At 68.8% G+C, this 56404-nt stretch carries 52 protein-coding genes and 2 pseudogenes; 24 read left to right on the top strand and 30 right to left on the bottom strand.

Features of this window, described 5'->3' with window-relative positions; all coding sequences use genetic code 11:
* Positions 1 to 13 precede the first annotated feature (13 nt).
* From VJT49_RS20815 to VJT49_RS20795, 5 genes are read right to left on the bottom strand one after another with little or no spacing between them, the layout of a single operon-like run.
* On the bottom strand, positions 14 to 1525 hold the full coding sequence (locus VJT49_RS20815) for a class I adenylate-forming enzyme family protein (RefSeq protein WP_324166538.1): 1512 nt from the start codon (positions 1523 to 1525) through the stop codon (positions 14 to 16).
* A 19-nt stretch (positions 1526 to 1544) separates the two neighbouring features.
* A complete protein-coding gene (locus VJT49_RS20810; protein ID WP_324166537.1) occupies positions 1545 to 3005 on the bottom strand; it encodes an aldehyde dehydrogenase family protein in 1461 nt (486 codons plus the stop codon).
* Positions 3006 to 3014: 9 nt separating this feature from the next.
* Positions 3015 to 3869: a p-hydroxycinnamoyl CoA hydratase/lyase gene (locus VJT49_RS20805; RefSeq protein ID WP_324166536.1), complete on the bottom strand. Its 855-nt coding sequence runs from the start codon at positions 3867 to 3869 to the stop codon at positions 3015 to 3017.
* A 26-nt stretch (positions 3870 to 3895) separates the two neighbouring features.
* Positions 3896 to 4522, bottom strand: a complete 627-nt coding sequence (locus VJT49_RS20800; RefSeq protein ID WP_324166535.1) for an isochorismatase family cysteine hydrolase — start codon at positions 4520 to 4522, stop codon at positions 3896 to 3898.
* A 52-nt stretch (positions 4523 to 4574) separates the two neighbouring features.
* Positions 4575 to 6410, bottom strand: coding sequence for an acyl-CoA dehydrogenase (locus VJT49_RS20795; protein WP_324166534.1), 1836 nt, complete (start codon positions 6408 to 6410; stop codon positions 4575 to 4577).
* A gap of 72 nt (positions 6411 to 6482) precedes the next feature.
* Between VJT49_RS20795 and VJT49_RS20790 the strand changes: the two genes are divergently transcribed.
* On the top strand, positions 6483 to 6977 hold the full coding sequence (locus tag VJT49_RS20790; RefSeq protein WP_324166533.1) for a MarR family transcriptional regulator: 495 nt from the start codon (positions 6483 to 6485) through the stop codon (positions 6975 to 6977).
* Positions 6978 to 7010: 33 nt separating this feature from the next.
* Here VJT49_RS20790 and VJT49_RS20785 read toward each other — a convergent pair whose 3' ends face one another.
* Positions 7011 to 8126 carry an alcohol dehydrogenase catalytic domain-containing protein gene (locus VJT49_RS20785; protein ID WP_324166532.1) on the bottom strand — a complete coding sequence of 372 codons (1116 nt, stop codon included), beginning with the start codon at positions 8124 to 8126 and terminating at the stop codon, positions 7011 to 7013.
* Between the two features lie 217 nt (positions 8127 to 8343).
* Here VJT49_RS20785 and VJT49_RS20780 point away from each other — a divergent pair, with 217 nt between their 5' ends.
* Complete coding sequence (locus VJT49_RS20780; protein WP_324166531.1) at positions 8344 to 9144, top strand: IclR family transcriptional regulator; 801 nt, start codon at positions 8344 to 8346, stop codon at positions 9142 to 9144.
* 31 nt (positions 9145 to 9175) lie between these two features.
* Here VJT49_RS20780 and VJT49_RS20775 read toward each other — a convergent pair whose 3' ends face one another.
* Entirely contained in the window at positions 9176 to 9796 is a 621-nt protein-coding gene (locus VJT49_RS20775) for a nuclear transport factor 2 family protein (RefSeq protein ID WP_324166530.1), read from the bottom strand.
* Between the two features lie 202 nt (positions 9797 to 9998).
* Between VJT49_RS20775 and VJT49_RS20770 the strand changes: the two are divergent.
* Together VJT49_RS20770 and VJT49_RS20765 are read left to right on the top strand one after the other, a co-directional pair.
* Positions 9999 to 10334: pseudogene (locus tag VJT49_RS20770) on the top strand (FAD-dependent monooxygenase); the annotation flags it as partial.
* A 70-nt stretch (positions 10335 to 10404) separates the two neighbouring features.
* Positions 10405 to 10578 carry a hypothetical protein gene (locus tag VJT49_RS20765; protein WP_324166578.1) on the top strand — a complete coding sequence of 58 codons (174 nt, stop codon included), beginning with the start codon at positions 10405 to 10407 and terminating at the stop codon, positions 10576 to 10578.
* 335 nt (positions 10579 to 10913) lie between these two features.
* Here VJT49_RS20765 and VJT49_RS20760 read toward each other — a convergent pair whose 3' ends face one another.
* Complete coding sequence (locus VJT49_RS20760; RefSeq protein WP_324166529.1) at positions 10914 to 12284, bottom strand: MFS transporter; 1371 nt, start codon at positions 12282 to 12284, stop codon at positions 10914 to 10916.
* A gap of 234 nt (positions 12285 to 12518) precedes the next feature.
* Positions 12519 to 13274: an IclR family transcriptional regulator gene (locus VJT49_RS20755; protein WP_324166528.1), complete on the bottom strand. Its 756-nt coding sequence runs from the start codon at positions 13272 to 13274 to the stop codon at positions 12519 to 12521.
* 337 nt (positions 13275 to 13611) lie between these two features.
* On the opposite strand from VJT49_RS20755, the gene VJT49_RS20750 reads away from it, so the two are divergent.
* The 4 genes from VJT49_RS20750 to VJT49_RS20735 all read left to right on the top strand — a co-directional run bounded on the left by VJT49_RS20750 (position 13612) and on the right by VJT49_RS20735 (position 17929).
* A complete protein-coding gene (locus tag VJT49_RS20750; RefSeq protein WP_324166527.1) occupies positions 13612 to 14571 on the top strand; it encodes an intradiol ring-cleavage dioxygenase in 960 nt (319 codons plus the stop codon).
* A complete protein-coding gene (locus VJT49_RS20745) occupies positions 14571 to 15635 on the top strand; it encodes a maleylacetate reductase (RefSeq protein ID WP_414636044.1) in 1065 nt (354 codons plus the stop codon). The genes VJT49_RS20750 and VJT49_RS20745 overlap by 1 nt, the downstream gene beginning before the upstream one ends.
* Positions 15636 to 15664: 29 nt before the next feature.
* Positions 15665 to 16864: an FAD-dependent monooxygenase gene (locus VJT49_RS20740; protein ID WP_324166525.1), complete on the top strand. Its 1200-nt coding sequence runs from the start codon at positions 15665 to 15667 to the stop codon at positions 16862 to 16864.
* A gap of 690 nt (positions 16865 to 17554) precedes the next feature.
* A complete protein-coding gene (locus VJT49_RS20735) occupies positions 17555 to 17929 on the top strand; it encodes an LLM class flavin-dependent oxidoreductase (protein WP_324166523.1) in 375 nt (124 codons plus the stop codon).
* 210 nt (positions 17930 to 18139) lie between these two features.
* On the opposite strand, the gene VJT49_RS20730 is transcribed toward VJT49_RS20735, so the two are convergent.
* The 3 genes and pseudogenes from VJT49_RS20730 to mftG all read right to left on the bottom strand — a co-directional run bounded on the left by VJT49_RS20730 (position 18140) and on the right by mftG (position 20745).
* Complete coding sequence (locus VJT49_RS20730) at positions 18140 to 18595, bottom strand: SDR family NAD(P)-dependent oxidoreductase (RefSeq protein WP_324166522.1); 456 nt, start codon at positions 18593 to 18595, stop codon at positions 18140 to 18142.
* Between the two features lie 16 nt (positions 18596 to 18611).
* Positions 18612 to 18941 (bottom strand): annotated as a pseudogene (locus tag VJT49_RS35350) (SDR family NAD(P)-dependent oxidoreductase); the annotation flags it as partial.
* Between the two features lie 196 nt (positions 18942 to 19137).
* Entirely contained in the window at positions 19138 to 20745 is a 1608-nt protein-coding gene (mftG, locus tag VJT49_RS20725; RefSeq protein WP_324166521.1) for a mycofactocin system GMC family oxidoreductase MftG, read from the bottom strand.
* Positions 20746 to 21160: 415 nt separating this feature from the next.
* Between mftG and VJT49_RS20720 the strand changes: the two genes are divergently transcribed.
* Together VJT49_RS20720 and VJT49_RS20715 are read left to right on the top strand one after the other, a co-directional pair.
* A complete protein-coding gene (locus tag VJT49_RS20720) occupies positions 21161 to 22963 on the top strand; it encodes a thiamine pyrophosphate-binding protein (protein WP_324166520.1) in 1803 nt (600 codons plus the stop codon).
* 15 nt (positions 22964 to 22978) lie between these two features.
* The gene (locus VJT49_RS20715; protein WP_324166519.1) at positions 22979 to 23923 is read left to right on the top strand and encodes an SDR family NAD(P)-dependent oxidoreductase; all 945 of its coding nucleotides are present in this window, start codon (positions 22979 to 22981) and stop codon (positions 23921 to 23923) included.
* 546 nt (positions 23924 to 24469) lie between these two features.
* On the opposite strand, the gene VJT49_RS20710 is transcribed toward VJT49_RS20715, so the two are convergent.
* From VJT49_RS20710 to VJT49_RS20700, 3 genes are all read right to left on the bottom strand, one after another.
* A complete protein-coding gene (locus VJT49_RS20710; protein WP_324166518.1) occupies positions 24470 to 25276 on the bottom strand; it encodes a TetR/AcrR family transcriptional regulator in 807 nt (268 codons plus the stop codon).
* A 201-nt stretch (positions 25277 to 25477) separates the two neighbouring features.
* Complete coding sequence (locus VJT49_RS20705; protein ID WP_324166517.1) at positions 25478 to 26566, bottom strand: amidohydrolase family protein; 1089 nt, start codon at positions 26564 to 26566, stop codon at positions 25478 to 25480.
* Between the two features lie 200 nt (positions 26567 to 26766).
* On the bottom strand, positions 26767 to 27207 hold the full coding sequence (locus VJT49_RS20700; protein WP_324166516.1) for a VOC family protein: 441 nt from the start codon (positions 27205 to 27207) through the stop codon (positions 26767 to 26769).
* Between the two features lie 130 nt (positions 27208 to 27337).
* Between VJT49_RS20700 and VJT49_RS20695 the strand changes: the two genes are divergently transcribed.
* Positions 27338 to 28042 carry a hypothetical protein gene (locus VJT49_RS20695; protein ID WP_324166515.1) on the top strand — a complete coding sequence of 235 codons (705 nt, stop codon included), beginning with the start codon at positions 27338 to 27340 and terminating at the stop codon, positions 28040 to 28042.
* Positions 28043 to 28151: 109 nt separating this feature from the next.
* On the opposite strand, the gene VJT49_RS20690 is transcribed toward VJT49_RS20695, so the two are convergent.
* The 9 genes from VJT49_RS20690 to VJT49_RS20650 all read right to left on the bottom strand — a co-directional run bounded on the left by VJT49_RS20690 (position 28152) and on the right by VJT49_RS20650 (position 36380).
* Positions 28152 to 28913 carry an SDR family oxidoreductase gene (locus tag VJT49_RS20690; RefSeq protein WP_324166514.1) on the bottom strand — a complete coding sequence of 254 codons (762 nt, stop codon included), beginning with the start codon at positions 28911 to 28913 and terminating at the stop codon, positions 28152 to 28154.
* Positions 28914 to 29064: 151 nt separating this feature from the next.
* Positions 29065 to 30012: a fumarylacetoacetate hydrolase family protein gene (locus VJT49_RS20685; protein WP_324166513.1), complete on the bottom strand. Its 948-nt coding sequence runs from the start codon at positions 30010 to 30012 to the stop codon at positions 29065 to 29067.
* A gap of 19 nt (positions 30013 to 30031) precedes the next feature.
* Positions 30032 to 30928, bottom strand: a complete 897-nt coding sequence (locus VJT49_RS20680) for an MBL fold metallo-hydrolase (RefSeq protein ID WP_324166512.1) — start codon at positions 30926 to 30928, stop codon at positions 30032 to 30034.
* An 11-nt stretch (positions 30929 to 30939) separates the two neighbouring features.
* A complete protein-coding gene (locus VJT49_RS20675) occupies positions 30940 to 31767 on the bottom strand; it encodes a FadR/GntR family transcriptional regulator (RefSeq protein WP_324166511.1) in 828 nt (275 codons plus the stop codon).
* 63 nt (positions 31768 to 31830) lie between these two features.
* Positions 31831 to 33036, bottom strand: coding sequence for an ABC transporter substrate-binding protein (locus tag VJT49_RS20670; protein ID WP_324166510.1), 1206 nt, complete (start codon positions 33034 to 33036; stop codon positions 31831 to 31833).
* Positions 33033 to 34043 carry a branched-chain amino acid ABC transporter permease gene (locus VJT49_RS20665; protein WP_324166509.1) on the bottom strand — a complete coding sequence of 337 codons (1011 nt, stop codon included), beginning with the start codon at positions 34041 to 34043 and terminating at the stop codon, positions 33033 to 33035. Before VJT49_RS20665 ends, VJT49_RS20670 begins: the two co-directional genes overlap by 4 nt.
* Entirely contained in the window at positions 34040 to 34921 is an 882-nt protein-coding gene (locus tag VJT49_RS20660) for a branched-chain amino acid ABC transporter permease (RefSeq protein ID WP_324166508.1), read from the bottom strand. The genes VJT49_RS20665 and VJT49_RS20660 overlap by 4 nt, the downstream gene beginning before the upstream one ends.
* Positions 34918 to 35649, bottom strand: a complete 732-nt coding sequence (locus VJT49_RS20655) for an ABC transporter ATP-binding protein (RefSeq protein ID WP_324166506.1) — start codon at positions 35647 to 35649, stop codon at positions 34918 to 34920. Before VJT49_RS20655 ends, VJT49_RS20660 begins: the two co-directional genes overlap by 4 nt.
* Positions 35646 to 36380, bottom strand: a complete 735-nt coding sequence (locus VJT49_RS20650) for an ABC transporter ATP-binding protein (RefSeq protein ID WP_324166505.1) — start codon at positions 36378 to 36380, stop codon at positions 35646 to 35648. The genes VJT49_RS20655 and VJT49_RS20650 overlap by 4 nt, the downstream gene beginning before the upstream one ends.
* A 455-nt stretch (positions 36381 to 36835) precedes the next feature.
* On the opposite strand from VJT49_RS20650, the gene VJT49_RS20645 reads away from it, so the two are divergent.
* Positions 36836 to 38845, top strand: a complete 2010-nt coding sequence (locus VJT49_RS20645) for an acyl-CoA synthetase (RefSeq protein WP_324166504.1) — start codon at positions 36836 to 36838, stop codon at positions 38843 to 38845.
* 165 nt (positions 38846 to 39010) lie between these two features.
* Here VJT49_RS20645 and VJT49_RS20640 read toward each other — a convergent pair whose 3' ends face one another.
* The 3 genes from VJT49_RS20640 to VJT49_RS20630 all read right to left on the bottom strand — a co-directional run bounded on the left by VJT49_RS20640 (position 39011) and on the right by VJT49_RS20630 (position 42305).
* Positions 39011 to 40759 (bottom strand): CocE/NonD family hydrolase, encoded by a 1749-nt coding sequence (locus VJT49_RS20640; protein WP_324166503.1) that lies wholly within the window; start codon positions 40757 to 40759, stop codon positions 39011 to 39013.
* Positions 40747 to 41097 (bottom strand): hypothetical protein, encoded by a 351-nt coding sequence (locus tag VJT49_RS20635; protein WP_324166502.1) that lies wholly within the window; start codon positions 41095 to 41097, stop codon positions 40747 to 40749. Before VJT49_RS20635 ends, VJT49_RS20640 begins: the two co-directional genes overlap by 13 nt.
* A 383-nt stretch (positions 41098 to 41480) precedes the next feature.
* The gene (locus VJT49_RS20630; RefSeq protein WP_324166501.1) at positions 41481 to 42305 is read right to left on the bottom strand and encodes an SDR family oxidoreductase; all 825 of its coding nucleotides are present in this window, start codon (positions 42303 to 42305) and stop codon (positions 41481 to 41483) included.
* A 166-nt stretch (positions 42306 to 42471) separates the two neighbouring features.
* On the opposite strand from VJT49_RS20630, the gene VJT49_RS20625 reads away from it, so the two are divergent.
* The 3 genes from VJT49_RS20625 to VJT49_RS20615 all read left to right on the top strand — a co-directional run bounded on the left by VJT49_RS20625 (position 42472) and on the right by VJT49_RS20615 (position 45038).
* Entirely contained in the window at positions 42472 to 43020 is a 549-nt protein-coding gene (locus VJT49_RS20625) for a TetR family transcriptional regulator (RefSeq protein ID WP_324166500.1), read from the top strand.
* Positions 43021 to 43114: 94 nt separating this feature from the next.
* Positions 43115 to 43702 carry a TetR/AcrR family transcriptional regulator gene (locus VJT49_RS20620; protein WP_324166499.1) on the top strand — a complete coding sequence of 196 codons (588 nt, stop codon included), beginning with the start codon at positions 43115 to 43117 and terminating at the stop codon, positions 43700 to 43702.
* 655 nt (positions 43703 to 44357) lie between these two features.
* Positions 44358 to 45038 (top strand): alpha/beta hydrolase, encoded by a 681-nt coding sequence (locus VJT49_RS20615; protein WP_324166498.1) that lies wholly within the window; start codon positions 44358 to 44360, stop codon positions 45036 to 45038.
* A 283-nt stretch (positions 45039 to 45321) separates the two neighbouring features.
* Here VJT49_RS20615 and paaK read toward each other — a convergent pair whose 3' ends face one another.
* A complete protein-coding gene (paaK, locus tag VJT49_RS20610) occupies positions 45322 to 46665 on the bottom strand; it encodes a phenylacetate--CoA ligase PaaK (RefSeq protein WP_324166497.1) in 1344 nt (447 codons plus the stop codon).
* 112 nt (positions 46666 to 46777) lie between these two features.
* Between paaK and VJT49_RS20605 the strand changes: the two genes are divergently transcribed.
* Genes VJT49_RS20605 through VJT49_RS20595 form a run of 3 tightly spaced genes read left to right on the top strand, consistent with a single transcriptional unit; the run spans position 46778 to position 49592 of the window.
* Positions 46778 to 47998, top strand: a complete 1221-nt coding sequence (locus VJT49_RS20605) for a thiolase family protein (RefSeq protein WP_324166496.1) — start codon at positions 46778 to 46780, stop codon at positions 47996 to 47998.
* Between the two features lie 2 nt (positions 47999 to 48000).
* Positions 48001 to 48735 carry an enoyl-CoA hydratase/isomerase family protein gene (locus VJT49_RS20600; protein WP_324166576.1) on the top strand — a complete coding sequence of 245 codons (735 nt, stop codon included), beginning with the start codon at positions 48001 to 48003 and terminating at the stop codon, positions 48733 to 48735.
* Positions 48732 to 49592: a 3-hydroxyacyl-CoA dehydrogenase family protein gene (locus VJT49_RS20595; protein ID WP_324166495.1), complete on the top strand. Its 861-nt coding sequence runs from the start codon at positions 48732 to 48734 to the stop codon at positions 49590 to 49592. The genes VJT49_RS20600 and VJT49_RS20595 overlap by 4 nt, the downstream gene beginning before the upstream one ends.
* Positions 49593 to 49627: 35 nt before the next feature.
* Here the strand turns inward: VJT49_RS20595 and VJT49_RS20590 are convergent, their stop codons facing one another.
* Complete coding sequence (locus VJT49_RS20590; protein WP_324166494.1) at positions 49628 to 50413, bottom strand: enoyl-CoA hydratase/isomerase family protein; 786 nt, start codon at positions 50411 to 50413, stop codon at positions 49628 to 49630.
* Positions 50414 to 50468: 55 nt separating this feature from the next.
* Here VJT49_RS20590 and paaZ point away from each other — a divergent pair, with 55 nt between their 5' ends.
* The 6 genes from paaZ to paaE are packed head-to-tail and all read left to right on the top strand — an operon-like array spanning position 50469 to position 56187.
* Positions 50469 to 52526 carry a phenylacetic acid degradation bifunctional protein PaaZ gene (paaZ, locus tag VJT49_RS20585; protein ID WP_324166493.1) on the top strand — a complete coding sequence of 686 codons (2058 nt, stop codon included), beginning with the start codon at positions 50469 to 50471 and terminating at the stop codon, positions 52524 to 52526.
* The gene (gene paaA / locus VJT49_RS20580; RefSeq protein ID WP_324166492.1) at positions 52523 to 53464 is read left to right on the top strand and encodes a 1,2-phenylacetyl-CoA epoxidase subunit PaaA; all 942 of its coding nucleotides are present in this window, start codon (positions 52523 to 52525) and stop codon (positions 53462 to 53464) included. The genes paaZ and paaA overlap by 4 nt, the downstream gene beginning before the upstream one ends.
* Positions 53461 to 53742, top strand: coding sequence for a 1,2-phenylacetyl-CoA epoxidase subunit PaaB (paaB, locus tag VJT49_RS20575; RefSeq protein ID WP_324166491.1), 282 nt, complete (start codon positions 53461 to 53463; stop codon positions 53740 to 53742). The genes paaA and paaB overlap by 4 nt, the downstream gene beginning before the upstream one ends.
* Positions 53743 to 53749: 7 nt before the next feature.
* A complete protein-coding gene (gene paaC / locus VJT49_RS20570) occupies positions 53750 to 54619 on the top strand; it encodes a 1,2-phenylacetyl-CoA epoxidase subunit PaaC (RefSeq protein WP_324166490.1) in 870 nt (289 codons plus the stop codon).
* Positions 54613 to 55110 (top strand): 1,2-phenylacetyl-CoA epoxidase subunit PaaD, encoded by a 498-nt coding sequence (paaD, locus tag VJT49_RS20565; protein ID WP_324166489.1) that lies wholly within the window; start codon positions 54613 to 54615, stop codon positions 55108 to 55110. Before paaC ends, paaD begins: the two co-directional genes overlap by 7 nt.
* Positions 55111 to 55128: 18 nt before the next feature.
* On the top strand, positions 55129 to 56187 hold the full coding sequence (gene paaE / locus VJT49_RS20560) for a 1,2-phenylacetyl-CoA epoxidase subunit PaaE (protein ID WP_324166575.1): 1059 nt from the start codon (positions 55129 to 55131) through the stop codon (positions 56185 to 56187).
* Between the two features lie 80 nt (positions 56188 to 56267).
* Here the strand turns inward: paaE and VJT49_RS20555 are convergent.
* Positions 56268 to 56404 (bottom strand): VOC family protein (locus VJT49_RS20555; protein WP_324166574.1); only part of this gene is annotated, 137 nt, incomplete at its 5' end.

Raw genomic sequence — 56404 nt, 5'->3', positions numbered from 1 at the left:
AGGGTCCAAGCGGTCAGGAAGTCGGGTTCCGTTCGGAGCGCAGTGTGGTCTGGATGTCGTTTCGGCGGATCTTGCCGACCGGGTTCCTGGGGAGGCTTTCCCATACCGCGATTCGCCGGGGGAGCTTGTATTTCGCTATGTGCTCGGCCAGGTAGGACCGCGCTTCCTCCAGCTGAAGGGACTCGCCGGGCACCGGGACGACGACGAGGGTGACGAGTTCGCCCCATACCGGGTCGGGTATGCCGACGACGACCGCTTCGGCGACGGCCGGGTGCCGCAGGATGGCCAGTTCGACCTCGACCGGATCGACGTTCTCGCCGCCGGTGATGATCGTGTCCTTGCTGCGGCCGACGATCACGAGGTCTCCGTCCGGGTCGAAGTACCCGCGGTCGCCGGTGCGCAGACCCTCGGGGCGGAAGGTGTCGCGGGTGGCGTCCGGACGGTTCCAGTACCCGGCGGCGACGTGCGGGCCCGTCACGAAGATTTCCCCGGTCTCGCCGTCCGGGACCGGCCGGCCGGACTCGTCCACCACGCGGACATCGGTCAGTGGTGCCGGCGGGCCGGACGAGACCGCCTTGCGGGCGACCTCGTCGCGCCGCCGGAAGGTGACCGACGGGCCTGCCTCGCTGAGCCCGAAGCTGGCGATCACCGGGACGCCCATCGCCGACCACCGGGTGGCGACGTCGGGCGGCAGGGGAGCGCCACCGCTGAGGATCCAGCGCAGCGTGGCGATCCTGGCCTTGTCGAACTCGGGCGAGCGTTCGAGGAGCGTCAGCATGGTGGGCACCGCGAACGTGATGGTCACGCCTTCGTTCTCGATGGCGGACAGGCATGCCCGCGGGTCGAACTTCCGTTGCACGACAAGGGTGGCGCCCTTGTAGAGGGTGTTCGCCGCGAGCATGTTCAGGGTGCCGGTGTGGAACAGCGGCGCGTTGACCAGCGCGACATCGTCGGTGGCGATGTCCAGGCCGAGCAGGGTGTTGATGCTGTTCCAGTGGAGCGAGGAGTGGGTGAGCGCCACTCCCTTGGGCTTGCCCGTCGTCCCCGACGTGTAGCAGATGACCGCGACGTCGTCGGGGCCCACCTCCGCCAGCGGCTGGAGGTGGGCGTCCGCGGGCTCGCGCAGCCATTCGTCGAACTCGACCACCGGCGGCAGGTCCGGCAGCGAACCCGACCGGACGGTGTCCGCGTCGGTGCCGGCGCAGACCACCGACGGCGCCGCATCGGCCAGAAAGAAACGCAGCTCGTCGAGTGTCGAGGCGACGTTCACGGGCACGAAGGCGGCGCCGACCCGCGAGCAGGCGTAAGCCGCGACGAGCATCTCGGGCCGGTTCTCGCTGACACAGAGAACCCGGTCCCCGCGGCCGACGCCCCGTGCGCCCAGCAACGCGGCGAAACGCCGGATGCGTTCGGCCAGGTCCGCGTAGGTGAGCGTGGCGCCCTCGAAGACGATCGCGGGCAGGTGAGGCTGGCGCTCGGCTCGCCGCTCGACGAGCTCGCCGTACCTGAGTCCCCACGTTTCCATGCTGGTCGTACTCTCCCGGTCAGATGGGGTAATGGCGGCTGCCGGCTTGCAGGGTGATCCACCGCAGTTCGGTGAACTCCTCGAGCGCGGCACGGGAGCCGAACCGGCCGAAACCGCTGTCGCCCACACCGCCGAACGGCATCTGCGGCTCGTCGTGCACGGTTGCCCCGTTGATGTGGCAGATCCCGGACCTGATCCGCTTGGCCAGCTCGAGGGCATGCGCGACGTCGGAGCTGAAGATCGCACTCGACAGCCCGTAGGGAGTGTCGTTGGCGATGTCGACCGCGCTGTCTTCGGAGTCCGCTTCGATGATCGAGGCGACGGGACCGAACGACTCCTCGTGGTAGATCCGCATTTTGGACGTGACGCCGCGCAGCACGGTGGGCTGGACGAAGAGCCCGTCGCGCTTCCCGCCGGTGAGGATCTCGGCCCCGAGGCCGACCGCGTCCTCGATCAGTGCCTCCACGTGATCGGCGGCTTGCGCGTGGACCATCGGCCCGATCTGGGTGCCGGGGTCCGCCGGGTCGCCGACCGTGAGCGAGGCGGCGTGGTCGGCGAGCTTCCGGGAGAACTCGTCGAGAATCTCGGTGGCGGCGACGATTCGCTCGGTGGACATGCAGATCTGGCCCTGGTTCATGAACGCGCCGAAGGCGGCCGCGGCCACGGCGTCGTCGAGAGGCGCGTCGCGGAGAACCAGCAGCGGTGCCTTTCCGCCGAGTTCGAGCACCACGCGCTTGAGGTGTTTGCCGGCCAGCTCACCGATGATGCGGCCGACGCGGGTCGATCCGGTGAAGTTGACGCGCCGCACGTCCGGGTGGGCCACGAGGCGCTCGACGATCCGGGGCGCGTCGTCGGGGGCGTTGGTGATGAGGCCGATGACGCCGGCCGGGACGCCCGCGTCGTGCAGGGCACGCGCGATTTCGGCCTGCGTGCCGGGTGTTTGTTCGGAGGCCTTGAGGATGACCGGGTTCCCGTAGGCGAGCGGCATCGCCACGGCACGGACCCCGAGGATCAGCGGTGCGTTCCACGGCGCGATGCCGACGGTCACGCCTGCCGGCTGCCGGACACCGAGCGCGGTCAGGCCGGGCACGTCGGACGGGATGACCTCGCCGACCATGGAGTACGTCTGGGCCGCCGCCTCCTTGAACATGCCGACCGCGACGTGCACGTTGAAGTGGCACCATCCCGCCGCGGCGCCCATCTCGCGCGACATGAGCTCGGCGATGCCGGCGCTGCGCTCGGACAGCACGGTCGCCGCCCGCTCCAGAACCTCCCGGCGCCGGGCCGGGCTGGCAGAACCCCACTCGCCGGCGGCCTCGGCGGCGGCCGCGACGGCCCGATCGACGTCGTCGATCCCGGCGGCGGCCACGCGCGCGACCGGCTGACCGGCGGCACTGGTGGTCGTCATGGTGTTCCCGGTGCTCGCCGGACCCCACTGACCGTTGATGAGCAGCTCGACGCTGCGGACGTTTCCGTTCACGGTGTTCTCCTAGCCTTCGTGGGTCCCGAGGCCCGGGCGGTAGGTCTTGTCGTCGAGGAAGCCCTGCATGCCCTTGGCACGAGCCTGTTCGTCGAACAGGATCGCCTGGTCGTGCTTGGCGTAGAGGAAGTCCTCGGCGGCCTCCCAGGACATGAGGCGGGAGTGCCGGAAGCCCATCTTCGTTCCGTGCACCACCCATTGGCTGAGGCTGCTGAGCTCGCCGGCGATCTCGATGGTGCGCTCGCGCAACTGCTCCGCCGGTACGGCTTCGTTGACCAGGCGCATCTGCTCGGCCTTGCGGCCGTCGAAGGGCTTGCCGGTCATGATGTGGTACATCGCGTCGCGGGTGGGTATCACCTCGGCGAGGGCGCGGGTGACGAGGTTGCCGGGGGTCACGCCCCAGTTGACCTCGGACAGGCCGAACTGGGCGTCGACGGAGGCGATCGCCAGGTCGCAGGCGACCAGGGGAATGAACGCGCCGCCGAAGCACCATCCGTTGACCATGGCGATCGTGGGCTTCGGGTAGTTCAGAAGCTTCCGGTGCTGCCAGTTCGTGCCCTGGCCGCGCACCCGGTGCTGTACCCAGCGCGGCTTGCCGTCGGTCTCCCGGAAGTACTCCTTGAGATCCATCCCGGCCGACCATGCGGCGCCGGTGCCGGTCAGCACGACGACCTTGACCCGGTCCTCGCCCTCGAGTGCGTCGAGAACCTCGAACATCTCGAAGTTGAGCTTGGGGTTCATGGCGTTGCGCTTTTCGGGGCGGTTGAAGTACACCCAGCCGATCCCGTGGTCGTCGTCGATCTCGACGCGGACGGTGTCGCCGCCGGGCAGATGGTGCGGCGTGGTCGTCGTTTCTGTGGTCATGGGAAGCGTTCTCCTCGTTGGTTCGGTCAATCGCGCTTGAAGGCGGGCGCGAGTTCGTCCGAGTCCGCGGTGGACCCGAGTAGCTGGAACGTGGCCAGCGTCGCTTCGTGAGCGGCATGGTCGGCGGCGGAGCAGGCGTCGGCCACCAGGATGGTCCGGTAACCCAGTCCGACCGCGTCGCGGGCGGTGCCCTCGACCGTCACGTTGGTGGCGACGCCGGTGACGAGGACGTGGGTGATGCCCCTGGCGCGGAGCATGAGGTCGAGTTCGGTGCCCTGGAAGGCCGAAATACGCCCGTGCGTCACGACGGGCTCGTCGGCCCGTGCTGTCAGCTCGGGGATGATCTCGGCGCCCGGAGTGCCCTCCTGCAGGCACTGGCTGGCGGCGACTTGTTCGTACAGCGCGCAGTTGCGGATCAGCTCCGGGTAGCCGGGACGGAAGGCGGCCCGGGCGTGGACCACCATCGCGCCGTGGTCGCGTGCCACGGCGAGGACCTGCGCGGCGTGCTTGACCACGTTCCGGGTTTCGACCTCGTTCGCGAAGAAGGGGCCGAACGCTCCGTCACGGGTGACGATGTCGCGTTGCCAGTGGACGTTGACGAGGGCCGTCGTCTCGGGATCGAGGCTGAGCCGCGGGCTCGACCTACCGGTCATGGGACGCTCCATTGCGTTGGGGGAGTACGTTGGGGGAGGTTGGAGGAAACGATCAGAGAGCGGACACGGGCAGTTCGACGAAGCGTGTGGTGCTGTTGCGGGCGCTCGTCAGGACCGCGGTGATGTTCGGCAGGACGTTGCGGAGGAACCACCGTCCACTCGCGATCTTGCCCAGGTAGAAGGCGCGTTCGCGGTCGGTGACGGTGTCGAGTTTGGCTCGCGCCGCGACACAGCCGAGCAGCGCGAGCCAGCCGATCACGAGTTCGCCCAGGCACAGCAGCAGGCGCGTACAGTCCTGCGCGGCCACCGCACGCTCGTCCGGCGAGGTCCAGCGGCCGACCACGAGGGTGGCCAGTTCGTCGAAGTCCGCGAGCGCGGTGCGCAGCAGGTCGCGCTCGACCGCGAGGTCCTCGGTCGTCACGGCGTCGACGGTCCCCGCGATCTCGGCAAGCAGGCCGTCGAGAGCGGCCCGTTCGTCGCGCACGATCTTCCGGCCGACCAGATCCAGGCCCTGGATGCCGGTGGTCCCTTCGTACAGGGTGTCGACCTTCGTGTCGCGCACGTACTGCTCCAGCGGGTAGTCCTTGAGGTATCCGGACCCGCCGAAGATCTGCAGGGACTCACTACCGAGCAACCGCCATGCGACCTCGGAGCAGTAACCCTTGATGACCGGCAGCAGCAGCTGGTGCCGGGCGTCGGCCACCATGTCGATCGTGCCGGTGTGCTGCGATTCCTGTACCCGGTCCTGCTGGGTGGCGGCGTACAGGATCAGGGCCCGCATGCCCTCGGCGTGCGCCTTCTGGCTCAGCAGCGACCGGCGGACGTCCGGGTGCTCGACGATCGCGACGGGTGCCGGCGGCCGGCCGGGAGCCGGGGCGACCGGGACACCCTGCACGCGCGATTTCGCGTAGTCGAGGGCGTTGAGGTACCCGGTGGACAGGGTGGCCATCGCCTTGACTCCGACCAGCATCCGGATCTGCTTGATGATTTCGAACATTTGCGCGATCCCGGCGTGGCGGTCACCCAGGAGCCAGCCGACGGCGGGGGAGCCGTCGCCGAAGGTCAGTTCGCAGGTGGGGTTGGCGGTGAGGCCGAGCTTGTGCTCGAGGCCGGTGACGTACACGCCGTTGCGGCCAAGGGACTCACCCGTGTCCAGGTCGACATGGAACTTCGGGACCACGAACAGGGAGAGGCCTCGGGTCCCGGGTCCGCCGGCACCCTCGACTCCCACCGGCCTGGCGAGCACCATGTGGACGATGTTCTCGGCGAGGTCGTTGTCGCCGTAGGTGATGAAGCGCTTGACTCCCTCGAGATGCCAGGAACCGTCGGGCTGTGGGTAAGCCCGGGCTCTGGCCGCTCCGACGTCCGATCCGGCGTCGGGCTCGGTGAGCACCATCGTAGCCATCCAGTGCTTGTCCCGGATGAGCCGCGCCAGGCGCTTCTGTTCGTCGGTTCCCTCGGTTTCGAGCAGGCGCACCACCTGCGGCACGACGTTGACCCCCATCGGGATCGGCGGGTTGGCCCCGAGCATCAGCTCGGTCACGCACCACCGGAGCGAATGCGGGACCGCCGCTTCGTCCGGGCTCTGCGGGGGGAACTCCAGGTCGAGCCACCCGGACTCCATGTAGTCGGCGGCGGCCTCGCGGAACGCCTTCGGCAGGCGGACCGAGTGTGTCTCCGGATCGAAGGACAGCGGCTCGCGATCCACGTCGCTGAAGGACGGTGCCAGCTTGGCCGTCGCGTAGCGCTCCGCCTCGGCGAGAACACTGCGAGCGGCGTCGTCGTCCAGTTCCCCGAACGGGGGCCGGCCGTAGCGCTCGGCCGCGTCCAGCAGTTCGAACAGGACGAACTCCATGTCCCGGACGTTGCTGCGGTAGTGACTGCTCATGCTCCTCGTGCTCCCTGGATCAGGAACCCTGACACTGAGACTTGTATCAAGGTTCTTGATACTCTGTCAACCATGGCTACCTCCGCTGCCGCGGCGCCCCCGGGCGCGCGTCCCCGCGTCACCTACCTCGTCAAGCGCCTGGAGCAGGCCGTGCGCTCCTACCTCGACGAGGCGACGATGGAGATCGGTCTCACCACGCCGCAGTACGCCGCGCTCAGCTCGCTGGACCTCAAACCGGGTCTGTCGTCCGCCGAGCTCGCCCGGCTGTCGTTCATTTCCGCCCAGGCGATGAACCAGATGGTGAGCGCCATGGAACGCAAAAACCTGATCCGGCGGGAAGCCGCCCCGCACCACCGCAGGCAACTGCGGATCTTCCTGACCGAGCACGGGCGTGAATGCCTGCGTCAGTGCGAGGAACGTGCCGACGAGCTCGAGCGAAAGATGTTCGCGGGCCTGTCCCCGGCCGAGCGGAAGGCGGTGGCTCGCCTGCTCCGCAAGTGCTCGGACTCGCTCACCCAGGACCGGGCTGCCGCGGGCCCCCGGCGGCCCGCGGAAGCCCGGTCCTGATCGGTGACACCACCCCGGATCGGGTCGCGCCGGTCAGCCGGCCCGCGGGCTGACCACGAAGTTGCTGAACCCGCCATTGCGGTTCTCCAGGCCGGAGATCGCGTCGTTGACCTTCTCCAGCGGAAAGACGATGTTCTCGAACACCGACAGGTCGAGCTGTCCCCGGTCGGCGAGCCGGGCCATCTGCTGGCCCTCGCCGGCGGTGAACCACACCGAGCCCTGGAAGGTCAGCTGCTGGTCCATCATGTGGTGCACATCGAAGGGCACCATCCCGGCGGTCGCGCCGATATCGACGGCCCGGCCCCCGCGGCGCAGCGAAGCCATGCCCTGCATCATGGCCTCGTGGGGGGCTCCGGGGCCCAGCGCGTCGATGTAGGTGTCCACGCCCCGCCCCGCGGTCGACCTGACCCAGGCGTCGATGGGCCCGTCCAGCGTCGAGTGCGTCTCGATCCGTCCCGGACCCAGCGCTTCGACCCGTGCCAGCAATTCCCGGTTGCGGCCGGTACCGAGGATCCTGGGTGCGCCCAGCGCCAGTGCGAAGAGGGCGACGCCGAGCCCGAGGGTGCCGGAGATGCCGTTGATGAGCACGGTCGTGTCCGACCCGACCCGTGCTTTGCGTAGCGCGGCGTACCCGGTGCCGAGGTAACCGAAGCGGGCACCGTGCTCGAAGCTGATCGACTCCGGTAGCCTGACCAGGCTGTATTCCGGAGCCAGCAGGTACTCGGCGAGGCCGCCGTAGGGATAGCGGTCGAGCAGCCGCGTGGCTGTGGCGGTGAAGCCGAAGTAACCGGCGAACGCGTAGCTCTCGCAGTCGATGTGCTCCCCGCGGCGGCAGGCGGGGCATCCGCCGCAGTGCCGGCCAGGGTTGACGTACACCCGGTCACCGGGGGCGAACGTGTGCACATCCGGGCCGACCTGCTCGACCACGCCGGTCGGGTCGAGGCCGAAGATCGCCGGCAGGGCCGGCAGCGGGTTCTGGGGGAACCAGGTGGTCCAGTTGGCCAGGATGTTGGCCAGGTTCGGCACGATGTTGCACGCCTCGACACGCACGACGACGTCGGATCCGCTCGCGACCGGCCTGGGCACGTCCTCCAGCACCATGGGCTCGCCGATGTGGTGCATGCGAGCCGCTCTCATCGTTGTGGTCACCAGTCAACCTCGCTGTTCTCACTGGCCGGGGCTCCTCGTCGGGCCCCCATCGAGCAATCGCCGTCACCATGCGCTCGTGGTTGTGCGCACCGACACCAGCGTCCCGTCCAGTGGGAAGGTTCCTGCTTCTCAAGTGTCAAGCGACCTGATACAAACGGAGGTGCGTTGGAGGTGGCACGGTGATGTGGAGGTGGCAGAGTGATTTGGAGGTGGCACGGTGTCAGGAAACAATGAAGTTCCCGGCCGGACCGTCGTCACGAAGGCGTCGATGATCCTCGACGCCTTCGCGGGCAACAGGGTCAGCCTGTCGTTGTCCGATCTCGCGCGAGCCACCGGCTTGCCGTCGAGTACGGTGCACCGGATCGCCCGCGAGCTCGTGACGTGGGGCGGGCTCGAGCGCACTCCCGAGGGCAACTACGCCGTGGGCATCCGGCTCTGGGAGATCGCCGCCCGGTCACGACGCAACTACGGCCTGCGCGAAACGGCCATGCCCTTCCTGCATGGCCTGTTCGACCTGACCCGCCAGCACGTCCAGCTCGCGGTCATGGACGGTGCCGACGCCCTCCTCATCGAGAAGATCTCCGCGGCCCACGCGGTGGGCACGATCGGCCGGGTCGGCGGGAGGCTGCCGCTGTACGCGAGCGCGGTGGGGAAGGCGCTGCTGGCTTCCTCCCCGGCCGAAACGCAGGAGCGCATTCTGGCTCGCCGGTTGCCGGCCTACACCCCGTCGACCCTGACATCGGCGCGGGCGCTCCGCCGCGAGCTCGCCGAAACACGCCGTCGCGGGTTCGCCCTGGCGAACGAGGAGATGAGCGTCGGCGCGGTGTCGTGCGCCGCCGCGATCCCCGGTCCTGGGCGGGAGGCCGTCGCGGCGATCTCGGTGGTCATGCCCGCCGGCGAGGTGCCGCCGCGCACGTGGAGCCCGGCGGTGCGCGCCGCCGCCTTCGGCATCGCCCGGGCGCTGTGCCAGCAGCGGCCGCAACCGGTCATCAGCGCCCAGCTCACCGGTGTTCAGTAAGTGGTCCGGTGAATGCCGAGCCGCGCCGGAATCAGCGGGGGTTCCCGGGGCTGGGGGAGCCGGCAAGCCATTTCGCACCCTCGTCGTAGAGGTGCTCCACCGCTTCGCCGGTCAGGCCGGGCAGCCCCGGCTTGACCGTGAACCCGGCCTTCGTCTGCAGGTAGCCCAGGTGGCGGTAGCCGGCCGGGAAGCGTGCGAGCAGCTCCGGATCGAGGGAGACGGTCGTGGCCGGATCCACGACGTCGAGCCGGTCCTTCTCGTAGATCGGCTGGCGGCGGACGATCTTCCACGCACCCTCGTGCCGAGCGCAGAAGTCGAAGAACCGGCCGGTACACACGACGTCGACCGTGACGCCGTCGAGGTCGGCTCGCTGGTTGATCGTCATCTTGGTCTGGGCGATCGCGCGGTCGCCGACGACGTCGGAGGTGTGGCCGCCCAGGAAATGCAGGATGTTCACCCCACGGTCGAAAGCCTCGCGGCTGACCGCGATGAAGTCCGACGCCGCTCCTTGGAACCAGGTCGCCGTCATCCATCCGTCGGTCGGATGCCATACCGTGGCGAACCGTTCCCAGTCGCCGGCGTCACGCCACAGAGCCCAGTTCTCCACCAACATCCGGATAGCGGACTTGTCGTCCTCGATGGGCGGCAACATCGTCCCTCCGTTCCATTCAGTCAGCGCGCCACCGAAGCCGCTGACACCGGACCCGCATTCGATTGTCAGTCAACGTCGTACGACCGCCGTGCGCATCCGCCTCGTCGCCAGGTTCTCGTGAGCGGAATCCGCGCTCGGAAAGTGCCGGATCTTACCGGCGCCGGTGTACTAGTTGAGTCGCGACGACGATGAGAACACGACGATGACGGACCGCGAGGCACGGATGCCGGCCGTGGCGTGCCGAACCGGGCAGGTACGAGAAGATGAACCGGATCGACCAGAGTCCATTGTGGACGAAGCGCGGCGCGGTGGCGTTTCCGGTTCGGCGAAAGCCGGTGTAGGAGGCGCTGGGCCTCATATCGCGCGTGGTCTTCGACAACTGACGTCGTTCCACCGAACGCGGGCACCGTCGGACGCGGCCCGCCCCGACCAGCGAGGTTTCCGAATGCGAGTAATCATTGTCGGCGCGGGAATCGCGGGTCTCACACTGGGACTCGAGTTGCACGCCGCCGGCATCGACTGTGCGATCTACGAGGCGGCGCCACGGATCCGCCCGCTCGGCGTGGGGATCAACCTGCTGCCGCCCGGCGACGGCCGCGGTGGTACGGATGAACCGGGTGGCCCCGCCCGACGCCATCCTGCGGGAGGTGTGGGAGCGCACCGGCGACCGTCCATTCGAGCGAATCGACGACGTGATCACGCTCGCCGAGCTGCAGGACATCTCGGAGCGCTACAAGCAGGTCGCCGGGTTCTCGCGAGGGCGGCTCGCGGACCCCGTGTGACGCCTGGCCGACCCGGACCGCCGGTTCGCCCGCGGGCCCGGTCGCGGTGGCCATCGAGAACACCTCGGTGCACACCGCGACGGGCCCTGCGGGCCTGACGGGCCGGCACACCCTGGACGCCACGGTGCCGGGAGTGCGGACCGGATGACCCCGGCCAGGTACCGCCGTTTGACCGGCAGGACCTGGCCGTTGATCCATTCCGCGTGCGGAACGGAGGAAAGCGCGAACCGCCGGATGCCTTCCGGCGGTTCACCATCAGGCCCGATATCCCGGATTTTCAAAAGGGCCGTGGGACACGCAGGGCGGGGCGCCGTCGAGCACCAGCCCCGGACGTCTCACCGGACCGCCTCGGCGGCTGGTTCGTGTGCCTCATGCAGGCTGCTGCCCACCGACTCGCGCCCGCTCCGAACGGCCGCCAGCGCGATCAGCGACACCACCAGGACCAACAGCGCCACCCAGCCGATATGGTGGCCGCCGCCGGCGAGCGCCAGCAGAGCCCCGGCGACGAGTGGCGTGAACCCCGCGAGGATCGTCGCGAGCTGGTAGGCCGCGGAGATCCCGGTGTAGCGGACGGCGGTGGGGAACATCTCGGCCAGCATCGCGCCCAATGCCGCCGACATGGCCACCGAGACAAAAGTGAACGCCGTGAAGAAGGCGAGGAAAACCAGTACGGTCGAGCCGGATCCGATTGCCCAGAACAAGGGATAGGCCAGCACCGCGAACGCGATCGCACCCCCGGCGTAGACCGGCCGCCTGCCGAACCGGTCCGACAGCAGCCCGTAGACCGGCGTCATCACGATCGCGCCGACCCAGGCCACGGACAGGGCGTTGAGGACCGTCGAGCGGGGGACGCCGAGACTCACGGCGTAGGACACCGCGAAGCTCCCGATGAGCGTCGAGCACACCACCGGCGGCGTCGTCACCGCGATCCCGCGCAGCAGCGGTCCTGGCCGGCGCAGCACTGTCATCAGCGGGGTCTCCTTGCGCCGCAACGCCGCGTCGAGCTCGTCGAACAGCGGGCTCTCCGCGATCCGCACTCGGAGGTAGAGGCCGACGGCGAGCAGCACGAAGCTGAACAGGAACGGGATCCGCCAGCCCCACGACAGCATCTGGTCGCCTGGCAGCAGCGATATCCCGGCCAGTGCGACGGTGGACAGCAGGCCGCCGGACGGGAGCCCGGCCTGGCCGATCGCCGTGATGAACCCGCGCCGGCCCGGTGGCGCGTGTTCGGCGGCGAGGAGCACGGCCCCGCCCCATTCGCCACCGACCGCGAATCCCTGCAGCAGCCGCAACATGACGAGCAGCAGCGGCGCGGCGACGCCGATCTGGTGATAGGTGGGCAGCAGCCCGATCAGCCCGCTCGCCAGACCCATGATCACCATCGTGAGCAGCAGAACCTGTTTACGGCCCCACCGGTCGCCGAGGTGCCCGAGGACCAGGCCGCCGAGCGGCCGCACCACGTAGCCGGTGGCCAGGGTCGCGAACGACGCGATCGTGCCGAGCGCCGGGCTGAGGTTGCTGAAGAACAGTGGACCGAACACGATGGCTGCCGCGGATCCGTAGAGGATGAAGTCGTAGAACTCGATCGTGTTGCCGAGGTAGCCGGATATCGCCACCCGGCGTACTTCGGCCGGCGCGGACCCGGTAGCCGCGGCGGTCAGCGGTGGTGAGGTGGGAAAGGGCGCGTCCTTGGGGTCGGCGGTCATCGTCGTCTCGCCTTCTCGTCTTTGAGGGTTGGAGATCCTTACGCGGCAAAGCTGTGCTCGAGCGATACAGCCGAACGTACGGATTCGCGGCGGCCCTGCCTTCCCGGCCGCAGAGGATTCCGGCTGAAGGAACGAGCGTCCGCGGACGGCCAGGTCGAGCCCTTGCCAGTGCCGGTTGTGGGTGTGCCGGGCCAGGTGCTCGAGGGTGCCCCCGCACACCTTCCGGGTTCGAGCTCAGTCGAAGAGGCTGGGCACGCGCTCGGCGATGTCGAGCAGCGTGCGGGCGTACTCGGTGACCTTGGCGCGTGGTGACCGGATGCTCGGCGAAACGATGGCCAGCGCCGCGAACGCGCGGCCGGTGCGGTCGCGCAGCGGCACACCGATCGCGGTGATGCCTTGCTCGCTCTCGTCGAAATTGGTGGCGTACCCCCGCCGGCGTACCCCGGTGAGTTCGCGCCGCAGGGCGGCGCGCGACTCGCGGGCGCTGCCCGGTACCCCGGGAACGCCACGCGAGTACAGCGCGGCGAACGCCGGCGGTGGCAGTTCCGCCAGGAGCGCGCGCCCGGCCGAGTTGTTGTGCGCGGGCAGGAGCATGCCGACCTTGGACCCCACTCGCAGCGGCCGCATGCTCTCGGCACAGTCGAGGAACCGGACGCCGTAGCCCTCCAGCACCGCGAGATGGCAGGTCTCACTGGTCCGGGCGCGCGCTTCTTCCAGCAGGGGGTGGACCGTCGTGACCAGCTCGGTGGTACGGGTGGGACTCAGGCCGAGCTTCGTGAAGACGGGGCCCGCGTGGTAGACGTGCTGGGCGTCCTGAATCACGAAGTTGCGGCCGCGCAGGGAAGTCAGCAGCCGGTGGGCTGTCGAGCGGGCCACCCCCAGCTCTTCGGCGACATCGACGACCCTGAGCTTGCCGCGCTCGCTCAGCAGCACGAGGACCCGTAGCACGTTGTCCGCTCTGGACCCCGCCGTCCGCTGGTCGTTGGACATGGGACGACAGGATACCGACGAAACGCGGGCAGAGGCAGTCCGCGACACGCAACGGAGTCCACGGCCGATGAGATTTTCCGCGTAATTGTTGGTGAAACAGGTGATCACCACCTCGGCGGCAGGCCACTGTGGACTCCGCCCGCCCGGCCAGGGTGAGAACATCACCCACCGCGCCGCGTTCCCGAGTTGCCCCCGTCACGACAACCGGATTCCGGAACAGGCATCGTCGGCATGCACCGGGACGTCCCACTGGCCGGAACGGCGGTGGTGCAGCCCGATGCGGCGCGAGCACCATACTCCTTGCCTGAGTACTCACCCGGCAAGCCAAGGAGAAGACATGGACGCCATTACCGGACGGCATGCGGCGAACGGTTCGCCGATGGCGTCCCGGACGACGACGAACGCTCGTCAGCTGTTCACTGAAGAGATGTCCGCTGACGTCGTGACGTCCAGCCTCGGCCCCGACACCGATCCCAGGGTGCGGCGCGTCCTCACCTCGCTCGTGCGGCACCTGCACGCCTTCGTCAAGGAAGTCCAGCTCACCGACCGCGAGTGGGAGGCGGGCATCGAGTTCCTGACCGCGACCGGGCAGAAATGCGATGACCTGCGCCAGGAGTTCATTCTGCTGTCCGATGTGCTCGGTGTTTCGATGCTGGTCGAGACCATCAACCACCGGGCGGTCCGGGAGGCCACCGAGCAGACCGTCCTCGGTCCCTTCCATCTGGTCTCCTCACCCGACCGGCCGCTCGGTGCGGACATCAATCTCACCGGCACGGGAAAGCCCTGTCTGGTCACCGGTTCGGTCCGGGACATCGACGGCCGCCCGGTCCCCGGCGCCACCGTGGACGTGTGGCAGGCCGACGCCGACGGCTTCTACGACGTCCAGAAACCGGAAGAGATCCCGGAACGCAACCTGCGCGGTCTCTTCCGGACCGACGCGGCCGGTGATTTCTGGTTCCGCACCATCGTTCCGCGGTACTACCCGATCCCGGTCGACGGGCCGGTCGGCGACCTGCTCAGGGCGACCGGACGGCACCCGTACCGTCCCGCGCACATCCACTTCATCGTCGAGGCCCCCGGTTTCGAGACGGTGACCACCCACATCTTCCACGCCGAGGACCCCTACCTCGACTCCGACGCTGTGTTCGGCGTCAAGGAGTCCCTGATCCGGACCTTCGCCGAGGTGGACGACGAGGACCGTGCCGCGGCCTTCGCGATGCCCAACCCGTTCCACGAGGTCCGCTTCGACTGCGTGCTCAGGCCCTCGGGGGCGACGTCCCGGACGGCCCGCGCATGATCGGCTTCGTCTACCAGGCGCTGCCGATGCGCGTGCGGTTCGCGCAAGGCGCCCTGGCCGAAATCCCGGCGGAAATGAACCACCTCGGCCTGAAACGGGTGCTGGTTCTCGCGACTCCCGAACAGCGGGACCTCGCCGAGCGGGTCGCCGCCGGCCTGGGCGACCTGGCGGCCGGGGTCTTCGCGGAGGCGCGTATGCACGTCCCCGCCGAGGTCGCCCGGCGTGCCGGGGACGTGGCCGGCCGGCTTGGCGCGGACGGGTGCGTCGCCATCGGGGGTGGCTCGACCATCGGGCTGGGCAAGGCGATAGCCCTGCGGCTCGGGCTGCCGATCATCGCCGTGCCGACCACCTACGCCGGTTCGGAGATGACTCCGATCTGGGGCCTGACCGAGGGTGGCGAGAAGCGTACCGGGCGCGATCCGAAGGTGCTGCCGGCGTCGGTCGTCTACGATCCCGACCTGACCACCACGTTGCCCGCCGGGCTCTCGGTGACCAGCGCGGCGAACGCGATGGCGCACGCCGTGGAAGCCTTGTACGCGCCGGATTCCTCGCCGATCATCTCGCTCATGGCGGAGGAAGGCGTCCGGGCGCTGACCGAGGCCATCCCCGGGGTGCTGGCGGACGGCGGCGCCGGTGAGCCTCGTTCGGTCGCGCTGTACGGGGCCTGGCTCTGCGGCGCGTGTCTCGGCGCGACCACGATGTCCCTGCACCACAAGATCTGTCACGGTCTGGGCGGAACACTCGATCTGCCGCACGCGCCCACCCACACCGTCGTGCTTCCCCATGTGCTGGCCTACAACCAGGACCACGCGCCCGCCGCACGCGCCGCGATGTCCCGCGCACTGGGCACCAGCGGCGACCCGGCGATCCGGCTGTGGGACCTGCTTCACGACTGGGGTGCGCCGACCTCGTTGCGAGAACTGGGAATGCGGCGCGAGGACATCGCCACGATCGTTTGCAGAACCCTGGCCAATCCGTACGCGAATCCCCGGCCGGTCACCGCTGAGGACCTGACCGGGCTGCTGACCCGCGCCTGGTCCGGTGACCGCCCGGCCACAGGCTGAGGATGCCCACGACAGACAGAGGGAAGAGAATGGACGCAATCATCGTCGGTGGCGGCATCGGCGGCTTGGCGACCGCCGCGTTCTTGCAGCAACAGGGCGTGCGGGCCCGGGTGTTCGAGCAGGCACCGGAGCTTCGGCCGGTCGGGGCCGGGATCGTCCTGGCACCCAACGCCGTTCGGCTGCTGCGCCGGCTCGGCGTGATGGAGGCGCTGGAGCGGCAGGCGCTGAAGGTGCGCACCGGATGGCAGTTCCGGCGCTGGCAGGACGGACGGATCCTGCTCGAGCAGGACATGGCGACCTGCGAGAGCCTGTACGGGGAAGCGGCGTGGCTGGTCCACCGGGCCGACCTGCTCGGCGCGCTCCTGCCTGCCGTGGACCCGGACACGGTCCACCTCGATCACCAGTGCGCGGACATCGACCAGTCGCCATCGGGTGTGACGGTGACCTTCGCCAACGGCGCGTCGGCCGGGGGAGAGGTCCTCGTGGCGGCCGACGGCATCCACTCGACGATTCGGCAGCAGCTGATCGGCCAGCTTCCGGCCCGCGACTCGGGACTGTGCGCGTGGCGCGCCATGATTCCCGCCGATCGCCTCCCGGAACGCTTCGTCGCGCCTACCCAGACACTGTGGCTCGGGCCGGGCCGGCATCTGGTGCACTATCCGGTCTCGGCGGGACGGACGATCAACGTCGTGGCGTTCACGCCGGCCGAACCGGGCGAAACGGTCGAGTCATGGTCGGCGGAGGGCAAGCCCGGGGACTTCCGGGCGGAGTTCGCCGGGTGGGACGGCATGGTCAATGAGCTCCTCGACGCGGTCACCCAGGTGGGACGTTGGTCGGTCCTCGACCGCACGCCGATCGAGCGATACGTGCACGACCGGGTCGTGCTGCTGGGAGACGCGGCACACCCGATGTTGCCGTTCTTCGCCCAGGGGGCCGGCCAGGCGATCGAGGACGCCGCGACACTGGCGGCGTGCCTCGAGCAGGCGGGCGACATTTCCACCGCATTGGGGGCGTACGACCAGGTGCGGGTCCCGCGTACCGCGCAGGTGCAGGAGGCCAGCCACGACCGGGCACAGGTCAACCACCTTCCCGATGGGCCGGAACAGCAAGCACGGGATCGGGCTTTCGCCGGCGAGGACCCGCTGCGGCACAGCGACTGGCTCTACAGCTACGACGCCCAGCGCGAGGCAAGGCAGGCGGTGCGCGCCGAACTCCTGCGGGCGCCTTGACCTTCGCGCGAGCATACGGCGCTTTGAGACGAACTGAGCCGGACAGGCGGCGAAGGACGCGGACCTCAAGGAGGTCGCACCATTATGCGACCGTACGATCAGCCCCCCGCGAGTGCACCGGCCCCGCAGGCCCTGGCCCGCCACCCCGTAGTGTCCACTACGGACACTTCCGCACTGGACCTCCTGCTGTACGGCGCTTCACCCATGGTGCCCAGTCGCCTCGCCGAGGGGACCGACCGCTCGGGCAACGTGTTCTCGCAACCTGAGTTGATTCGTTCGTCGGCTGCGACGGCGATGCGCGAGCCGATCACTGCGGCTGCGATGGTTCGGAGGTAACGATGCTTTGCGGTGTGCTACTGGCCGGACTCGCCGGCGGGAGATACGTCGCTCAGGGTGCGGTGGAGGTCGAGGTGGTCGCCGACAGCGCCGGACGGGGTCAGCGTGACGGTCGACCTCGGCGGTCGGCGCCCGGTAGCTCTCCGGCCGGTCCAGCCACAGATTGACTGCCAGTCAATTTCCGTTTTGGGGTACGTGGTCCCAGCACAGAGTGACAATGAGGTCGAGGTGTCGCGGATGAGTACGGTTTGGCGGAGCCACATCAGTTGCCGCTCCGGTTCCCTCCTTGATTCGGGTTCACCTGTCAAGCAACCAGAAATGCTGACGAACTTCAGCTGAAGACAGGAGTGACCCGTGGAACTCAACTGCTCGTTCGCTCCGACCATCGCGACTCCCGATCACATCGTGCTGGCGGAAAAGCTGGGATACTCGAGGGCTTTCGTGTTCGACAGTCCGGCGCTGTATGCGGACCCGATCGTGACCGTCGCGCTCGCTGCTGCGCGAACGACCCGGATCAAGCTGGGCATCGCGGTGGTCACGGCACATGCTCGCCACCTCGTCAGCAACGCGAGCATGATCGCCCACCTGGCGACACTGGCGCCGGGGCGAATCGAGATCGGCGTAGGAACGGGATTCACCAGCGCGGTGCTCCTCGGTCGCCGACCTTCTCGATGGGGCGGAAGTCGAGCGATTTGTCGCTGCGCTGCGGGAGTTGCTCGCCGGTCGTGAGGTCGAATGGGACGGGCAGGTGGTGTGTCTGCTGCAGGGCGAGGCGTGCGGCGTGCGCCTTCCCGTCGAAGTTCCGTCGCGGTCGCCCTGGCGGAGCGCCGCCTGCTCAGGCACTGGCCCCAAAGGTCGTAACCGGAACAGGAGGCGAGTCTGGCTCTCCCGCGGGGAGGACTCCGCAAGGTTGTCGTCCCCGCGCCGGCTGTTCCAGCCCTAATCCCTGTTCCACGGCAATGACGGAAGTTGCAGTATGCGACTGAGACCGCCGTCGACGGGCAGCGTCTGGCCGGTCACGTGGGAGGCCAGATCGGAAATCAGGAACAGGACCGCTCCCGCGATTTCGCGCGGATACGCGGGCCTGCCCAACGGGATGAGCGAGGCGACTTCATCCCATTCCTGCTCCGAGAGAACTCTGGAGAGGGCAGGATTTCTGATGAACGACGGCGCCACCGCGTTGACCCGGATTCCGTGCGGACCGAGTTCGGGCCCCAGGCAGGCGACCAGGTGGTGAAGGGCCGCCTTGGCCGAGCCGTAGGCGGCCTGGCCTTTGATCGCGCCGAGGCCGGAGTTCGAGCCGATGAACACCATGGAGCCGCCGGCACCGGAACGGCGAATGGCCTCGGCTCCCAGTGTGAGCGCGAGGAACGCGTGCCCGACGACGCCCGACATGGTGTGCTGCCCAGTCGTCCGTGGTCAGCGTCGCCAACCGGCCCATCTTGGAGAACGCGACGACGTCCACGATGCCGCGCACCGGGCCGCGTTCTCGCTCCGCCTCCTCAAGCATCGCGCGAAAGGCCGACGCGTCAGTGATGTCGCAAACCACGGGGTGGCCGCCCACCGCATCGGCACACGAGCGGGCCGCGTCGGCATCCTGGTCGACGCACACGAGCGAGGCACCAACCTGCGTCAAGGCATCGGAGACGGCCGAGCCGAGTCCTTGTCCTGCCCCGAGTACGACTACACAACGATCGTCGAGGCGTAGCGCGTTCTGGTAGTCGAAGTCCGCGTGTTCCACGATCACCTTTTCCTTTCGGAGCGGTTCGCCGCCCGATGGTGCGACCGGCAGGGTGATCGCCTGACATGTGATGGCCGTGGTAATGCGTTGCTCCTTTGTCAAGGGCGATCTTTTGGGGGATGACGGCTGGTAATCGGTTTCAGCGCGAAGAGGGCGCCGGAACCGGGAGAGACTCGCAGGAGTCGTTGCCTGCGAATCAGTTCGGTTGCCCGTTCATCATCTGGGCCAGGTGCTCGCCCATCATGATGGCGGTGGCGTTGGGACCCCTGGTCGGAATGCTCGGGAAAGCGGACGTGTCGGCGACCCGCAGGCCGTCCATGCCGTGCACGCGGAGGTGCTGGTCGACGACCGCGGTCGGATCACTGGCCGGACCCATGCGGCACGTGCAGGAAGGATGACCCGCGCTGATCCGTTCGGCCGCCCAACGGTCGAGCGCCTTGTCGTTGGTGACAACCTTCGCGTCCAGGCCCTGGATCGATGCGCCGATCTGACGCAGCTCCGGACTCCGGAAGACCTCGTACGCCATTCGGACGGCGGCTCGGAACCGGATGCGGTCGGTCTCGCTACTGAGCAGGTTCCACTCGAGGACGGGCAAATCGCTCGGGTTGCCGGAGGCGAGTGACACCTGCCCGCGGCTGTCCTCCTCGAGGACGATGATCCCGAGCATCGCGTGTTTCAGCGAACGTGCTTGCCGGGTCACGGCCTTGATTGAAGTGCCCTTCATGGCGGTCAGGGCTTGAACCGGTCGTTCCAAGACGTTGGCCGCGGACAGCATGTCACCGTTCTTCGTCACGAACGGCAGGATCTCGAGTTCGGACCCTTCGTCGACCCAGTGCAACACGGAGGTGAGAACCCCCCGATCCGAGAACTTGGTGAACGGGACGTCCAAGTCCCAGCCGGCGCTGACCATGGGATGGTCGGTGAGGTTCCTGCCCACACCGGGCAGATCCTGGACGACGTCGATGCCGTGCTTCCGGAGTTCGGCGGCCGGGCCGATTCCGGAGACCATGAGGAGGTGCGGGGTGCGCAGTGCGCCGGCGCTGATGATCACCTCGTCGGCATAGAACGTCCGCGCTGTCTTGTCCACCTCCGCGACCACGCCGACCGCGCGCCGGCCCTTGGTCACGATCTGACGCACGGGGGCGTTCCCCAGGACTGTCAGGTTCGCTCGTCCCAGGGCAGGCAGCAGATACGCCAGCGCGGTTCCCACGCGCCGGCCGCCGGCGACGTTGAGGGGCACCGGACCGACGCCGCCTCGCGCATGCGGGTCGTTCTTGTCCGGTTCCTCGGCGAAACCAAGTGCCTGGCACGCGGAGTGGAAGGCCGTGGTGAACTCCGGCGCGCGGTCTCGAGGTTCACGCCTCACGGCGATGGGCCCGTTGTGCCCGTGGGCGTCGGACTCGAAGTCCACATCGGTCTCGATGCGCTTGAACGACGGAAGCACCCGGTCGAAGGCCCAAGCGTCGTTGCCGTCCTTCGCCCAGGAGTCGAAGTTGGCCTGGGTGCCCCGGATGAAGTAGCAGCCATTGATGGAACTGGATCCGCCCAGCCCCTTGCCGCGTGGGTAGGGCAGCCGCATACCGGGCCGCAACTCGGCGGGGTACGCCCAGTTGTTCGGGTGGCCTGGAGCCGCGGCGGCGATGCTCGACGGTGACAGAAGTTCGGGGGGCATCTCCTCCGCCGAGGCGTAGGTGGGCCCGCCTTCGAGCAAGAGCACGGACCGCGACGGATCCTCGCTGAGCCGGGCGGCCAGGGCCCCACCACTCGATCCAGCGCCGACCACGATCACGTCGTACTTGTCCACCGAAAACTCCGTTCTCTTCGCTCCGCTGTCGCACGGCATCACGGGGCCATCGTGCGGGCCCGCGGGAGATCCGCAGCCTGACCGATAGTCAGTTTGCCCAATGATGTCCCTCGCGTTCTATCGTGTCAAGCATCACACTCGGCTGGTCTACCGATCTCCGGTGGCCGAGCGCCAGTTGCCGGGTCCAGAGTGAAAACGCCGGACCTTGACAGAACGACGCGGACGCTCCAAGCTGTGGTAAGCGCATAAACTGACCCGTAGTCAGTCGCTCGGCTGGGGTGCCGCGAAGGGTGCGCGGTCCGATCTTCTGGGCGATTGACCGTCATGCCGACTGGCCACCGTGGCGCGGCGACGCGGGATTTTTGCCGTGGGGAGTGCGGCCGGTTCCGTTGACAGGAAAGGACGAGGCGACCAGATGTCCATCGACGAAGCAGCACGGACGGCAGAGTCTGCGACAGACCAGCGGGCAGATGAGGGAAGCCGGCGCCGCGAGGGTTCCGACGCCATCGCTGAAGCGCTGCTGGCCTCGGGGGTCGAGATCGTCTTCGGCTACACCGGGGGAGCGGTCCCGCAGTTGACCCGGAGCGTTATCAGCCACGACATCCCGATGTATGCGGGGCGCACGGAGCTCACCGCCGCGTGGATGTCCGCCGGTTACAACCGGGTCAAGCGGCGCGCCGCGTCCGCGGTCATCACGCACCACGTGGGTGCCTTGCATTCGACGCCGGCCATCTACGGCTCGACGATGGACGGCACGCCGTTGCTCTACATGTCGCTCGACAACCCGCCGTCGATGGAAGCGCGAGACGGCTTGCAGGATGCCCTCGAGGTCTACCCGGCGCTCAAGCAGGTTTCGAAGTACATCAAGAAGGTTACCGACGCCGCCGACCTCCCGGTGATCGTGCGACAGGCCGTCAAGGAGGCGAGCACCGGAAAGTTCGGTGCCTCGACTCTGGTGCTGGCTCAGACGATCATGTTCCAGGAGACCGGGATGAAGGTCGAGCCACTCGTCCTCCCGAAGCCGCCGTCCCCGCACCAGGAAGATGTCGAGGCGACATGGGAGCTGCTCAAAGCTGCCGAACGGCCGGTGCTGTACGTCGGTGCGGGTGTCCACATCGCCGACGCCAGCGCTGAGCTCCGCGAGTTCACCGAGCTGACGGGAATTCCGGTTGTCTCGACGTCGTGGGGCGGTCGTGGCCTCCTGCCGGACGCGCACGAGCTCTATGCCGGCCCAACCGGAAACTTTGGCTGGAAGGCCGCCAACTTCATCGCGCAGCAGGCCGACATCTGGGTCACGGTGGGATGCTCGTTCTCGCAGATGAGTACCGGCAGCTGGAGCATGAAGAAGCCGGACACCGTTGTGCAGGTCGATGTCAACCAATACGAACTCGCCAAGATCTTCCAGCCGACGCTGGGGATCCAGTCCGACGCGAAGTTCTTCTTCGCGCGGCTGCTCGCGACGGCCAAGACCGACCCGGACACGACTTCCGTGTCGGCGGCGTGGGCCGGGTGGCGCAGCGAGGTCACCTCGGTGAAGGACGTGTGGATCGAGGAGATGAACTCCTGGTTCGACGGAACCGAAGTGCCCATCAATCAGTACTTCCTCATTCGCACATTGTCCGAGCAACTACCGGATGACGCGCTTGTCATCGGAGACTCGGGCGGAAACGCCTTCGGGTTGTACCGGGCGTTCAACTACAAGAACGTCACGCCTCTGGCCACCGGTGGCCACTACATGTCGCTCGGGGTCAGCCTGCCGGTCGCCATCGGTGCCAAACTCGCCGACCCGGACCGGACGGTGGTGTCCTATCACGGCGACGGTGGCTTCTACTACGACCTGATGGAGCTGTCGAGTCTGGCGGAGCACAACCTCAAGGTCATCGTGGTGATCGACAACAACCACTGTCTCCTGGCCAACCGTGCGTCCATGCGGGCGTCCGGAATCGACAACCCGTGGGTGGACCTTCCGCAGACAACGGATTTCGTGCGGCTGGCGAAGAGCTTCGGCGTCGACGGTGAGCGAGTGGAGTCGCCAGAGCAATTGGCCGGCGCGGTGCAACGGGCCCTGGCATCGGAAGGAAGCTACGTTCTCGACGTCCACACAACGCCCGGGCTTCGGCTCCGGCGCGCTCTCGAACAGGTGATTCCCATCGTCGGCGACCGGACGCCCAAGGTTGGCCATCTCGAGACGGTCCTCGAGGGCTCCTGGCCGAGCTGATTCCGGGGTGCGGGCATGAGCGAGTTGCGGTTCGACGGACGTGTCGCGATCGTCACGGGCGCGGGGGGAAACCCTGGGCTGGGCAGAAGCTACGCCCTACTGCTGGCCCTCCGTGGCGCGAAGGTACTGGTGAACGACCTCGGTGTCGGCCCTGACGGGCGTGGGATGGTCGGCGGCGGAGCGGACAAGGTGGTCCAGGAGATCATCGATGCCGGCGGCGAGGCGATGAGCAACGGCGACAGCGTCGCCACCGCGTCCGGCGCCAGATCGATCGTCGACGCTGCCCTCGAGGCGTGGGGACGCGTCGATATCCTGATCAACAATGCCGGTGTCGCACCGTTCGCCCTCTTCGACGAAATCTCCGAGGATGACATCGAAAAGGTCGTCGGGGTCCATCTTTTCGGCCACATCTGGATGTGCCGGGCGGCCTGGCGGCCGATGAAGGAGAACGGGTACGGCCGGCTGGTCAACGTCAGCTCCGGGGTCGCCGTGCGGGGGCTGGCGTATCAGTCGATCTACGCGGCGGCCAAACTCGGTGTCGTCGGTCTGACCCGGACGCTGGCCGCGGAAGGTCATTCGTTCGGGATTCGAGCCAACGTCATCATGCCCGCTGCCGACACCCTCGCCTGGCAGACCATGCTCGAACCCTCGTTCAGCGAACAAGCCCGCGAGAACGGCCTGACTCCGGAATCGGTCGCTCCCGTCGGGGCCTGGCTCGCACACGAGTCATGCCCGTACTCGGGAAAGGTGTTCCAGGCGCAGGGCGGGACGATCAGAGAGCTGTACTTCGCCAGGACCAACGGGATCGGCGGCACAGACGGCCGGCTGACGCTGGAGGCGGTGGCGGCCCAGTCCGCGGAGGTCGTGGATCGCACCGGGAGCGAGGTCGTGCCGGATCCGAGTCCGGAGATACCGGACCATATGAAGCCCAAGCGGTACCGCGATACACCACGAACGTGACCGCTCGACAAGAACGGTAGCGGAACAGCCGGCGGGGTTCCTCGTCATCGCACGAGGAACCCCGCCGGCATCGAGCTCAGGAGAACCTCACGTGTCAGTGCCGACCTCGGAGAGCCGCCACCATTGTTGTATCGCGGTCCCCGAACTGGGGCGCTGTCGCGCACTTCGCGAAAACCCTGAGGATGGACTTCAAGCCTGCTCGTGAAGTGACAATGCGGGCCGTAGGGCATCCGAGCGGCGAGAATCTTCAACTGGTTCGATTCGCCTGCTCCGTGGACGGGCACCTCGAACTCCTCGAGACCGGACCAGGTTCTTTCCAGACGAGTCCGCCCGTGGCTTCCACCATGTGGGGCACCGCGCCGACGTGGAACTGGACGACGCTGTCGCGCATGCTACGGCGAAGGGTGAAGAGGTCGACCATCAGCTCCATGTGGACGATACGGTGATCGTGGTTTTTCAAGCCGACGCTACCTCCGGCCGGTTCGCCTCGAACTGCTGTTACCGGCCACTGGCGCCCCCGTTGCGACAGCCCCCGGCTCGCGGACGTCACCGCCAGGCGGAATTGGCCTGGCCGACGACACGCGACATGACCTCCAACTCGACCGCGGCGTCGACGCGAATATCGCTCGCGCTCCGGACCGACGCCACCAGCACCTGCGCGCACATGTCCGTGATCTCCGCGATGTCGACCGGCGACTTCTCGATGTATTCCAGCGTGACGGTATCGACGAAACCGGCCCACCCGGAGATCGCCATGCGCAGCCGCGGCGGAGCACCTTCGGGACACCCGAGAGAAGCCTCGATTTCCTTGATAGCGTCTTGACGAGCTGATCGCAGAACTTCCGACACGTCGTCGTCGGCGTGACCGGACCTCGTCATGAGGCGGAAACGCTCCGGGTGCCGCCGGAAGTAGTCGAAGTGCCGAGAAAGGTATCCGCGGAACTTCTCGACAACGGTGACCTCGGTTTCAAGCGGCTTTTCGTAGGAGATCAGTTCGTCCCAGGCAAGGCGCACCGCCGCCGCGAACAGTTGCCGCTTACCCCCGAAGTGGTAGGACAACAACCCGTGCGCCACGTTGGCCCGAGCGCAGATCTCGTCGACGGAAACATCGTCATATGGTCGCGTGGCGAAGAGGTCCAATGCCGCATGAAGGAGTGCGGCACGGCGGTTGGGTTTACTCCGGGCCGGTGCGGCGCGGCCTGTTTCAGGAGCTGACCCGGCGGTGGCAACTCGTGCGGTCTTCACGCGCGCGGGCTTGAGCCTGGTAGCCGTCATGTCCACGGAGTCTAGCAGTTCTAACGCAGGGTCAGCATTGTGACGCGCGCCGTAGTTGTGAGTGGTCGGCTGGGACACCGGTAGCCCTCCGTGTTCCGTTGTGCTGGTGCGGGGCAGTTGTTGACGACGCGACAGCATCCGGGTGAACTGTCGGTGGTCGGCAGTCCTTCGATCCCGGAGGCTGTCACGGCACCAGCCGAGCTGGTGATCAACACCGTGCGCGACGAGGATGGGCCGCTTCGGTGCGCCGCGGCCCGGTCGTCGGCCTTCGGCCCAGGGTCAGCCCGCGGTGATCGCCGCTTCGTCGAGGTCGAACACCCGGATTGCGTTGTCCTGGAAGAACTGTTTCTTCTCCCCGGTGCTGAGGGGGAGCGCATCCTGCATCCGGACTTCCTCGGGGAGGTACTGGTAGGGATAGTCCATCGCATACATCAGCCGGTCAGGCCCGACGACTTCGCGGACGTACGTGATCGTCGGCGCCCATGGCATACCACTGGTGGTCAGCCAGATGTTGCGGCGGAAGTATTCACTTATCTTCAACTCCAAGGGCTTGATGGCCTTGTGCCGGTTCGTGGCGACGTGCACGGCATGCATGTAGTCGAAGCGGTAGAACCAGAACGGCAGCCCCTCGCCGAGATGTCCGACCACGATCCGGAGGTTGGGGAACCGGTCGAGCACGCCGGCGGTGATGATCCGGAGCAGATGCATGCCCGTCTCCACCGCGAATCCGTAGATCCCTCCGTCGAGTCCCGCTTCGGCGAGTGTGCCGATCATGGAGTCGTTCGGCATGTTCGGGTGCAGATAGAGCGGGACGTTCAGCGCCTCGATGGCCTCGAGGATCGGGTAGAACTGCTGTTCGTCAAGGTAGCGGCCACGGATGTGCGAGTTGCAGATCACGCCTTTGAGCTTCAGTTCGGTAATGCCGCGGTCGAGTTCCTTGACCGCGCCTGGGACGTCCTCGAATCCCACCGCGGCCAATCCGGAAAAGCGCCCGGGATGGCGACGGCACGCCTCGGCCAGCAAATCGTTGGAGTTCTTCGCGATCTCGCGCGCGGCGTCAGGGTCGAGGGACTGAGTGCCTGGGGACGTCAAACTCAGCACGGCGTGGTCGAGGCCGGCGGCATCCATGTCGGCCAGCCGTTGCTCCCCGAGGTCCTGGAGGCGGTTGCGCACGAACTGCGCCCGGGCGGAGTCGCTCATCACGAAATGGCCCATCAGGGTGCGAAAGCCCGCGCCGCCCTCGCCCCGTTCCAGCATCCGCCGGTAGAGATCGAACATTTCCGGAGGCGCCCACGCTTCCTCCGTCGCGATCCGGCGATAGCCGACAGCGCCGCCGGTCGTCAACTGGGCTTCACCAGGCATGGTCATGGAGGTATGTCCTTTCGATGGAGTGATGTACTCGCCCGAGGCCAGACGCGCACCGGGCCCCGGGCATTTCCCGAAGTCGCCACGATCCTGGAGCCGGCATGAACACGCCGCTGTCGTCCCTGGCGCGGACGTGCTCGGACCTGCCTTCCCGCGTGCCGCCGGTGGGGCCGACGCCGCAGGCGCCTTCCAGCCCGGCTGACCTACGGGACGGGCCAGATCGCGGCGTCCTGGACGCCGAAGGTCAGGTTGGGGACGTGCGCGACCTCCCAGAGGCTGCCCTCGGGGTCGGTGAAGTAGAAGTTGCGGACGCCCCAGGGCTGGGTCGCCGGGTTCGTGAGTATGCGGCCGCCGGCGTTCTTGACGATTTCGAACAACCCGTCCACCTCGCCGGCGGTGTCCACCAGCACGCCGGGGACGTACCGCCCGTACCGTCCGCCGTCCTCGAGTTCCGCGGCCTCCGTACCGAGGTCGGCCGCGAGGTGGTCGAGCACGGCAATGGCAAGCGGTGCGCCGCCGAGGTTGATCACGGCGAACCCTTCGAGCGAAACGTCGGGAGTCCAGCCGAGACCTTCGTAGAACTTCACCGACGCTTCGAAGTCGCGGGTATAAAGGCTTACGATACTCAATCGCTTGGCCAGCATGACTCACCTTCGAATCTCGCAGCAGCGTGACGGGCCCGCTGCGGCTCAACTCAAGCAAATCTGACCCACGGTCAAAGTGGCGGCCTGTTCAGGTTGGCCCCAGTCACCCACCGCTGTCAAGCCCCTCTGATTGGTCATCGACCCGGTGGGCGCGCCCTGTGCGGGCGGCCAGCGAAATTCCGGCTTGACACGTCCTGGTACGCGGCCCAAGGCCCGCCCGCTCACCGGCGCCGGCAAGCGCATCGTCCTGCGGTTCCTCAATTCCCCGGTGGAGGTCCTGGGTGATGACCGGGTGCGCGGACTCCGGGTGGCGCGTAACGAACTGGTGTACTCCGATGGCGAACGGCTCGAAGCGCGTCCGACCGCTGACACCGAGCACGTCGAATGTGGCCTGGTTCTGAAGTCCGTCGGCTACCGGGGCGCCGCCATTCCGTCGCTGCCGTTCGACGACGCCCGCGGCACGTTTCCCAACGACCGCGGTCGCGTCGTCGACCAGGCTGGTGGAGCGCCGGTCCCGGGGGTTTACGCGGCGGGCTGGATCAAGCGCGGGCCCTCGGGTGTCATCGGCACCAACAAGAAATGCGCCGAGGAAACGGTCCATGCGCTGCTGGACGATTTCGCGGCCGGGCGCCTGAAAGAGCCCGCGTACGGCCGCGACGCGCTGCGCGACCTGATTGCGGACCGGCAGCCGCAGGCCATCGACTACGCCGGGTGGCAGGCCATCGACCTGCACGAGTGCGCGAAGGCGCAGGAGTCGCAGCGTCCGCGGATCAAGCTGACCGATCTGTCGGCGATGCTCAAAATTGCCGAAGAGGCCCGGCCAGCGGGCGGTTGAGGTTGCGCGGCCGCCCCGGGGAGGCAGGTGGAGACCAGCGGCCGATGACCGTCCGGGCGACGCTGAAGCCGGCGCGCGGCGCGCGCCGGCCTTCGTGCGCCTGTCCCGATCAAGCCGGGAACGACGAGCGTGCCGTGTATCCGAAGTCGGAGAGAAGGTTGACGCCGTTGATCGCCCTGGAGTTGGCCGCGCTCAGGTACAGCACGCTCCAGGCGACGTCGTCGGGGGAGTGCACCGGGAAGTCGGCACCCTCGAAGCCCTCGTCATCCATCGCGCCCCGCGACATCGGAGTATCCACAATAGACGGACAGATGCTGTTGACGCGGACGCCGTGCTCTTCGTACAGCTCGACCGACATGGCCCGGGTCAGCTGGACCAGCGCGCCCTTGGACGCGTTGTACGCCAGCATGCCGGGGACCGCGACGAACCCGGAGTCGGATCCCACGATCGTGACCGAGGGATTGGGTTGCTGCGCCAGGTGCGGCAACGCCGCCTTCACGAGGTGGAACACCCCGAGCACGTTGACCTCGAGCACCCGGCGGAAGTCGGATGACGTGACCTCGCCGAGACTCGCACCGAACTCTCCCACGATGCCCGCGCTCGCCACCACAGCCTGGACACCGCCGAGTTCGGTCGAGAGCTCGTCGACCGCGGTGACAACCGCGGCCTCGTCGGCGACGTCGGCGATCCGCCAGTGGACGCGGTCGGCGACGTCGGCGAGACCATTCTTCAGTGCCCGCTCCACGGAGTCCTCTGATCGGTTGATGATGCCGACCTCGGCCCCGCCGGCGGCGAACGCGCGGATGACGGCCTCCCCGATTCCGGAGGCTCCACCGGTGACGATCACTCGTTCGGGCAGTAGGGCTTGCACGATGACTCCTTGGCTGGCGTACGGGCCGGGTTCGACGATGTGCCAGAAGTTTAAACGAGTCGTTCATGTATCTGTCAATGAGTTCGTCGAACGTTCGTCGCATCAGGGGCTGGCGGCCGGCGGAGGAATCCCCGGTCTCCACCGGGCCGGGTCAGGCCGGAATTCGGTGGGTGAGTGGGTGCGGGTCGCTGGTGGTGGCGGCGACGGTGTTGCTGATCGTGCCGACCTCGTCGATCGTCATGGTCACTTCGTCGCCCGGCTTGAGCGGAGGCCAGCCCCTGCCCTCGCGTCCCCATTTCTCGGCGAGACAACCGTTGCCGATGGTTCCGCTGCCGATGATGTCGCCGGGGCGTACCCAGGTTCCGCGGGAGGCGTAGGAGATCAGTTCGCCGAAGCTCCACGCCATGTTGGTCATCCGGTCCTCGCCGAAGGGCACGCCGTTGAGCAGGACGCGCATGCCGAGGTCGAACGCGGTACCGGCGCGGAAGGGCGCCAGTTCATCGGGGGTCACCAGGGCGGGGCCGAGAGTGATGGCGCTGTCCTTGCCCTTGGCCGGGCCGAGGCCGAACTGCATCTCGCGGAACTGCAGGTCGCGTGCGGACCAGTCGTTCATGACCAGGTATCCGGCGATGTGCCGTTCGGCCTGGTCGGGGGTCAGGTTGGTGCCGGAGCGGCCGACGACGGCGGCGGCCTCCAACTCGAAGTCGAACTCGGCGCACCCCGGGGGGACCGGGACCTCGTCGCCGGCGCCCACCACCGAGTGCGGGTTCGAGAAGTAGAACAGCGGCTGTTCGTACCAGACCGGATTGACGTCGCTCTTGCCGACGAGTTTCGCGGTGCCTTCGACGTGCTGTTCGTAGGCGATGAAGTCGCGGATGCTCGGCGGCCGGGGCAACGGGGGCAGAAGGCGGATCTCGCCGACGGCGATCACCTCGTGGGGGTCCCGGCGGGCCGACTCGCCCGCTTGCTGGAGTCGCTCGCCGTCGTCGCCGAGCAGGCCGAGCAGGTCGACGCCAGGGGCCAGCCCGTAGACGGTGTCGCCGTCCAGCAGGCCCACCCGGTCGTCGCCCGAGCCGTTGTCGTATGTCACAAAGCGCATGTCCGTCCTCTGGTGAGTCTCACGCGATGCAGTGGAGGGGGCGTCCGCCGTTGTAGGCGATCGCGTCGGCGAACGCCTGGCGGAGGTCGACGTCGCCTACGCCGGACAGGTCGGCATAGGCACGGTGCAGGTTGAGCACGATGCGTTCCGGGTCGAGCAGGTCGCTGAACTCGCCGAGGTCGGATTCCCTTGCCGCCTCCAGCGGGGTCAGCCCGCGGGCCCGGGCATCCTCGGCCAGTCGCAGCACGAAGCGGTAGTAGCGCTCGTGCAGGTCGAGGATGTCCGGGGTGGTGGGGGCACCGTGGCCGGGAACAAAAATCTCGGCGTGAAAGCCGCGCAGGAACCGCAGGACTTCGAGCGATCCGGTGACCGAGCCCTGCATCACCAGCGGCGTGCCGCCGTTGAAGACCAGGTCGCCGGTGAACAGGACGCGCTGCTCGGGCAGCCAGCACACGACATCACCCCTGGTGTGTGCGGGCGTTCCGGGATGAATCAGCTCCATCCGCAGATCGTCCACGTGCAGGGTGAGGCTGTGGGAGAACGTCACCGATGGCGGGTCGACCGGGAGATCACCCCAGTCGGGTGTGGGCGACCAGAGCGCGCCGGCCTCCTCACGTGCCCGGTCGTTGAGCGCTTCCGTGCGGCAGTTCTCGTGACCGATGACCGTGGCGTCGAACAGCGCGTTGCCGTAGGTGTGGTCGCCGTGGTGGTGGGTGTTCACCAGCCGTGTCACCGGCAGGTCGGCGACCCCGGCGATCGCCGCCCGGAATCGTTCCGTGCGCCCGCGGGTGGCGCAGGAGTCGATGGCGACGATGTCGCGCCGTCCCACGACGAAGCCCGTGGTGTTGACCCACCAGCTGCCGTCGTGCTGCGGGTAGGCGTACACGCGGTCGGCGACCTCGACGGGCTTATCCATGGGCGAACCTCCTAGTGAGGTCCGCCCACCATCCGTTGCCAGTACGTCTGGAGGTCCAGGAAGCCCGCGGAGAGGATCGCGGCGTCGGCCGGCAGGTCGGCCTGGGTGACGGCGTGGTGCAGCAGGCCGTGCCAGGCATCCTCGACGTCCCGCCGCAGTACGGCCTCGATGATGCGGATGTGGACCTCGGCGCGGTCGGCGACGTAGACTGCGGGGTCCTCGTCGGCGGGCAGTTGGACGCCTGGTGCGCGCTGCCCCTCGGTGGCCTGGTCGGCGATGGCCAGCAGGTTGCGGACGACCGAGATGAGGACATCGTCATGCGTGGCCTCCAGTAGCGCGTCGTGCGCGGCCTCGTGCGCCGCGAAGTACTCCTGCTGGTCGCCGTTGGCCTTGCGCAGTCGATGGCACACCGCGCGCAGCGCCTTGCGATCCTGCGCGGTCTGCCCGTGCACCGCCGCGGCCACGATCTGCGGCTGCAGGCCGAAGTACACCCCGAGCGCCTGGCCCGCCTGCTTGGCGTCCGTGCCCGACGCGCGCAGCAGCCAGCGGGCCCGGCCCAGGCTGACCGTGCCCGGCTGCCCGGCGACCCGGACGCCGCCCTTCACACCCGGCCGCGCCTCCACCGCGCCCCGGTCGATCAGCAGGTGCAGGGCCATGTCCATGGTGGCCGGGCTCACCCGGAACTGGTCGCGCAGCTGCGACTTGGTGCCCAGGAAGGCGCCGGGCTCGAGCTTGTCCTCCTGGATGCGTGCCGCCAGGACGTCGGCTACCCGTTCGGCCTTGGACCGGCCGTGCAGAACGACGTCGCTCGGGTTCAGCCCGGCTTCCCGATCGGTCACGGTGTGATGGCTCCTGTCGGCTTGCTTCCGGCCATGCCAGCGTAGCCTTACGGGCGCGGCTGGTCACTTGATCAGCCCCGACTGGACAGCGTCCTGCACGGGACCGCGGTTCTGCCAGCTCGACCCGTCGAACTCCACCACCTGGTAGCGGTAGACCAGCCGCCCGCCGGGACCCGCGTTCAGGGTGCCGCCGATCAGACCGGGCGCCGGCACGTCCTTCAGCGCGTTCCAGGCCGTGTTGTACCCGTCGGCGTCCTGGGTTTTGGCGGCCTTCATGGCCGAGACGAGAGCCGCGGCGCCCGCGAAGCCGTTGAGCGCCAGCATGTCGTCGGCGCTGGCGCCCTCGCCGTAGGTGGCGATGTCCTTCTTGTACGCCTGGATTCCGGGGTCGTTCGCCCAGCGCGGGTCGGCCGGGTCGTCCAGCCACAGCGCGGCGTTGAGGCCCTTGGAGATCGCGGGGGTCAGCGGGTCGAGCAGGCTGGTGTGGTTGATCGTGATCGAGTAGACGAAGGTCTTCGGCCGATATCCGATCTGGGCCATGTACTTCAGCGTCGGAACCATCTGGGGCGCGCCCAATGCCAGGTACAGCACATCCACCCCGGCCGCCTTCAGCTGCGCCACCTGGGCGGTGTTGTCCTGCTGGCTGGGCGGCACCTTCAGGGAGACCGCCGGGGTGACGCCGCCCGCCTTGAATCCCGCCGCGGCGGCGTCGGCCAGGTCGTTGTTGAGGGTGAGGACGCCGACCTTGGCCGCCGGGAACTCCTTGCCGACGTACTGCGCGATGACCCCGGTCTCCGCGGTGAGGTCCGGCCACCAGGCGTGCGAGTAGGGAAACTGGTCGACCTGCGACATCTGGGTGGAGCCGGAGTAGGCGACGTTGAACACCTTGTTCTGGTTGAGGTAGGGGCGGACGACCTCGCCGGGCACCCCGAAGGTGAGGAACGCCTGGGCCTTGTCCTGGTCGACGCCCCGGCGGATGTTGGCGGCGGCGCGGCCGGGGTCGTAGCCGTCGTCGTACGCCTCGTACTTGATCTTGCGGCCGTTGATGCCGCCCTCGGCGTTGACCTTGGCGAAGTAGGCCGCCGCGCCCTTGCTGACCGCGGAGATCGGGGCGTACGGCCCCGACATGGGGAAGCTTCCCCCGACGACGATCTCTCCGCTGGAGGACGCGTTGGCGGTCTCGTCGGTGCGTCCGCACGCGCCGACGAGGGCGCCGACGAGGGTGACGGACAGGAGGGAGGCGAGGGCGCTCCTGCGGGTGATGGTCATGACTGTCTCCTGGGAGTAGTAGAGGTGAGGCGGGCGCCGGGGATGCGGACCGCGGCCAGGCGGGTGCCCAGGCCGGCCAGGCCCTGAGGCGCCAGGTAGAGAACGAGGAGTAGCAGCACGGCGTACACGACCTGGGTCCAGTGACTGGCCAGGCTGTCGCCGACGGAGTCGCTGATGACCTGGGGGAGGTACACGACGAACACGGCGCCGATCAGTGCCCCGGCCCACGACCGGATACCGCCGACGACCGCGCCGGTCAGAAGCGCCAGCGACACGGTGAAGGTGTAGGAGTCCGGCACCACCGACTGGATCGCCAGCGCGTTCAGCGCTCCACCGAGCCCGGCGATGGCACCGCTGGCGCCGAAGACCAGCAGGGACAACTTGGCCGTCGGCACGCCCGCCGTGGCCGCCATCACCGGCTGGTCGCGCAACGCGGCCAGCGAACGGCCCGTGCGGCCTCGGCACACGGTGGCCAGCAGCACCAGGACGGCCGCCAGGACGGCCAGCGTCACCAGGTAGAAGAACTGCGCACCCGACAGCTGGATGCCCGCCGGGGTGCGCACCGGTGGTAGCGGCATGCCGGTCGAGCCGCCGGTCAGGCCGTCGAACCGGACGACCAGCGGGGGCAGTAGCACGGCCAGCACCAGGGTGATCAGCGCGAGGCTGATGCCCCGGATGCGCAGCGCGGGCAGCCCTGCCAGCAGCCCGGCCAGGAAGCTGACCAGCGTGGCCAGCACCACCGCGACCGGCCACGGAAGCCCCGCCTTGACGATCAGGATGGCGGCGGCGTACGCGCCGACCCCGAAGAACGCGCCGTGCCCGGCGCTGACCTGTCCGCTCCACCCGGTCAGCAGCACCAGGCTCGCGACCGCCATGGCCGTGGTGGTCAGGCGGGCGAGTTGGAACACCTGGTAGTCGTCCACGACGTACGGGGCCACGATGGCCACGACGGCCATGGCCGCCCAGGCCAGCGCCTTCGCACGCGGAATTGTCGCCATGGTCGTCATGCCCGCACCGCCGATCCCCGGGAGAACAGTCCGTGCGGCCGGAGCAGCAGGACCAGGAAGATGACACCGAACGGCACCGACAGCGCCAGGTCACCGTTCAGCCCCGGGATGTACCGCGCGGCCAGCGCGGTCAGCACGCCCAGGGCGAGCCCGCCGACCACCGCGCCGACCCGGCTGCCGAACCCGCCGAGCGCGGCCGCCGCGAACGCCATCAGCAGCGGCGTTTGCATCATCTCCGGGTTGACCCCGGTCGCCGGTGCCGCCACGAATCCGGCGACGGCGCCGACCACCGCGGCCAGTGCCCATCCCGCGGCGCGCATCCGGCCCGGCCGGATCCCGAGCAGGACGGCCGAATCCGCATTCTGCGACACCGCCTTCATCCGCAGCCCGACATCGGAGAAGCGGAAGAACAACCCGACCGCGGCCATCACCACCAGCACGGTCGCGGCCCCGCCGAGCTGCTGCGAGGTAACCGTCACCTCGCCGGCACTCAGCGCCTTCGTGCCGAACGGGCCGGCCAGGCTGTGCGGGTCGGTCCCCCACAGCACCGTCACCAGGCCGTTGATGCCGAGCAGCAGCGCCGTCGACACGGTGACCAGCGCCAGCACCGACGCGCCCTCCACGGGGCGGACCAGCAGGCGCTCGATCACCGCGCCCAGCACCGCCGCCCCCGCGAAGACCACCGGCAGCGCCGCCCACATCGGCCAGCCGAGCGCGTCCAGTGACCAGGCCGAGTACGCCGCGACCGTGGCCATCTCGCCCTGCGCGAAGTTGAGGATGCCCGCACCCTGGTAGATCACCGAGATCGCCAGCGCGAGCGCCGCGTACACGCAGCCCGTGCTCAGCCCGTTGACGACCTGCTGGAGCAACTCGATCATGCCGCGGCCTCCTTTCCCAGATAGGCCGCGCGCAGTTGCGGTGACGCCGCCACTTCCGCCGCGGACCCCTGGAACGTCACCCGGCCGGTCGACAGCACGACGGCTCGGTCGGCCACCTCCAGCGACAACCGGGCGTTCTGCTCGGCGAGCAGGATCGTCAGGCCCCAGTCGGAGCGCAGGACATCGAACATGCGGAACAGGTCGAGTGTCGTGGACGGGGCCAGGCCGAGCGACGGCTCGTCCACCAGCAGCCACGTCGGCCGCCCCAGCAGGGCCCGGGCCAGCGCCAGCATCTGCTGCTGCCCGCCGGACAACGCCCCGGCGGGACGGCTCAGGAACTCCCGCAGGATCGGGAAGGTCTCCAGCAGCCGGTCGAGATCGGCGCCGCGCTCGGCACGGAACCGGCGGCCCCGGGCCAGCGAGCCGAGCCGCAAGTTCTCCCCGACCGACAGTTCGGGAAAGGTACCCCGGCCCTGCGGCACATGACCGACTCCCAGCCGCGCCACCGCGGGCGCGTCCAGGCGATCGACGTCCGTGCCGTCCACGAGGATCCGGCCGGTGGTGTGGACGGTCCGCGAGATGCCGCGCAGGAAGGTGGTCTTGCCCGCGCCGTTGGGCCCGACGAGCGCGACGATCTCACCGGCCTCGGCCGTCAGACCGACGCCGTGCAGCACCTCGACCTTGCCGTACCACGCACGCAGATCCGCCACCAGCAGTGCGCCGCTCATCCGGGGATCTCCTGTCCCAGGTAGGCGTCGATCACCTTCTGGTCGCGGACGACCAGCGTGGGCGGACCCTCGGCCAGTACCCGCCCGGTGTCCAGCACCACGACGTGCCGGGCCAGCTTCATCACCAGCTCCACGTCGTGCTCGACCAGCACGCACGTTCCGCAGATCTCCAGGACGGCGGTGAGCAGCCCCATGGCCTCGTCGTGGTCCAGGCCGGCGGCGGGCTCGTCCAGAAGCAGCAGCGCCGGGCCGGGCAACAGCGCACGTGCGATCTCCGCGCGGCGCCGGTCACCGTGCGAGAGCGAGCCCGCCGGCTGGTCCCGCACCGCGTCCGCCCCGAGTCTGGCTATCAGCTCGAGGGCCCGCTCTCGCAGCCGGCGTTCCGGCTCCGGCCGCGCCATGGCGGCGGCACCGAGCATCACGTTGTCGACGACCGGAAGCTCGTCGACCAGCGCCGGTGTCTGGAAGGTCCGGGCCAGTCCGCGGCGCGCCCGCCGATGCGGCGCCAGCCCGCTGAGCGACGCTCCGCCGAGCACGACGTCTCCGGTGTGCCGGTAGAGCCCGCTGACGCAGTTGAGCAGCGTCGTTTTGCCGGCCCCGTTGGGTCCGATCACCGCGGTGACACCTCCGGCGTCTACCGAGAAGGTGACTCCGTCGAGCGCCCGGACTCCGTCGAATGACACGCCGACGTCGCGGATCTGCAGCGACGATGCCTCTGCGCTGGGGCTCATCGATTCCTCGCATGGGTAGTGGTAAGCGGGAGAGCGCCATCACAGCACAACCGACGGCTGTAATCAATATATTGAATTGGGTTAATCGAGGCCCTATCGTCGGCACTCTGGCGAGCGGCCCCCGGCCCCTCCACGACAGCATCGATGCCGGTCAGGTGCGGTGCGCCGCGCAGGGCCCCGGCGACGTGCTCGTCGACCTCGGAGGCGGTCAGGATGGGAATGCACGGCGCGGACAGGGCCCGGTCACCGGGGATGGCGACGGTGGCGGTCAGAGCCGTCAGGGTCTTGGTGTCACCGCGCAGCCGTGTTCGCCGCGCGAGCGTGACCGCGCTGCACCGGGCCGTGCCTGAAACGGGCTTTCCCGCTCGCCGGGACCTGCCGCACAGGACCAGCCGACGCCTCCCGTGTTCGCCGCCGAGTCGACCCTGCCGAGGGTCCGAGACCACCGGAGAATCATGACAGGCAGTACTCGTCCTACTAGTCCTACTAGTCCTGTTCGTTCTGTTCGTCCCATCTGCCGCGAGGAGACACCGGCCGGGCCGGCGGTCGAGGACCGGACCACCGAGCGGGAACGGCGGGCCAGGGCCGGCCAGGCGGTTGCCGAGCTTACGGAGCCCGCCGGCATCGCCGCCGCCGAGGAGGTGCCCCTGGACCAGCGGCACCTGCCCTCAAGCACCTACGACCTGCTGGTCAGCAGCGCCGAGCGCTTCGGTGCCGCCCCGGCGTTCCATGTCCTGCCCACCCACGGCGACTTTCGGGCCCCGCACACGATCACCTACCGGGAACTGCTCGAACGCGTCCACCAGGTCGCCAATCTGCTCTCCGGCCAGGGAGTGCGGCGCCACCACACCGTTTCCCTGCTGCTGCCGAACGTCCCCGAGATCTGCGAACTGCTCTGGGGTGCTCAGGCGGCCGCCACGGCCAACCCCGTCAACCCGCAGCTGGCCGAGGACCACATGGTCGACATCCTCCGCCGGGCCGCCTCACGCGTCCTGGTGGCGCCGGGGCCGGATCAGGACCCAGACCTGTGGCGGAAGGCATTGCGGGTGGCCGCCGCGGTGCCGACGGTGCGTACGCTGCTCGTCGTCGGTGGCGAGGACCGGCTACCCGCCGTGGACGGGCTGGAGGTGCTGCCGCTGACGGCGGCCAGGGCACTCCCGTCCGACCGGCTGACCGGCGAGGACCGACCCGGTCCGCAGGACATCGCCGCGCTGATCCACACCGGAGGCACGACCGGCGCCCCGAAACTCGCGGCGCACACCCACCGCAACCAGGTCTACATGGCCTGGGCGATGGCCCTCGTCTTCCGGTACCGCCAGGGCGGGACGCTCCTGTGCGGAATGCCCTTCTTCCACGTCAACGCCATACTGATCACCGGCTTGGCCCCGGTCCTGAGCGGCGCGCCCGTCGTGAGCCTCGGCGAGGCCGGCTTCCGGGATGCCCGCTACCGCCAGCAGTTCTGGCGCATCGTGGAGCACTATCGGGTCACCGCGTTCAGCGCCGTCCCCACCGTCTGCTCCATGCTCACCGAGGTACCGGTGGACGCCGACATCTCGAGCCTCGAGCTCGTCCTGGTCGGAGCCAGCACCCTTCCGGACGGTGTGCGCACGGCGTTCGAAAAGCACGCTGGGGTTCCGCTGTGCGAAGGGTGGGGTATGACGGAGGGCACCTGCGGCTCGACCTACACCCCCCGGGGGGACCGGCGGCCGGGATCGGTCGGCCTCCGCATGCCCTACCAGCGGATCAAGGTGGCGCGACTGGACTCGGCCGGCACCCCCGTGGAGGACCTTCCGCCCGGGGTCACCGGCACCGTCCTGGTGTCGGGGCCCAATGTGTTCCCCGGATACGTGCGTGACGCGGCGGACGGAAGGCTCCGGCTCGACTCCACGGGCAAGGTGTTCGACGGCTGGCTGGAGACCGGCGATCTGGGCCGCCTGGACGACGACGGCTACCTGTGGCTGCGCGGGCGGGCGAAGGACGTCATCATCCGCGGTGGCCACAACATCGACCCCACCCTCATCGAGCAAGCCCTCGACGGCCATCCGGACGTCGTCACCTCGGCGGCCGTGGGGCGCCCCGACCGGCACGCGGGTGAGGTGCCCGTCGCGTTCGTCACCCTGCGCACCGGGGCCACGGTGAACGCCGAGGAACTGTGCGCCTACGCCGCCCGCCATGTCGGGGAGCCGACGGCGGCGCCCAAGGAAATCCACATCCTGGACGAGCTCCCGTTGACGGCGGTCGGAAAGATCTTCAAGCCGGCGCTGCGGCGTGAGGCCATGCACCGGGTGGTGCTCACCGAGCTCCGTTCTCTAGGTATCACGGCAGAGGTGACGATCCGGCAGGAAGACGGTCTCGACGTGGCGGAGGTCGTCCTGAAGACGCCCGGCGCCGACGCGGCCGGAGTCGAACGTGCCCTGAACGCCCATACGTTCCCCAGCCGGGTCGTGCCAGCGCCGCCGGTGTGAGCCCAACGAAAGCGGCCCCCCAGACCTCCGGGGCCGCCGAGGCTCCGCGGTGCTCGACCGCCGCGGAGAGGTGGTCGAGCACCAAGCACGCGACCTGGCCCGGTGCAACCGCATGGTCGCACCGGGCCAGGTCGCCGCGCCGGAAAACCCGAAGCAGACGAGCCGCTACCGCTCGATCAGCGGCAGGACGAGCCGGCTGGGGTGCGCCGGACCGTGGTGGACCGCGTTCACGGCCGGCACCATGTCCGCCAGCCGTTCTTCGGCGATCACGCCGCCGGTGTTGCTGTTGCGGTCGTAGCGGGGGAAGTTGCTGCTGGAGACCTCCAGCCGGATCCGGTGCCCGGGCAGGAACACGTTGGACGTGGCGCCCAGGTCCACGGTCAGCTCGGTCACCTCGCCCGGGGTCAACGGCTCGGGTTCGGCGAGGGAGCGGCGGTAGCGGGCCCGCAAAATGCCTTCGCAGAGCAGGACCGCCCGGCCGTCCGGGTGAACGTCGACGAGTTTGCCGGTGAAGTCGGTGTCCACGGCCGACGAGGACACGAACAGCTTGACTGCCACGTGGCCGGTTACCTCGACCGGCGCGGTCAGTTCCGGGGTGGTGAAGCACAGCACGTCGTCGCGGGACTCGACGGGCCGCTGGTCGAGTGGCCCCGCGTGCGTGCCGGTGGCCAAGCCCAGGACCGGCCCGCCGAGGCTGGGCACGGGGCGGTGTGGGTCGTAGAGGTAGGTGTCGTGTCCCTCGACGGCCGGCGGGGCGACCGACAGCAGCCCGTCGCCCGCGGCGGTGTGCGCCCCGGCGGTGCTGGACAGGTGGTAGTCGGTGTAGCGGGTGTCCGGCAGCGGCCAGTCCGCCTCGTCGCGCCACTCGTCGATGCCCATGACGAAGATCCGGACGGGGTGGTCGTCGTCGACCGCGTCGGCCCGCCCGCGCAGCCACCGGTCGAAGAACGCCACATGCCCTTCGGTGATTTCGGCGAACTGGAACGCGGCCATCGGGCCGTGGTCCCGGTCCGGGAACGTACCGGACCTGTGCTCGCCCATGTGTGCCCACGGCCCGATCACCAGGCGCTGCCCGGCGCGGGCCTCGGCGCTGCCACCGCGCTCACGCATCGTGCGGTAGGCCTGCAGGGTCGACGGCAGGAACAGGTCGTACCAGCCGCCGACGTTCAGTGCGGGGACACTGATCCGCTCGGGGGTCGCGAGCGGGGCCAGGTCGGTCCAGAACCGGTCGCGGGTCGGGTGGGCCAGGATATCCGCGAGCGCGGGCATCCGGGACCGCACCCAGGCGTGGTCGTGCAGCGGTGTCGACGCGAAGGCCTCCGGCAGGGTGGTCACGTGCGCGACGGCCGTTCCGATCTCCGCCGGGTCGCCCTTGCCGAGGGTGAGGTCGCGCATCACCGCGTTGGTCGACATCAGCGTGGTCCACGTCAGCAGCGAGTCCAGCGACAGCGCCCCGCCCGGCGAGTACCATGGGGCCAGATAGGGGTCCGCGGGCGCGGTCAGTGGCGCGATCGCCGCCAGCCCCTCGACTCCGGTGGCCGCGGCGTACCACTGCGTCAATCCGACGTAGGAGGTGCCCAGCATGCCGACGGTGCCGTTGCACCAGGGCTGCTCCCGCAGCCACGCCACGGCGGCCGCGCCGTCGGCGGCCTCGTCGACGTGTGGGGTGAACGTCCCCTCGGAGCGGAAGGTGCCGCGACAGGACTGGTAGACCACGGCGTACCCGGCCTCCACCAGGGCGTGGACGTTGGCCGAGATGTCGTCGACCAGGACGTTGAGGTCGTCCTTGCCGTACGGGGAGCGGGCGAGCAGGACCGGTGCCGGCTCCGGTACGTCCGGGCGCCACACGTTGGCGGCGAGCGGGGTGCCGTCGTGGCCCGGCACCAGGATGTCGGTGTCGATCAGGATGCGCATGGTGTTCCCTTGGTCTGGACGGGTCGGATGTCCGCGCCTACGGCGCTTGCGAAGCCGATGGCGGCTTCGAGAAAGGTGGCGTTGAGCGCCTTTTCGTCGACAAAGGTGGCGGCACGGTCCTCGACCAGGATCCGCCCGTCCACCACGACGGTGTCGATGTCGCCGCTGCCGCCCATGATGAGGAAGCTCCGCAGCGGCCGGTTGGTGCCGACGTAGCGGCGGTCGTCGATCGGCACCGTGCAGAAGTCGGCCCGCATGCTCGGCCGCAGCATGCCGATCCGATCGGCCCAGCGCAGCGCTTCGGCGCCCGCCCGGCTGGCCATGGACAGTGCCCGCATCGGGGTGACCGCAAACGGCCCGAGGGGTCGTCCGCGTACGCGTTCAGCATCCGCTCGATGCCGGTGAGAATCTTGACTACCGAAGCCATGCAATCCTCGTCTCCGCCAAAGGGACGACGGCTTTGTCCGACGTCGGGTGGTCAGGACGCTAAGTGAAATGGTCGACCAGAGTCAATAGCAACCGACAGATATTTGAACTCTTCGTTCAGATTTATCGAACGCCTAGCTGGGTGCCGGGCAAGGGCAGGTTCAGGTGCTTGCGATGGAGCCGGCGGCGGCAGGCATCGACCGGCCGGGTCCGCTGGATCCGCGGGTCCCGGCGGGGAGATCGGTGGCCTGGGCGCGCACCCTGCTCGCGACCCAGGCCACCGGGTGTCCGTGGCTCAGGCGGAGGCGCCTTCGGCCCCGGCGGAAACCTCGGCCCACTCGTCCCACGTCTTGAGCCGCTCGGCGTAGATCTGAGGGACAACGTGGAGGGGGGTGGTGCCGAAGAAGACCCGCAGCGGGGGGTTCTCGGCGTCGACGATCTTCAGCAGCGCCGGGCCCGCGGCCGCGGGGTCACCGATCGTGCCGCCGGCGAACGCGGCAGCCACGGCCTCGCGTGCCCCGTCATAGACGGCCAGCGGCTCGGCCTGGACCGCGGAGGAGCCCGCCCAGTCCGTGGCAAAGCCGCCGGGCTCGACGAGGGTGACCTTGATCCCGAGTTCGGCGACCTCCTGGGCCAGAGCATCGCTCAGACCCTCCAGCGCCCACTTCGAGGCGTTGTAGCCACCGAAGGTGGGGAAGGAGGCAACACCGCCGATGGTGGAAATCTGCACGATGTGGCCGCCGCCCTGGGCGCGCAGATATGGCAGGACTGCCTGGGTCACCCACAGGGCGCCGAAGAAGTTGGTCTCGAACTGGTCGCGGACCTCCTTCTCGCTGAGTTCCTCGACGGCGCCGAACAGCCCGTAGCCGGCGTTGTTGACGACGACGTCCAAGCGCCCGAAGTGCTCATGGGCCTGCTTGACGGTTGCGGCGACTGCGGCCTTGTCGGTTACGTCCAGGGCCAGCGGCAGGATCGCGTCGCCGTGTGCGGCGACCAGCTCCGACAGGGAGTCGATGTCGCGGGCGGTCGCCGCGACCCGGTCGCCGCGGGACAGGGCCGCCTCGACGAAGTGACGACCGAAGCCGCGGGACGAACCGGTGACGAACCAGATCTTGCTCAAGGAGATGCTCCAGACGTGGTATGAAGGCTATTCAAGAGACGCTACATCATTTTGATACTCAGTCACAATCTGCGCCTTGGTGTAGACTCTCGTGATGGCTGACACATCGGGACCTTCTGCACGCGGTGCGGCGCCCTCGACACTGCGTGACCGGACACGGCAGGCAATGCGGGCCGAGGTGAGCGCCGTGGCGTTCCGCCTCTTCGCCGAGCAGGGCTTCGACAAGACGACCGTCGATCAGATCGCCTCCGCGGCGGGACTGTCGCGTGCCACCTTGTTTCGGTACTTCGGGACCAAGGAAGACGTCGTTCTCGGTGATCTCGAAGACCTCGGTCGCGATATCGCCAGGCGCTTTGCCGAGCGCCCCACGGACGAGCGGCCCTGGGAGTCGCTGCGCCACGCCTTCGGCGCCCTCACCGAGTTCAATGCCGACGAACCCGAAAAGGCCTTGGCGTACGTGCGGATGCTCTGTGAGGCCCCGTCCTTGAAGGCCCGCCATTGGGAGAGGCGGCAGACTTGGCAGGGCCTGCTCGTGCCGGAGGTCTCCCGTCGGCTCGGCACCGACCCGGCCGCCGCCGAGGACCCCCGTGCCCGCGCGCTCGTCGCCTCGGCCCTCGCATGCACGGACGCGGCCACGGACGCCTGGACGGCCTGCGACGGCACCATTCCCCTCGCCGTGCTCATTGACCGCGCGATGGGGGCGCTGACCGCCTAAGCCGGAGGACCTGCCCTGCTGGACGGCGGACGGGCGCCCGGCTCGCCGCAGCCCGGCAGGCTGCTGTGGAAAGAACGTTCTATATACTTGTGGTGTGTCGAAGGTGAAGAACATGCCGGTGCGGGGTGGTCGGTCAGAGGCGCGTGAGCGGCTGTTGGCCGCGGCGAGCAGGCTCTTCTACACCGAGGGCATCCGGGCGGTCGGTGTCGATCGCGTCATGGCGGAGGCGGATGTCGCCCGGGGTACCTTCTACCGGCACTTCGCGGGCAAGGACGACCTCGTGCGCGCCTACCTCGAGGCAACGGATCAACGCATCCGCGACGGCCTGGCCGCGGCCAAGGAGAAGGCCGGTAGTCCTACGGCTTTCATCGAGACCGTGGCGCGCGGTATCGGCGAGGAGATTTGCCGCGCGGGTTTCCGCGGATGCCCGTTCATCAATGCCGCCGCTGAGTACCCGGAGCGGAACAGTGCGGTCCAGCAGGCGGTACTGGCGTACCGGGAGCGGTTTCACCGGGTACTGCAGGACGCCTTCCGTCAGGTCCGTGTGGCCGACTCCAAGCGGTCGGCCGATGTGATGGTGGCTCTGTGTGACGGCGCGATGGTCGCCGCCTACCTGGGGGACCCGCAGGCGGCCAGGGGCACCCTGGTGCATGGCGTCGCCGCTCTTCTGGCTGGCCGCTGACGTGTGATCCCCGTTCTTCCCGGGCGCGTCCAGGTTGCCGAATCCGCAGGTGAGCTGCCTGGCTCCCGCCTGACGCGGATCCATGCCCTGGTGTCCACGCACTGCCGACGGGCCCACTACGGCAACGTCCGCCCTGCATGTGACGAAGGCCGTCACGCCCTCTGCTTGTCCCGGGGAACGATCCCGCGCTAATATTTACAGGTAGACAGAACGTTCTATCCATTTGGAGCCCTGATGGCCAGCACCTCCAACGGCGCAGCGGGCACCGTCGGGCTCATCATCATGGGGAACTCCTTTGGCGGCGCCATCACCCAGATCCTGTTCGACCGAGGCCTGGGCCCGCACCCGCGCCTGACCGCGCAAGCCTGCCTCGCTCCAGCGGAAAGCGCACGCCATGCCCCACGTCACCAGGAAGGAGGAAACAGGTGTTCAACCACCGCCCGTCCGCACCACCGTTCTCCGCGCGGCCGGCGCCAAGCTGACCGTCGCCCTCGTGCACGGCGCCTTTCCGGCTCGGCCGGCCGCGGAGTGCCTTCAGGCGCCTGCGGGCAGACGACTACCCCGTCCTGCCCCGCCACCCGACTGTGCCTGGCGCCGTCGCTCGACCAGATCCTGTCGTCAACACCCATCTGACAACTCTTCCGGAGGTTTCCCCGTGACCGCTATCATTCTCGTCCACGGCCTTTGGTCCGACGGCTCTTGCTGGAGCGAGACGATCACCGAGCTGCGGAAGCTCGGACACGAGCCCGTGGCGGCCCAACTCAGCCTGGAGTCACTGGAGCACGACGTCGCCGCCGTACGCCGCACACTGTCCACCGTCGACGGACCGGTGCTGCTGGTCGGCTGGTCGTACGGCGGTGCCGTGATCACCAACGCGGCCCACGGCCAGGACAAGGTCCGGGCGCTGTCGTACATCGCCGCCTTCATGCCCGACGAGAGCGAGTCGGTCAGCGACATCGCCCGTCGGCGCCCCGGCAGCGTGCTCCCCGAACACCTGAGGGTCACCGAGGACGGCCACTCCTACATCGATCGCCCCGCCTACGGCGCCACCATGGCCGCCGACGCCCCCGCCGAGCGCACCGCACTCGCGAGCGCGGTGCAGAAGTTTGCCCGTCTCGGCATCGACGGCTCCCCGTCCGGCACACCGGCCTGGCGAGAGTTGCCGTCGCACTACCTGGTCGCCTCCGAGGACCGCGCTCTGCCCGCTGCCACGCAGCACGAGTTGGCCGCCCGCGCCGGTGCCGAGACCACGGAGTGGGCAACGGGACACGGACCCATGTACGCCCGCCCCAAGGAACTGGCCGCCTATCTCGACGGCATCGCAAAGGGGCTGTGACGAAGGGGACCGGAACCGTCCGCCCGCGGACCTGAAACCCGGGTGGGCGGACGGTTGGGTCTGCTCGCCGAGCCGGGACCGCCGTTGAAGGCGAAGGTCACCGGGTGGGTTCCGGGGTCGGCGTCGTGTCGGGCGGACAGATATCTCCGGGACCGGCCTTGCGGGGGGATTCCCTCGGGCGGGTTTGGCTCTGTTCGCTGGTCAGTGAATTCATCGGTCACTTCGAACGGCGAAGCCGGCGCCGGCCGACTGCGGGCGCCCCCGTGGCACGAGTCTTGTCCGTTCAGGCGCCCTGCCGCTGGTCGATCACCCGACGCAGCTTGCCCACCGACCGCTCGAGTTTTTCGGGGTCCAGGATCTCGACGTCCACGGTGATCCCGACACCGTCCTTGACGCGCGCCGCGATTTCGCGGGCCGCGTTCCCCCGGAGTTCGTCCCGCACGCCGGCCCGCGCCTCCACGAGCACCGTGAGGTGGTCCATGCGGTCCTTTTTGGTCAGTCGTAGCTGGAAATGCGGCGACACCCCGTCGGTGGCGAGGACGATTTCCTCGATCTGCGTGGGGAACACGTTGACCCCGCGGAGGATGATCATGTCGTCGCTGCGGCCGGTCACCTTGTCCATGCGCCGGAACGCGGGCCGTGCGGTGCCGGGCCGCAGCGCGGTGAGGTCGCGGGTGCGGTACCGGATGATGGGCATGGCCTGTTTGGTCAGGGACGTGAACAGCAGTTCGCCGGTCTCGCCGGGGCCGAGCACCGTCTCGTCCACCACGTCGATGATCTCGGGGTAGAAGTGGTCTTCCCAGAGGTGCAGGCCGTCCTTGGTTTCGACGCATTCCTGCGCGACGCCCGGGCCCATGACTTCGGACAGGCCGTAGATGTCCACCGCGTCGAGGTCCATGCGCTCCTCGATCTCGGTGCGCATCTGTTCGGTCCATGGTTCGGCACCGAAGATGCCCACGCGCAGCGAACTGGTGCGAGGGTCGATGCCCTGGCGCTCGAACTCGTCGAGCAGCGTGAGCATGTAGGACGGGGTGACCATGATGATCTCGGGTGCGAAGTCGGTGATGATCTGCACCTGCCGCGAGGTCATGCCGCCCGAGGCGGGAATCACCGTGCAGCCGGCCTTTTCCGCGCCGTAGTGCGCGCCGAGGCCCCCGGTGAACAGGCCGTACCCGTAGGCGATGTGGACCTTGTGTCCGGGCCGCCCGCCCGCGGCGAAGATCGAGCGCGCCACCACGCCCGCCCACGTGTCGAGGTCGGCCTCGGTGTAGCCGACGACCGTGGGTTTGCCGGTGGTGCCGCTGGAGGCGTGGAGGCGGCGGACCCGCTCCTGTGGCACCGCGAACATCCCGAACGGGTAGTTGTCGCGCAGGTCATGCTTGGTGGTGTACGGGAACTTCGCCAGGTCTGCCAGCTCACGGCAGTCCTCCGGTCGCACCCCGGCCTCGTCGAACTTCCTGCGGTAGAAGGGAACGTTCTCGTACGCGTGCCGCAGTGTCCACTGCAGACGCTCGAGCTGCAGGGCCCGCAACTCGTCGATACCGATCCGTTCCGCCGGTGACAGATCGTCCACCTCGGGCACAGTGCCCAGACGCTTTGCCGGCACGCCGCTGTGCGTGGTGGTCATGGTGAAGCTCCTCAGCCCGATGTGACGCAGCGCGTGTTTACTGACCGAATGGACGGTCGCTAATGTGGCTCAAGTAAAGGCCAACGCGCGAGCGGATGTCAACAGGAGAGCCATGTCCGAAGTGTTTGTGGTCGATGGAGTCCGCACCGCCCAGGGCCGCTACGGCGGTGCGCTCGCCGGAGTGCGTCCCGACGACCTGGCCGGGCTGGTGGTGCGGGAGGCCGTGCGCCGTGCCGGCGTGGACGGCGGTGCCGTGGACGAGGTGATCCTGGGGGCGGCGAACCAGGCCGGTGAGGACAACCGCAATGTCGCGCGGATGGCCGTTCTGCTGGCCGGACTCCCCGACGAGGTGCCCGGCTACACGGTGAACCGCCTGTGCGCGAGCGGTCTCACGGCGGTGGCGACCGCGGCGAACACCATCCGGGCGGGAGAGGCGGATGTCGTGGTCGCCGGCGGTGTGGAGTCGATGACCAGAGCGCCGTGGGTGATGGCCAAGCCAGGTACCCCGTGGGCTCGCCCGGGCGAGGTCGCCGACACCTCCCTGGGCTGGCGGTTCACCAATCCCGAGTTCGCCGCCTACGATCGCGGTGTGGCGCCCGATGCCGGGCCCGAGACGCGCAAGGTGACGCTGCCGATGGGGGAGACGGCGGAGGAGGTGGCGAAGCTCGACGGCCTGACCCGGGCCGAATGCGACGAGTTCGCGCTGCGCAGCCACCAGCGGGCGCTCGCCGCGATCGACGAGGGCCGCTTCGCATCCGAGATCGTGCCGGTGCCGGTGAAGGACGGCGAGTTCACCGTCGACGAGGGGCCGCGGCGGACCACCACGCTGGAGAAGCTGGCGGGCCTGCGTCCGGTGTTCCGCAAGGACGGAATCGTGACCGCCGGGTCGTCGTCGCCGTTGTCCGACGGCGCGGCGGCCCTCGTGCTCGCCGGTGAGGAGGCCGTGCGCCGGTACGGGCTCACGCCCCGCGCGCGCGTGATCGCCGGTGCCAGTGCCGGTGTCGCGCCGAACGTGATGGGTCTCGGTCCGGTTCCGGCCACCGAGAAACTGTTCGAGCGCATCGGGCTGCGGGCCGAGGATCTCGACGCGATCGAACTCAACGAGGCCTTCGCGGCACAGAGCCTGGCGGTGATCCGGCGACTGAAGCTGGACGAGGCGCGCGTCAACGCCGACGGGGGAGCGATCGCGCTGGGGCACCCCCTCGGGTGTTCCGGCGCGCGACTGGTGGTCACGCTGCTGGGCCGGCTCGAACGGGAAAACGCGCGCCGCGGCCTGGCGACGTTGTGTGTGGGCGTGGGGCAGGGAGTCGCACTGCTCGTGGAGCGGGTGTGAGCATGGGGGAGACGCTCGAGGTCACCGAACACGCGGACCGGGTCGTGGTCACCCTCAACCGCCCCGCGGCCCGTAACGCCATCAACGCCGCGATGATCGCGGAACTGCACGACGTGTGCACGCTGCTCGAACGGCAGCCCCGGCTCTTGCTGCTCACCGGTGCCGGTGGCACGTTCGCGGGTGGCGCCGACATCGCCGAATTGCGTGAACGTGGCCGGAACGAGGCGCTGCAAGGCATCAACAGCCGTCTGTTCGACCGAATCGCACGGCTGCCGCTGCCCAGCGTCGCCGCGATCGACGGGTACGCCCTCGGTGGTGGTGCCGAACTGGCCTACGCCTGCGACATCCGGCTGGCCACGTCTTCGGCCGTGTTCGGCAATCCGGAACCGGGCCTGGGCATCCTCGCCGCGGCGGGCGCCTGCTGGCGGCTCGCGGAGCTGGCGGGAAAGTCGGTGGCCAAGCAGGTCCTGCTGGGCGGGCGCCGGCTCGGTGCGGAGGAGGCGCTGCGGTTCGGCCTGGTCGCCGACATCGTGGCACCGGAGGCATTGCTCGACGAGGCGCACCGCGTGCTCGACCGGATGGCGGCCTCTTCACAAGCCGCGCTGCGACTGACCAAGCTCGTGCTCGACGCACCCGGTGCGCACCCGGTCGCGGACGATCTCGCGCAGGCCGTGCTCTTCGAATCCGAGGACAAGCGGGACCGGATGACCCGGTTCCTGGAGCGGAGGAAATCATGACGACGGCACGGATCCCGAGTTCGGTCGGCGTGATCGGTGGTGGCCGGATGGGAGCCGGTATCGCCCAGGTCTTCGCCGCCGCCGGAGCGATGGTTTCCGTGGTGGAGAGCGACGAAGCCGCCATGGACGCCGCGCGCGCCCGGATCGCCGGGGGACTGGCCAAAGCGGCCGAGCGCGGCAAGCTGGCCGGGGATCCCGCTGACGTGCTCGAGCGGGTGGTTCTGCTCGGCGACATCGCTGAGCTGCCTGCCGCGGCGGAACTCGTCGTCGAAGCGGTACCGGAACGAGCCGGCCTCAAGATCGAGGTGCTCGCCAGGGCCGAGGCCGCGGTCGGCGAGCGGACAGTGCTGGCCAGCAACACCAGTTCCCTGTCGATCGCCGAACTGGGCGCGGCACTACGGCGACCGGAGAAGTTTCTGGGCATGCACTTCTTCAACCCGGTTCCCGCCTCGAAACTCGTCGAGGTGGTGACCACGCCGCGGACCTCGGACGCGGTCACCGGACAGGTCCGCGCGTGGGTCCGGGGCCTGGACAAGACCGACGTGGTCGTGCGGGACTCCCCGGGCTTCGCCACGAGCCGTCTCGGAGTCCTGCTCGGGCTGGAAGCGATCCGCATGCTCGAGGAGGAGGTCGCCGACGCCGAGGCCATCGACAACGCCATGGAACTCGGTTACCGGCATCCGATGGGACCGCTGCGCTCGACCGACCTGGTCGGCCTCGACGTGCGGCTGGCGATCGCCGAGTACCTCCACGCGACGCTCGGCGAGCGGTTCGCGCCGCCCAAGCTGTTGCGCGACAAGGTCGCGCGCGGCGAGCTTGGCCGCAAGACCGGTCGGGGCTTCTACGACTGGACGTGAAAGAAAGCCCGGGGGCGCTCGCCACCGGGCTTTCCTCATTCTCCGGAGAAGACGGGTTTCGTTTTGCCGAGAAACGCCTCGACCGCCTGCTGATGGTCGGCCGTGCGACCGAGCCGTGCCTGAGCGGCCCCTTCGGCGCGGAGGACCTCGCCGAGCGGGAAGGCGGCAGCCAGCACCTGTTTCGCTTCGGCATACGCGCGGGTGGGACCGGCGGCCAGCCGCGCCGCGATCGTGGCGGCGGTGCCGGCCAACTCCTCCGCCGGGGCCACGCGGCCGGCAATACCCCACTCGAGCGCCTGCGCCGCGCTGAACGGCTCGGCGAGCAGAATGAGCTCGGTCGCGCGTGCGGTCCCGACGGCACGCGCCAGGGTCGCCGACAGCCCTGAGTCCGGAACCAGCCCGATGCCGCTGAACGCGGTGCCGAAACGGGCGGACTCGGCGATCACCCTGATGTCGCACGCGAGCGCGAAGCCGAGACCCGCCCCCACGCAGGTGCCGTTCACCGCCGCGATGACCGGCTTGGGCATCGTGGCCAGTGCCGTGACGATCGGGTTGTAGTGCTCGTCGATGGTGGCGAACGCCGTACCAGGGTCCGCGCGCAAGGCGGCGGCGTGCTCAGCCAGGTCCTGCCCGACGCAAAACGCCTTACCACTGCCCGTGAATACCACCGCCCGTACGCTCTGGTCCTCGGCGAGCTGCCGCAGGGCGTCCCGCAGCGCCTCCTTGGCTTCCCGGGTCAGCGCGGGGCGGGTCAGGGTGAGGGTGGCCACCGCATCGTGGTGAGTTACCTGAACTTCGTCGTTCCTGCTTTCGTCAGCCATGCGAACACGCTACCATTACTTCCTGAACGTTCGGTCGGTAAATAAGGGAGGATCGATGGCGTTGCTGCGCAGTTACGTCGGCGGCAAGTGGCACGCGGCCCCCGGGGGCGGTGTGCCCCTGCACGACGCGGTGACCGGTGAGGAGGTCGCCTGGATCTCCTCGGAGGGCGTCGACATGGCCGCGGCGCTGGAGTACGGCCGGCGGGCCGGCGGGCCCGCGTTGCGTGCGCTCACCTTCCATCAGAGGGCGGCACTGCTGAAGGCGCTGGCGTCGTACCTGCGTGAGCATCGTGACGAGCTGTACTCGTTGTCCGCGCGCACGGGTGCCACGCTCGGCGACTCGAAGTTCGATGTGGATGGCGGCGTCGGCGTGCTGTTCACCTATGCGAGCAAGGGCAGGCGGGAGCTGCCCAACGACACGGTGTACGTCGATGGCGGCGTTGAGCCGCTGGGCCGTGGTGGCACCTTCCTGGGCCAGCACATCGCGACCCCGCTGCGTGGGGTGGCGGTGCAGATCAACGCGTTCAACTTCCCGGTCTGGGGGCCGCTGGAGAAGTTCGCGCCGGCCTTCCTGGCCGGGGTGCCGAGCCTGGTGAAGCCGGCGAGCCAGACGGCGTATCTGACCGAGAAACTCATCGACCTGATCATCGGGTCCGGGCTGCTGCCCGAAGGGGCGCTGCAACTGGTCTGTGGCGGGGCCGGGGATCTGCTCGACCATGTGACGCCGCAGGACCTGGTGTCCTTCACCGGTTCGGCGTCGACGGCACGGAAGCTGCGGACGCATCCGGCGATCGTGCGCAACGCGGTGCGGTTCAACGCGGAGGCCGATTCGCTGAACTGCTCGATCCTGGGCCCGGACGCCACGCCGGGTACCGCGGAGTTCGACCTGTTCGTCAAGCAGCTGGTCACCGAGATGACGGTGAAGGCCGGGCAGAAGTGCACCGCGATCCGGCGCGCGTTCGTGCCCGCCGGGTTGCTGGACGATGTCGTGGAGGCGGCGAGCGCGCGGCTGGCGAAGGTCGTCATCGGCAACCCCGCCACCGAAGGTGTGCGGATGGGGGCGCTGGCCAGCCTGGAGCAGCGTGAGGAGGTACGCCGGTCGCTGAAAGCGTTGCTGGCGGCGGGTCATGTCGTGTTCGGTGATCCGGAGCGGGTCGAGGTGGTCGATGCCGACGCCGAGCGGGGTGCGTTCCTGTCGCCAGTGCTGCTCGCCGGTGACCCGGATCGGGCCGAGCCGCACGAGGTGGAGGCGTTCGGGCCGGTGTCGGCACTGTTGCCCTACACCACGGCCGAGCAGGTGATCGAGTACGCGGCCCGCGGTGAGGGCAGCCTCGCCGGTTCCGTCGTCACCGGCGACGTGGACTTCGCGCGCGAGGTGGCATTGGGGGTCGCGCCGTGGCACGGACGCCTGCTGGTGCTGGATTCCGACGACGCGAAGGAGTCCACCGGTCACGGTTCGCCGATGCCCCAGCTGATCCACGGCGGCCCCGGCCGTGCGGGCGGCGGGGAGGAGATGGGTGGCATTCGTGGCGTGCTGCACCACCTGCAGCGCACCGCCGTGCAGGCGAGCCCGAAGGTGCTCTCGGCGATCACCGGCCGCTGGGTGTCCGGAGCGCCGCGCAGTGTCTGTGCCTCTGGCGCCGGCGGGCGGGGGGAGGGCACGCACCCGTTCCGGAAGTCATTGGCGGAGCTGAAGATCGGTGACTCCGTGGTGGCCGGGCCGCGTGTGGTGTCCAAAGAGGACATCGATCACTTCGCCGAGTTCACCGGCGACACGTTCTACGCGCACACCGATCCTGAGGCGGCCGCGGCGAACCCGTTGTTCGGTGGCATCGTCGCACATGGGTATCTGGTCGTGTCGTTCGCGGCGGGTTTGTTCGTTTCGCCCGAGCCGGGTCCGGTGCTGGCCAACTACGGGCTGGAGAACCTCCGCTTCCTTACCCCGGTCAAGCCAGGTGACGAGCTGACGGTGACGTTGACCTGTAAGCAGATCACGCCGCGGCTGGACCAGGACTATGGCGAGGTGCGGTGGGATGCCGACGTGACCAACGCCGCCGGCGACTCGGTGGCGAAGTACGACGTGCTGACCCTCGTGGCGAAGGAGAACCGATGACCTCCACACTGTCTGAAAAGGACCTTGAGAACTACTTTGGGCACACGCTCGAGAAGGATCAGCGGATCGAGCCGCGGGACTGGATGCCCGAAGGCTACCGGAGGACGATGGTCCGGCAGATCGCGCAGCACGCGCATTCGGAGATCATCGGGATGCAGCCGGAGGGCAACTGGATCACTCGCGCGCCCTCGTTGCGGCGTAAGGCGATCCTGCTGGCGAAGGTGCAGGACGAGGCCGGGCACGGGCTCTACCTGTACTCGGCGACCGAGACGCTGGGTGCGGATCGCGGTGAGCTGACCGGGAAACTCATTACCGGCAGGCAGAAGTACTCGTCGATCTTCAACTACCCGACGCTGTCCTTCGCCGACGTCGGGGTGATCGGGTGGCTGGTCGACGGCGCGGCGATCTGTAACCAGGTCCCGCTGTGCCGCAGCTCTTACGGCCCGTACGCGCGGGCGATGATCCGGATCTGCAAGGAGGAGTCGTTCCATCAGCGGCAGGGTTTCGAGTTGCTGATGACGATGATGAAGGGGACCGAGGCGCAGCGGGACATGGTGCAGGACGCGGTGAACCGGTGGTGGTGGCCATCGCTGATGATGTTCGGTCCGCCCGATGACGATTCACCGAACACGGCGCAGTCGATGGCGTGGAAGATCAAGCGGCACACCAACGACGAGCTGCGCCAGCGCTTTGTCGACATGAGCGTGCCGCAGGCCGAGGTGCTCGGCGTGACGCTGCCGGATCCGGAGCTGAAGTGGAACCCCGAGCGCGGGCATTACGACTTCGGTGCGATCGACTGGGCGGAGCTGAAGCGCGTGATCTCCGGCAACGGGCCGTGCAACGCCGAACGCGTCGCGCACCGCCGCAAGGCACACGAGGACGGCGCCTGGGTCCGCGAGGCCGCGACCGCGCACGCCGAGAAGGAGCGAAACCGATGAGTGACTGGCCGTTGTGGGAGGTGTTCGTGCGGGGCAAGCGGGGCCTCAACCACGTGCATGTGGGGTCGCTGCGCGCCGCCGACGCCGAAGCGGCTCTGCGTAACGCGCGGGACCTTTACACCCGCCGGAACGAGGGCGTGTCGATCTGGGTGGTCAAGGCCGCCGATATCACCGCCTCCAGCCCGGATGAGAAGGACCCGTTCTTCGCGCCGAGCGCGGACAAGGTCTACCGGCACCCGACGTTCTACGACATTCCCGACAACGTCCCCCATATGTGAGCGCATCATGTCTTTTGACAACGCCTACGAGGCACTCGCCGACGCGCACGACGACTCGCGGTGGGCCTTCGGTACCGGATTCGAGGACCCACTGTCCGGTATGGACACTTCGGTTCCGCCCGGTGTGGATGGTCCCACGCTGGCGCAATATTGCCTGATGCTCGGCGACGACGCACTGATCATGTCGCATCGGCTGCAGGAGTGGTGCACGAACGCGCCTGAACTGGAGGACGAGGTCGCCATCGCCAACATCGGCCTCGACCTGCTCGGCCAGGCCCGGCTGCTGCTCGCCCGTGCCGGAAAGGCCGACGGCACCGGCCGGTCCGAGGACGACTACGCGTTCCTTCGGCCCGAACACGAATTTCGCAACGTTCGGCTCGCGGAGCTGGAGCGTGGTGATTTCGGGCAGCTGATCGCGGTGTTGCTGGTGTTCTCGACCTGGCGGCTGGCGCTGTTCCAGCGGCTGGCCGCGAGCGTGGATCCGGTGCTCGGGGCGATCGCGGAGAAAGGCGTCAAGGAGCTGACCTACCACCGCGACTACGCCGCCCGGTGGGCGGTGCGCCTCGGCGACGGCACCGCGCGCTCGCGCGAGCGGATGCGGGCCGGGCTCGACGGGATCTGGCCCTACGTCGAGGAGTTGTTCACCCCGCATGAGATCGAGGTGCGCGTCGGCGTGGACCCGGCGAGCGTGCGTGCCGAGTTCGACGACGTGCTGGCGCAGGTGTTCGCGCCGGCGACGCTGACCCCTCCCGAGGTAGCGCCGCGGGTGGGCGTCGCGGGCCGGACGGGGCGCGACGGGGTGCACACCGAGGCGATGGGTTACCTGCTTGCCGAGTTGCAGAGCGTGGCCCGCGCCCTGCCCGGAGCGACATGGTGACAACACGCACCGCGCGGGACGTCGCGAAGACGGTGACGGATCCCGAGCTGCCGATGCTCACCCTCGCGGATCTCGGCGTGCTGCGCGAAGTGTCCGAAGTAGACGGACGGGTGGTCGTGTCGATCACACCCACCTACACCGGGTGCCCCGCGATGGACACCATGCGCGACGACCTCGTGCACGCGCTGGAAAACGCCGGATACCTCGATGTGGAGATCCGCACGGTGCTGCGGCCCGCGTGGTCGTCGGACTGGATCACCGCCGATGGCCGCCGCAAGCTCGCCGAAGCCGGGATCGCCCCGCCCGGTGCCGCACCGCCGCGTTCGGGACCCGTGCCGCTGACGCTGGCCCCGCCGGCGCGGCTCGTGGGCTGCCCGCGCTGTGGATCGGTCGAGACCGAGCAGGTCTCGGAATTCGGGCCTACCGCGTGCAAAGCGCTGCGCCGCTGCCGTGCCTGCCACGAACCGTTCGAGCATGTCAAGGAGATCTGAGTGACCACCAGCATCCGGATGCGTACGGAGTTCCACCGGCTCACCGTGGCGGCCGTCGAACGTCTCTGTGACGACGCCGTGGCCGTCACCTTCGATGTTCCGCCCGGCCTCGCCGAAACCTACACCTTCCGCGCCGGGCAGTCGCTTACGCTGCGCCGCACGATCGACGGCCGCGAAGAACGCCGTTCGTACTCGATCTGCGCACCCGCGGGTGCCGCCCCGCGCATCGGCGTGCGTGAAGTGCCCGGCGGGCTGTTCTCCGCCTGGCTCGTGCACCAGGTCCAGCCCGGCGACGAGATCGAGGTCGGCACGCCGACAGGTTCCTTTTCGCCCGATCAGGCGGTGCCCGGGCGACATGTGCTGATCGCCGCGGGGTCCGGAATCACGCCGATACTCTCGATCGCCGCGACCGTGCTGCGGGAACCGGAGGCCACCGTCACCCTTGTCTACGGCAATCGCCGCACCGATTCGGTCATGTTCGCCGACGAACTGGCGGATTTGAAGGACCGCTACCTGGCGCGGCTGGAACTGGTCCACGTGCTCTCCCGCGAGCCGCGGGAGGCCGAGCTGTTCACCGGACGGCTGGACGTGGGCAAGCTCGAAGCGCTCCTCGCTCTCCTGCCGGATGTCGCGAAGATCGACCATTGGTGGCTGTGCGGGCCGTTCGGCGTGGTCACCGGTGCCCAGGATCTGCTGCGTCGTGCCGGTGTGCCGGATGAGCGGATACATCAGGAGCTGTTCTACGTCGACGACGTCCCGCCGGCACCCCTCCGCCATGAGGACGCCGCGATCGACGGCCTCACCAGTGATGTCACGATCGTGCTCGACGGCCGCTCGACGACCACCGCCCTGTCCCGCGACGTCACGATTCTCGACGGCGCGCAGCGGGCGCGGCCGGATCTGCCGTTCGCCTGCAAGGGCGGCGTATGCGGCACCTGCCGGGCGAAGGTGACCAGCGGCAAGGCCGACATGCGGCGCAACTTCGCGCTGGAGCCCTCGGAGGTCGAGGCGGGATTCGTCCTGACCTGCCAGTCCCTGCCCTGCTCCGACGCCCTCACGGTCGACTTCGACGCTTGAACCGGGTCAGCTGCGCTCCTGCTCCTGCCGACCAGTGTCAGCACGCCTCCCGTTGAGTCGATCGGGGATTGCTGGGTGGTTCAGGGGAGTTGTTGGATGCGGATGAGGTTGCCGGCGGGGTCGCGGAGGGCGCAGTCGCGGGTGCCGTAGGGCTGGTGGGTGGGTTCTTGGACGATGTCGGCTCCGCGGGCTTGGAGGGTGGCGAAGGTGGTGTCGA

This window comes from Amycolatopsis sp. (genome assembly GCF_035276945.1).
GTDB lineage: Bacteria > Actinomycetota > Actinomycetes > Mycobacteriales > Pseudonocardiaceae > Amycolatopsis_E.
The sequence above is the reverse complement of the archived record's forward strand: the minus strand, read 5'-3'. Positions and strand labels throughout refer to the sequence as shown.

Bases quoted from the DNA above. Each gene is read 5' to 3' on its own strand.
- VJT49_RS20815 (WP_324166538.1), bottom strand. From the start codon at position 1,525: ATGGAAACGTGGGGACTCAGGTACGGCGAGCTCGTCGAGCGGCGAGCC.
- VJT49_RS20805 (WP_324166536.1), bottom strand. From the start codon at position 3,869: ATGACCACAGAAACGACGACCACGCCGCACCATCTGCCCGGCGGCGAC.
- VJT49_RS20800 (WP_324166535.1), bottom strand. From the start codon at position 4,522: ATGACCGGTAGGTCGAGCCCGCGGCTCAGCCTCGATCCCGAGACGACG.
- VJT49_RS20795 (WP_324166534.1), bottom strand. From the start codon at position 6,410: ATGAGCAGTCACTACCGCAGCAACGTCCGGGACATGGAGTTCGTCCTG.
- VJT49_RS20790 (WP_324166533.1), top strand. From the start codon at position 6,483: ATGGCTACCTCCGCTGCCGCGGCGCCCCCGGGCGCGCGTCCCCGCGTC.
- VJT49_RS20775 (WP_324166530.1), bottom strand. From the start codon at position 9,796: ATGTTGCCGCCCATCGAGGACGACAAGTCCGCTATCCGGATGTTGGTG.
- VJT49_RS20765 (WP_324166578.1), top strand. From the start codon at position 10,405: ATGAACCGGGTGGCCCCGCCCGACGCCATCCTGCGGGAGGTGTGGGAG.
- VJT49_RS20760 (WP_324166529.1), bottom strand. From the start codon at position 12,284: ATGACCGCCGACCCCAAGGACGCGCCCTTTCCCACCTCACCACCGCTG.
- VJT49_RS20755 (WP_324166528.1), bottom strand. From the start codon at position 13,274: ATGTCCAACGACCAGCGGACGGCGGGGTCCAGAGCGGACAACGTGCTA.
- VJT49_RS20750 (WP_324166527.1), top strand. From the start codon at position 13,612: ATGGACGCCATTACCGGACGGCATGCGGCGAACGGTTCGCCGATGGCG.
- VJT49_RS20740 (WP_324166525.1), top strand. From the start codon at position 15,665: ATGGACGCAATCATCGTCGGTGGCGGCATCGGCGGCTTGGCGACCGCC.
- VJT49_RS20730 (WP_324166522.1), bottom strand. From the start codon at position 18,595: ATGTCGGGCGTCGTCGGGCACGCGTTCCTCGCGCTCACACTGGGAGCC.
- VJT49_RS20720 (WP_324166520.1), top strand. From the start codon at position 21,161: ATGTCCATCGACGAAGCAGCACGGACGGCAGAGTCTGCGACAGACCAG.
- VJT49_RS20715 (WP_324166519.1), top strand. From the start codon at position 22,979: ATGAGCGAGTTGCGGTTCGACGGACGTGTCGCGATCGTCACGGGCGCG.
- VJT49_RS20705 (WP_324166517.1), bottom strand. From the start codon at position 26,566: ATGACCATGCCTGGTGAAGCCCAGTTGACGACCGGCGGCGCTGTCGGC.
- VJT49_RS20700 (WP_324166516.1), bottom strand. From the start codon at position 27,207: ATGCTGGCCAAGCGATTGAGTATCGTAAGCCTTTATACCCGCGACTTC.
- VJT49_RS20685 (WP_324166513.1), bottom strand. From the start codon at position 30,012: ATGCGCTTTGTGACATACGACAACGGCTCGGGCGACGACCGGGTGGGC.
- VJT49_RS20680 (WP_324166512.1), bottom strand. From the start codon at position 30,928: ATGGATAAGCCCGTCGAGGTCGCCGACCGCGTGTACGCCTACCCGCAG.
- VJT49_RS20670 (WP_324166510.1), bottom strand. From the start codon at position 33,036: ATGACCATCACCCGCAGGAGCGCCCTCGCCTCCCTCCTGTCCGTCACC.
- VJT49_RS20665 (WP_324166509.1), bottom strand. From the start codon at position 34,043: ATGACGACCATGGCGACAATTCCGCGTGCGAAGGCGCTGGCCTGGGCG.
- VJT49_RS20660 (WP_324166508.1), bottom strand. From the start codon at position 34,921: ATGATCGAGTTGCTCCAGCAGGTCGTCAACGGGCTGAGCACGGGCTGC.
- VJT49_RS20655 (WP_324166506.1), bottom strand. From the start codon at position 35,649: ATGAGCGGCGCACTGCTGGTGGCGGATCTGCGTGCGTGGTACGGCAAG.
- VJT49_RS20650 (WP_324166505.1), bottom strand. From the start codon at position 36,380: ATGAGCCCCAGCGCAGAGGCATCGTCGCTGCAGATCCGCGACGTCGGC.
- VJT49_RS20645 (WP_324166504.1), top strand. From the start codon at position 36,836: ATGACAGGCAGTACTCGTCCTACTAGTCCTACTAGTCCTGTTCGTTCT.
- VJT49_RS20640 (WP_324166503.1), bottom strand. From the start codon at position 40,759: ATGCGCATCCTGATCGACACCGACATCCTGGTGCCGGGCCACGACGGC.
- VJT49_RS20635 (WP_324166502.1), bottom strand. From the start codon at position 41,097: ATGCGGGCACTGTCCATGGCCAGCCGGGCGGGCGCCGAAGCGCTGCGC.
- VJT49_RS20625 (WP_324166500.1), top strand. From the start codon at position 42,472: ATGCGGGCCGAGGTGAGCGCCGTGGCGTTCCGCCTCTTCGCCGAGCAG.
- paaK (WP_324166497.1), bottom strand. From the start codon at position 46,665: ATGACCACCACGCACAGCGGCGTGCCGGCAAAGCGTCTGGGCACTGTG.
- VJT49_RS20605 (WP_324166496.1), top strand. From the start codon at position 46,778: ATGTCCGAAGTGTTTGTGGTCGATGGAGTCCGCACCGCCCAGGGCCGC.
- VJT49_RS20600 (WP_324166576.1), top strand. From the start codon at position 48,001: ATGGGGGAGACGCTCGAGGTCACCGAACACGCGGACCGGGTCGTGGTC.
- VJT49_RS20595 (WP_324166495.1), top strand. From the start codon at position 48,732: ATGACGACGGCACGGATCCCGAGTTCGGTCGGCGTGATCGGTGGTGGC.
- VJT49_RS20590 (WP_324166494.1), bottom strand. From the start codon at position 50,413: ATGGCTGACGAAAGCAGGAACGACGAAGTTCAGGTAACTCACCACGAT.
- paaZ (WP_324166493.1), top strand. From the start codon at position 50,469: ATGGCGTTGCTGCGCAGTTACGTCGGCGGCAAGTGGCACGCGGCCCCC.
- paaA (WP_324166492.1), top strand. From the start codon at position 52,523: ATGACCTCCACACTGTCTGAAAAGGACCTTGAGAACTACTTTGGGCAC.
- paaB (WP_324166491.1), top strand. From the start codon at position 53,461: ATGAGTGACTGGCCGTTGTGGGAGGTGTTCGTGCGGGGCAAGCGGGGC.
- paaC (WP_324166490.1), top strand. From the start codon at position 53,750: ATGTCTTTTGACAACGCCTACGAGGCACTCGCCGACGCGCACGACGAC.
- paaD (WP_324166489.1), top strand. From the start codon at position 54,613: ATGGTGACAACACGCACCGCGCGGGACGTCGCGAAGACGGTGACGGAT.
- paaE (WP_324166575.1), top strand. From the start codon at position 55,129: ATGCGTACGGAGTTCCACCGGCTCACCGTGGCGGCCGTCGAACGTCTC.